Here is a 54093-nt window from a genome sequence, read left to right on the forward strand (position 1 = left end):
ATCATCACCTGCGCCAAGGGCATGACCTCCGGCTACTCCCCGATCGGCGCGATGATCGCCAGCGACCGCCTCTTCGAGCCCTTCAAGAGCGGCACGACGGCGTACGCCCACGGCTACACGTTCGGTGGCCACCCCGTCTCCTCGGCGGTCGCGATGGCCAACCTCGACATCTTCGAGCGCGAGGGCCTCGTCGACCACGTCCAGCAGAACGCGCCCGCCTTCCGCGCGACCCTGGAGAAGCTGCTCGACATCCCGATCGTCGGCGACGTGCGCGGCCACGGCTACTTCTACGGCATCGAGCTGGTCAAGGACCGCGAGACCAAGGAGACCTTCGACGACGCCGAGTCCGAGCGCCTCCTGCGCGGCTACCTCTCCGGTGCCCTCTGGGAGGCCGGCCTCTACTGCCGCGCCGACGACCGCGGCGACCCGGTCATCCAGCTCGCGCCGCCGCTCATCATCGGCCAGCCGGAGTTCGACGACATCGAGCAGCGCCTCCGCTCCGTGCTGACAGGAGCACTCGAGCACCTCTGATCGGCGCTCGCTCCGCTCGCGTCGGTTGAGGCAGCTGGGCACCCGTTCCCGGTGGTTGAGGTGCGAGCGCAGCGAGCCTCGAAACCACGACGATGTGCGTCGAGGCCCGGGCGGCGGGGATCATGGACCCGTGGACAACCCCGTACGCCCCGCTCGCCCGCACCTCAAGCTGACCGAGGACGGGCGCCGCATGCGCGAGGTGCTGACGTACTCGCGGCGGGGGAGCAGGTTCACCCCGCGGCAGGCCGAGGCGTGGGCCGCGCACCAGGCCGACTGGGTCATCCCGGACGAGGCCGTCGACCGGCCCGACTTCGCGCTCGCCGACTGGTTCGGCCGCGAGGCGCCGCTGATCGTGGAGATCGGACCGGGCATCGGCGAGGCCACGGCGGTGCTCGCCGCGGCCCGGCCCGACCACGACGTGCTCGCGCTCGAGGTCTGGCGCCCCGGCGTCGCCGACTCGCTGTGGCGGGTTGCCGAGGCGGGCGCCGACAACGTGCGCTTCTGCTCGGTCGACGCGGTCTGGACCCTGGAGAACCTCATTGCGCCGGGCAGCCTGGCGGAGATCTGGACGTTCTTCCCCGACCCGTGGCGCAAGACCAAGCACCACAAGCGGCGCCTGGTGAACCCGGCCAACGCCGCCCTCGCCTCCTCGCGCCTGGTGCCGGGCGGGGCCTGGCGGCTCGCCACCGACTGGGCCGACTACGCCGACCAGATGCGCCAGGTGCTCGACGCCGAGCCGACGCTGGAGGGCGGTGAGGTCGAGCGCTGGGAGGAGCGCCCCGTCACCCGTTTCGAGCGCAAGGGCCGTGACGTCGGCCGCGACATCACCGACTTCCTCTACCGCCGCTCAGTCGAGGGCTAGGCCGGCCTCGCGCAGGAGGTGCTCGAGGCGCAGCCGCTCCGCGTCGCGCTCGGTGCCCTCGGGCATCCCGGTCAGCGCGTCCGGGACTCCCAGCGCCCGCGCGGCGGTGCCGAGCAGGTCGTCGTACGCCATCGTGGTGCCGCGGCGGCGCGCCATCGTCGTGCCGGGCGCGGGTGAGCGCACCTGCGCCCGCAGCCGGCGCAGCGAGCGCGCGACGTCCTCGATCGCCGGCCCGCTCGGCGGCTCCGGCGGGGGCGCCACGCGCCGGCGGGCCCAGCGCCACGCACGACCGAGCTCGTCCTGGCACAGGAACAGGCCGAGCGCTGTGCCGAGCATCAGCGTGCAGAGGACGACAGCGACCACGCCGGCCATCCTCCGACGGTAGGTCGGCCGGGGTGGGGTGGCAAGGGCTCACCACCCCAGCAGCTCGAGCTCCTCGTCGACGTAGGGGTCGTGCTCGCCCGCCGCCTGCAGCTCGGCGCGCAGCGCGAGCTGCATCGCCCGGGCCTCCTCGACCTGGCCCAGGTGGCGCAACGACCACGCCACCATCCACCGCGCCACGCGGGTGCGTCGCTCGTCGCCGATGCGCCGGCGGGCCTCGAGGGCGTCCTCGAAGGCCGCCAGCGCCGCGACGTGGTCGCCGGCGTCGGCGTGCGCCATGCCGATGTTGTTGAGGAGGGAGGCGTCCCAGTCCCGCGCCGCCGGGTCCGCGGCAGCCCGCGCGCGGGCCAGTGCGGTGTGGTGGGCGTCGAGCCGCTCCTCCGGAGCGGCGACGAGGGCGAGCATGTGCAGTGCGTCGACCTCGAGCTCCTCGAGCCCGGCGTCCCGGGCGGCCGCCGCGGCCTCGTCGAAGCACGGGCGGGCGCCGCTGTCGTCGCCGGAGGAGCGCAGCAGGCGCCCGCGCTCGAGGGCGACCCGCACCCGGACCTCCGGATCGCCGGGGGAGAGGGCGTCGAGCACCGCGTGCCCCTCGTCGTACCTCCCCTGCAGGCCGAGGGCGCGCGCCACCTGCGTCCGGGCACGGCTCGCCATCGGCTCGTCGGCCTCGTCGACCTCGTCGGCCAGCGTGCGGAAGCGGTGCTCGCTCCCGGCCGGGTCGTCGAAGTCCCACAGGTCGCGCAGCGCGGTTGCCATGCGCGGGAGCGTAGGTCCTCGACCGTCGCAGGCGCGCTTCCTATCCTCGTGCCGTGCAGATGACCGGGGGACGCGGGGGAGCGTGGTCGGCCGCCCTGGTCCTCCTGCTCACCGGATGCTCCTCCTCCGGGGAGGGGGCGGAGGACCCGTCGCCGGGCGCGAGCGCACCCGACGCGACGTCCGCGCTGCGCGAGCGCTGCCTCTCGGCCATCCCGGACGACGCGGACCTCGAGGCCGTCACGCTGCGTGGAGACACGGGCGGCGACCTCGAGGCGGCGCGCATCGGACCCGGGGAGAGCACGACGGTCGCGGTCCTCCTGCCCCAGATCAGCGGGCTGTGCGGATGGGGGCGCTGGGCTACCGCCGCGGCAAAGGTCGCCGGGATCACCTCGCTGCTGGTCAATCCCTGCGGGTACGGCGAGTCGGTGTGCACCGCGGAGGAGGACGCCGACCCCCTGAACGAGGTCGCGGCGGCCACCCGCCTGGCCCGCGAGGACCTCGGCGCCGACCGCGTGGTCCTGCTCGGTACGTCGATGGGCGGGTCGCTGACGGTCATCGCCGTCGCGGCCGGGGCCGACGTCGACGCGTGGGCGGACGTCAGCGGACCCTCGTCGTGGGACGGCGTGCGGCTGGCGACCCTGGCCAACGAGCTGACCCCGGACGGGCTGGTGGTGATGGCGCCCAGCGACGGCAGGGCGGCGTTCGCCGACGCACGTGCGCTCGCCCGCGCCGCGCGCGTACCCTTCCTCCCGGGCCGCTCGGGACACGGCTGGGAGCTGCTCGTGGACCCCGTCAGCGGGTCCGTGACCCGCCTCGGGCGACGTCTGGTGGGCCTCGCCGAGGGCCGCCCCGGGGCGTGACCGGTCCGACACCGGCCGGGCCGCCATTCCGATTTGGCGTGGGCGCGTCCGGTCTGTCAAGATGTTCCGGTTGCTCCGGCGGGTCGCCGGGGCGCGGCACACCTTGACTTCTGAATCGCGTCTCCTTGATCGAAACAGTCGTCCGTGTGCGCCGCGCCGGATCGAGACACCTTGATCGGAGACCCGACCAGATCCGACAACCGTCGGGTGCCACCCAGAGCATCACCGCTTCCCCTCGGGGTCGTGTCACGAGTAATCACCGCGACACGCCCGACCGCGGGGGTCGGAGGGTGGAGGAGAGACAGGCGGCACTCGCCCACCAGGGGCTGAGCGCCGAAACCAGACCAGGCGTACGAGATCGAAGAGGACAGGGACCTATGGCGGGACAGAAGATCCGCATCAGGCTCAAGGCCTATGACCACGAGGTGATCGACACCTCGGCGCGGAAGATCGTGGACACCGTCACCCGTACGGGTGCGAAGGTCGCCGGCCCTGTGCCGCTGCCGACCGAGAAGAACGTGTACTGCGTCATCCGCTCGCCCCACAAGTACAAGGACTCCCGCGAGCACTTCGAGATGCGCACGCACAAGCGTCTGATCGACATCATCGACCCGACGCCGAAGACCGTCGACTCGCTGATGCGTCTCGACCTGCCTGCCGGTGTCGACATCGAGATCAAGCTCTGAGGCGCGACATGTCCAACACTTTCGAACGCAATGTGAAGGGCCTGCTGGGCACCAAGCTCGGCATGACCCAGCTCTGGGACGAGAACAACAAGGTCGTCCCCGTCACCGTGATCGCTGCGGCCACCAACGTGGTGACCCAGGTCCGCCAGCCCGAGGTGGACGGCTACAACGCCATCCAGGTCGGCTTCGGCGAGATCGAGGCCCGCAAGGTCAACTCGCCCGAGGCGGGTCACTTCGCCAAGGCCGGTGTCACGCCGCGTCGCCACCTCGCGGAGATCCGCACGGCCGACGCCGCGTCCTACACCGTGGGCCAGGAGCTGACCGTCGAGACCTTCGCCGCCGGCGACGAGGTCGACGTGACCGGCACCAGCAAGGGCAAGGGCTTCGCCGGCACGATGAAGCGTCACGGCTTCGCCGGTGTCTCCGCCTCGCACGGTGCCCACCGCAACCACCGCAAGCCCGGCTCCATCGGCGCCTGCGCCACCCCGGGTCGCGTGTTCAAGGGCACCCGCATGTCGGGCCGCATGGGCAACGACACGGTCACCACCCAGAACCTGACGGTGCACGCCGTCGACGCCGACAAGGGCCTGATCCTCGTCAAGGGTGCCGTCCCCGGCCCCAAGAACGGGCTCGTGGTCCTGCGCTCGGCCGCCAAGAAGACGCAGGAGGCCTGAGCATGGCTGTCAAGACCGTCAAGGTCGACCTCCCCGCCGAGATCTTCGACGTCGAGGTCAACATCCCCCTGATCCACCAGGTCGTCGTGGCCCAGCAGGCCGCCGCGCGCCAGGGCACCCACGCCACCAAGACCCGCGGCGAGGTCCGCGGCGGTGGCAGGAAGCCCTACAAGCAGAAGGGCACCGGCCGCGCCCGCCAGGGCTCGACCCGCGCCCCGCAGTTCGCCGGCGGTGGCACCGTCCACGGCCCGCAGCCGCGCAGCTACGACCAGCGCACCCCCAAGAAGATGAAGGCCGCCGCCCTGCGCGGTGCCCTCTCCGACCGGGCCCGCAACGACCGCGTCCACGTGGTCGACTCCCTGGTGTCGGGCGACAAGCCCTCCACCAAGGCCGCGCTGGCCGCGCTGACCTCGCTCACCGACCGCGTGGGCTACCTCGTGGTGCTCGAGCGTTCCGACGCGATCACCTGGCTCTCGCTGCGCAACGCGCCCGAGGTCCACATCGTCGCCGTCGACCAGCTCAACACCTACGACGTGCTCGCCGCTGACGACGTGGTCTTCACCAAGGGTGCCTACGACGTCTTCGTCGGTGGCGCCTCCGCCGCCCCGGCCGCCAAGGCCGAGAAGCCCGCGCAGGCTGAGGAGACCGCCGCGACGGTGGACGACTCCGCCGACGAGCCGGTCCTGCCGGCCGGTGCCAAGGCGCCGCTGAAGAGCGGCAAGAACCCCAAGGGCTACGAGGTCCTCGGCCAGGAGTCCGGCACCTACCTCGTCGAGGGCGACGCCGGCTACGACGTCACCGCCGGTGACTTCTGGTTCAAGTCGGTCGAGGACGCCGAGGCCGCCGGTCTCACCCGTGCCAAGGAGGACGACAAGTGAGCACCCTGCACAAGGACCACCGCGACATCCTGATCGCCCCGGTCGTGTCGGAGAAGAGCTACGGCCTGCTCGACGCCAACAAGTACACCTTCATCGTCCACCCGGACGCGAACAAGACCGAGATCAAGATCGCGGTCGAGAAGGTCTTCGACGTCAAGGTCACCTCGGTGAACACGATCAACCGCCAGGGCAAGACGCGTCGCACCCGCTACGGCATGGGCAAGCGTCCCAACACCAAGCGCGCGATCGTCAGCCTCGCCGAGGGTCACCGCATCGACATCTTCGGAGGTCCGGTCTCCTGACCGGGCTCGCTGAATAGGAACTGATATGGCTATCCGCAAGTACAAGCCGACCACGCCGGGCCGTCGCGGCTCGTCCGTGGCCGACTTCGTCGAGATCACCCGGTCCACGCCCGAGAAGTCGCTGACGCGCCCGCTGCCGAAGAACGGTGGCCGCAACAACCAGGGCCGCATCACCACCCGGCACAAGGGTGGCGGCCACAAGCGCGCCTACCGCATCATCGACTTCCGTCGCTACGACAAGGACGGCGTCCCGGCCAAGGTCGCTCACATCGAGTACGACCCCAACCGCACCGCTCGCATCGCGCTGCTCCACTACGCCGACGGCGAGAAGCGCTACATCATCGCGCCCAAGGGCCTGACGCAGGGCACCGCCGTGGAGTCCGGCCCCAACGCCGACATCAAGCCCGGCAACAACCTGCCGCTGCGCAACATCCCGGTCGGCTCGACCATCCACTGCGTGGAGCTGCGTCCCGGCGGCGGCGCGAAGATCGCCCGCTCCGCCGGCAACTCGGCCCAGCTGGTCGCCCGTGAGGGCAGCCGCGCCACGCTGCGCATGCCGTCGGGCGAGATGCGCTTCGTCGACGTGCGTTGCCGCGCCACGATCGGCGAGGTCGGCAACGCCGAGCAGTCGAACATCAACTGGGGCAAGGCCGGCCGCATGCGCTGGAAGGGCGTGCGCCCGACGGTCCGCGGTGTCGTCATGAACCCGGTGGACCACCCGCACGGTGGTGGTGAGGGCAAGACCTCCGGTGGTCGCCACCCGGTCTCCCCCTGGGGCAAGCCCGAGGGCCGTACGCGCAAGCGCAAGGCCAGCGACTCCCAGATCATCCGTCGTCGCAAGTCCGGCAAGGGTAGGAAGTAACCGACATGCCTCGTAGCCTCAAGAAGGGTCCCTTCGTGGACGACCACCTCCAGAAGAAGGTGGACGCCGAGAACGAGAAGGGCTCGCACAACGTCATCAAGACCTGGTCGCGCCGGTCGATGATCGTGCCCGACATGATCGGTCACACCATCGCCGTGCACGACGGTCGCAAGCACGTCCCCGTCTTCGTGACCGACTCCATGGTCGGCCACAAGCTCGGGGAGTTCGCCCCGACCCGCACCTACCGCGGGCACGTGAAGGAAGACCGGAAGGGACGCCGTCGATGAGCACCACCGAGCGCAGCCGCACCAGTGCGCGCCGCGAGTCGCTGCTCGGCGACCAGCCGGGCGCGTTCGCCAGCGCACGCTACGTGCGGATCACCCCGATGAAGGCCCGCCGTGTCGTCGACATGGTCCGCGGCCTCCCGGTCGACGAGGCCCTGACCCTGCTGCAGTTCGCGCCGCAGGCCGCCTCCGAGACCGTCTACAAGGTGCTGGAGAGCGCCGTCGCCAACGCGGAGACCACCGAGGGCCTCAACCGGGCCGACCTCGTGCTCTCCGTCGCCATGGTCGACGAGGGCCCGACGATGAAGCGTTGGCGTCCGCGTGCCCAGGGTCGTGCGACCCGCATCAACAAGCGCACCAGCCACATCACCCTCGCGGTGCAGCCGGCCGACGCGCTGACCACGAAGGCCAAGAACGGAAAGGGTGCCTGATGGGCCAGAAGATCAACCCGAACGGCTTCCGCCTGGGCATCTCCACCGACCACAAGAGCCGTTGGTACGCCGACAAGCTCTACAAGAGCTACGTCGGTGAGGACGTCGCGATCCGCAAGCTGCTCGCCAAGGGCATGGAGCGGGCCGGCATCGCCAAGGTCGAGATCGAGCGCACCCGTGACCGCGTCCGGGTGGACATCCACACCGCGCGTCCCGGCATCGTCATCGGTCGCCGCGGCGCCGAGGCCGACCGCATCCGCGGTGAGCTCGAGAAGCTCACCGGCAAGCAGGTCCAGCTGAACATCCTCGAGGTCAAGAACCCTGAGATCGACGCTCAGCTGGTCGCCCAGGGTGTCGCTGAGCAGCTCTCGGGCCGCGTGCAGTTCCGCCGCGCGATGCGCAAGGCGATGCAGACCTCGATGCGCTCGGGTGCCAAGGGCATCCGGATCCAGTGCTCGGGTCGCCTCAACGGCGCCGAGATGTCCCGCACGGAGTTCTACCGCGAGGGCCGCGTGCCCCTGCACACCCTCCGCGCCGACATCGACTACGGCTTCTACGAGGCCCGCACCACCTTCGGCCGCATCGGCGTGAAGGTCTGGATCTACAAGGGCGAGGTCGCCGGCACCCGTGCCGAGCGCCAGGCTCAGCAGGCCGCCCGCGCCGGTGCCCCCGGCCGCGGTGGTCGTCCCAACACCCGTGGCGGTGACCGTCCGAGCCGTGGCTCGCGCGGCGACCGCGCTCCTCGCACCGAGGCCGCCGCCGAGACGTCGGCCGCCCCGGCTGCCGAGGCTGCTCCGAGCACCGGACAGGAGGCCTGACCTCATGTTGATGCCCCGTCGCGTCAAGCACCGCAAGCAGCACCACCCCAAGCGCCGTGGCGTTGCCAAGGGCGGCACCTCGCTGGCCTTCGGTGACTTCGGCATCCAGGCGGTCGAGGGTCACTACGTGACCAACCGACAGATCGAGTCGGCCCGTATCGCCATGACCCGTCACATCAAGCGTGGCGGCAAGGTCTGGATCAACATCTACCCGGACCGCCCGCTGACCAAGAAGCCGGCCGAGACCCGCATGGGTTCCGGTAAGGGCTCGCCCGAGTGGTGGGTCGCCAACGTCAAGCCCGGCCGCGTCATGTTCGAACTCTCCGGCGTCGACGAGACCGTCGCTCGCGAGGCCATGCGCCGCGCGATGCACAAGCTCCCGATGAAGTGCCGGTTCATCTCCCGTGAGGCCGGTGAATTCTGATGGCTACCAAGCTGAACGCCCACGAGCTCGACGAGCTCAACGCCACCGACCTGGAGGCGAAGCTGCGCGAGGCCAAGGAGGAGCTGTTCAACCTCCGTTTCCAGGCGGCCACCGGCCAGCTGGAGAGCCACGGCCGGCTCCGCATGGTCAAGAAGGACATCGCCCGTATCTACACGGTGGTCCGCGAGCGCGAGCTCGGCATCCGCACCACCCCGGGCGCGAACAACGAAGAGGCGAAGGCATGAGCGAGAACGCAGTCGAGCGCAACCAGCGCAAGGTCCGTGAGGGCCTGGTCGTGAGCGACAAGATGGACAAGACCATCGTCGTCGCTGTCGAGGACCGCGTGAAGCACGCCCTCTACGGCAAGGTCATGCGCAAGACCTCGCGCCTCAAGGCGCACGACGAGACCAACCAGTGCGGCATCGGCGACCGGGTCCTGATCATGGAGACCCGCCCGCTGTCCGCCACCAAGCGCTGGCGGCTCGTCGAGGTCCTCGAGAAGGCCAAGTGACCTGAGGCCCACCGGCCTCGAGCTCTATCCACACATCAGTTCGGCCAGGCTCGCTCTCCGCTGAGAGGGCGAGAACCAGCTCGACAACCAGGAGAAACCAATGATCCAGCAGGAGTCGCGACTCAAGGTCGCCGACAACACCGGTGCGAAGGAGATCCTCTGCATCCGTGTTCTCGGTGGCTCTGGCCGTCGCTACGCCGGCATCGGTGACGTCATCGTCGCCACCGTCAAGGACGCGATCCCCGGTGGCAACGTCAAGAAGGGCGACGTCGTCAAGGCCGTGGTCGTGCGCACCGTCAAGGAGCGTCGCCGCGCCGACGGTTCCTACATCCGCTTCGACGAGAACGCTGCCGTCATCCTCAAGAACGACGGTGAGCCCCGTGGCACCCGCATCTTCGGCCCCGTGGGCCGCGAGCTGCGCGAGAAGCGCTTCATGAAGATCATCTCGCTCGCTCCGGAGGTGCTCTGAGACATGGGTAAGAACATGAACATCAAGAAGGGCGACACCGTCAAGGTGATCGCCGGCAAGGACAAGGGTGCCCAGGGCAAGGTCATCTCGGTCCTCCGCGAGGAGGAGCGCGTGATCGTCGAGGGTGTCAACCTCGTCAAGCGCCACACCAAGTCCGTCCAGCAGACCAACACCACCGGCGGCATCATCACCCGCGAGGCGCCCATCCACGTCTCCAACGTGATGCTGGTCGAGGGTGACGGCGTCACCCGCGTGGGCTTCCGCCGCGACGAGGTCACCAAGCGTCGTCCCGACGGCTCGACCTACAGCGCCACCCGCTCGGTCCGCGTGTCGCGCAAGACCGGCAAGGAGATCTGAGATGGCCGAGACCACCACCGAGATTCCGCGTCTCAAGGCGCGCTACCGCGAGGAGATCGTCCCCGCGCTGCGCTCCGAGTTCGACATCGCCAACATCATGCAGGTGCCCGGCCTGACCAAGATCGTGGTCAACATGGGCGTCGGCGAGGCGGCTCGTGACTCCAAGCTGATCGAGGGCGCGATCCGCGACCTCACCGCGATCACCGGCCAGAAGCCGGCCGTGACCAAGGCCCGCAAGTCCATCGCGCAGTTCAAGCTCCGCGAGGGCATGCCGATCGGCGCGCACGTCACGCTGCGCGGCGACCGCATGTGGGAGTTCCTGGACCGCCTGCTGTCCCTGGCCCTGCCCCGCATCCGCGACTTCCGCGGCCTCTCGCCCAAGCAGTTCGACGGTCGCGGCAACTACACGTTCGGTCTCACCGAGCAGGTCATGTTCCACGAGATCAACCAGGACAAGATCGACCGGTCGCGCGGCATGGACATCACCGTCGTGACCACGGCCACCAACGACGACGAGGGTCGGGCGCTGCTCAAGCAGCTCGGCTTCCCGTTCAAGGAGAACTGACATGGCGAAGACTGCTCTGAAGGTCAAGGCCGCTCGCAAGCCGAAGTTCGCTGTCCGCGGCTACACCCGCTGCCAGCGCTGCGGCCGCCCCAAGGCCGTCTACCGCAAGTTCGGCCTGTGCCGGATCTGCCTGCGGGAGATGGCCCACCGCGGCGAGCTGCCCGGCGTCACCAAGTCCTCCTGGTAATCACCTCACACACGTTGCAGGTCCTCCGGCCGCGAGCCGGAGGAAACCACGACGAGAAAGAACCACATCATGACGATGACTGACCCGATCGCAGACATGCTCACGCGTCTGCGCAACGCCAACCAGGCGTACCACGACGTGGTGTCGATGCCTTACAGCAAGATGAAGGCCGGCCTCGCGGAGATCCTCAAGCAGGAGGGCTACATCACCTCCTACGACGTCGCCGACAACGTGACCGCCGAGGGCGAGCCCGCCGTGGGCAAGACGCTGACCGTGACGCTGAAGTACGGCCGCAACCGGGAGCGCTCGATCGCCGGTGTCCGCCGCATCAGCAAGCCCGGCCTGCGCGTCTACGCCAAGCACACCAACCTGCCCAAGGTCCTCGGTGGCCTCGGCGTCGCGATCATCTCGACGTCGCAGGGCCTGCTGACCGACCGCCAGGCCAACCAGAAGGGCGTGGGCGGCGAAGTCCTCGCCTACGTCTGGTGACCCGGACCTACTGAGACCAGGAAGAGAGAGAAGCATGTCGCGCATTGGCAAGCTCCCCATCGCGGTCCCGTCCGGTGTCGACGTGGCGATCGACGAGTCGATGGTGACCGTCAAGGGCCCCAAGGGCACCCTGTCGCACACCGTCGCCGCGCCGATCACGGTCGCCAAGGGCGAGGACGGCGTCCTCGAGGTCAAGCGCCCCGACGACGAGCGCGAGAGCCGCTCGCTGCACGGGCTGACCCGCACCCTCATCAACAACATGGTGGTGGGTGTCACCGAGGGCTACGAGAAGAAGCTCGAGATCGTGGGCGTGGGCTACCGCGTCCTGCCCAAGGGTCCGACCCAGCTCGAGTTCCAGCTCGGCTACTCGCACCCGATCATCTTCGACGCCCCCGAGGGCATCACCTTCACCGTCGAGGGCCCGACCAAGCTCGGTGTCGTCGGCATCGACAAGCAGCTGGTCGGCGAGGTTGCGGCCAACATCCGCAAGCTCCGCAAGCCCGAGCCGTACAAGGGCAAGGGCGTGCGCTACGCCGGCGAGCACATCCGCCGCAAGGTCGGAAAGGCCGGTAAGTGACATGGCGATCTCGCTGAGCAACAACAAGCACACCGCGAACCGCGTCCGTGCCCGCCTGCGCCGCCAGGCGCGGGGCCGCAAGCGGATCCACGGCACTGCCGAGCGTCCGCGCCTGGTGGTCACCAAGTCGGCCAAGCACCTCTCGGTGCAGGTCGTCGACGACCTGCAGGGCGCCACGCTGGCCTACGCCTCCACCATGGAGGCCGACGTCCGTGGCACCGACGGTGACAAGACCGCCAAGGCCAAGCGCGTCGGCGAGCTCGTCGCCGAGCGTGCCAAGGCCGCGGGGATCGAGGACGTCGTCTTCGACCGTGCCGGCAACAAGTACCACGGTCGCATCGCGGCCCTGGCTGACGCCGCCCGTGAGGGCGGCCTCCAGTTCTGATCGCACGACACCCAAGAATGATTAAGGAGCAAGTCTCATGAGCGGAGCCCAGCGCGGACAGCGCGGTGGCGAGCGCCAGTCTGGTGACCGTCGCGGACGCGACAACGGTCGCAACCAGGCTGACAAGACCGCCTACATCGAGCGCGTCGTGGCGATCAACCGAGTCGCCAAGGTCGTGAAGGGTGGTCGTCGCTTCAGCTTCACCGCCCTCGTGATCGTCGGCGACGGTGAAGGTCTGGTCGGCGTCGGCTACGGCAAGGCGAAGGAAGTTCCCGCGGCGATCGCCAAGGGTGTCGAGGAGGCCAAGAAGCACTTCTTCAAGGTCCCGCGCATCCAGGGCACCATCCCGCACCCGGTGCAGGGCGAGAAGGCCGCAGGCGTCGTCCTGCTGCGTCCCGCCGCTCCCGGTACCGGTGTGATCGCCGGTGGCCCGGTGCGTGCGGTCCTCGAGTGCGCCGGCATCCACGACGTGCTGAGCAAGTCGCTCGGCTCGTCCAACCAGATCAACATCGTCCACGCGACCGTCGAGGCGCTGCGGATGCTCGAGGAGCCCGAGGCCGTGGCTGCTCGCCGTGGCATGCGGGTCGAGGACGTCACCCCGGCCGCGCTGCTCAAGGCGCGCGCCGAGGCTGCCGCGGAGGTGTCGGCCTGATGGCACAGCTCAAGGTCCAGCAGAAGCGTGGCCTGGTCGGTCTCAAGGCCAACCAGCGCGAGACGCTTCGTTCCCTCGGTCTCAAGCGGATCGGCGACGTCGTCGTGAAGGAAGACCGCCCGGAGATCCGGGGCATGATCAACACCGTCCGTCACCTGGTGACGTTCGAGGAGGTGGAGTGACATGACGCTCAAGCTGCACCACTTGCGTCCCGCTCCGGGCGCCAAGACCGCCAAGACCCGTGTGGGTCGCGGTGAGGGCTCCAAGGGCAAGACGGCCGGCCGCGGTACCAAGGGCACCAAGGCGCGCTACCAGGTCCCGGTCGCCTTCGAGGGTGGCCAGATGCCGATCCACATGCGCCTGCCCAAGCTGAAGGGCTTCAAGAACCCCTTCCGCGTGGAGTTCCAGGTCGTCAACCTCGACCGCCTCGGCGAGCTGTTCCCCGACGGTGGTTCGGTGACGGTGGCCGACCTGGTCGCCAAGGGCGCCGTCCGCAAGGGCCAGCCCGTCAAGGTCCTGGGCCAGGGCGACATCTCCGTCGCCGTCCAGGTCAGCGCCGACGCGTTCTCGGCCTCCGCCAAGGAGAAGATCGAGGCCGCAGGCGGCACCGCGACCGTGGCCTGAGGCCACACCTCGCACATTCGGTGAAGGCCCGGCCGCACAGTGGGAACTGTCGGCCGGGCCTTCGTCGTTAGCGGGGGAGCGGGTCCCTCCTGCGACTTGTTAGGCTTCCCCGGGCCCTTCGCCGTACGACGGTGAGGGTCTCTCGTCCGCCCGCCCCACCAGGCCGGGCACCCATACGAAAGAGGAACCAGTGCTAGGCGCGTTCGCCAACGCTTTCCGGACCCCGGACCTGCGGAAGAAGCTCCTGTTCGTCCTGCTGATCGTCACGATCTTCCGGCTCGGCTCCCAGGTGCCCACCCCGGGTGTCCACGTGGCCAACGTCCAGGCCTGCATCAGCGACCTGGAGGAGGGCGGGCTCTACAGCCTGATCAACCTCTTCTCGGGTGGTGCGCTGCTCCAGCTCACCATCTTCGCGCTCGGGATCATGCCGTACATCACGGCCTCCATCATCCTCCAGCTGCTCGTCGTGGTGATCCCACGGCTCGAGGCGCTGAAGAAGGAGGGCCAGGCCGGTCAGGCGAAGATCACGCAGTACACCCGCTACCTCACCCTCGGACTCGCGGTCCTGCAGGCCACCGGCATCGTGGCCCTCGCGCGCAACAAGGCGCTGCTCCAGGGCTGCGACCGCGACCTGCTGCACGACGACGGCACCACGACCTTCCTCGTCATGGTCGTGACCATGACGGCCGGCACCGCGGTCATCATGTGGCTCGGTGAGCTCATCACCGACCGCGGCATCGGCAACGGCATGTCGATCCTCATCTTCACCCAGGTGGTCGCCACCTTCCCGGCGTCCCTGTGGAGCGTCCAGACCTCCAAGGGCTGGGTCGTCTTCAGCATCGTGATGGTCATCGGCCTGATCCTGGTCGCGGCCGTCATCTTCATCGAGCAGGCCCAGCGCCGCATCCCGGTGCAGTACGCCAGACGGATGGTCGGGCGCAAGATGTTCGGCGGAAACTCGACCTACATCCCGCTGAAGGTCAACCAGGCCGGCATCATCCCGGTCATCTTCGCCTCGTCGCTGCTCTACCTCCCGGCGATGGCCGTGCAGTTCAACCCGGAGAGCAAGAACCCGGTGCTGGACTTCATCGGCACCTACCTCGTCGGCGGCGACCACCCGCTCTACATGGCGGCGTACTTCCTGCTCATCATCTTCTTCACGTACTTCTACGTCTCGATCACCTTCAACCCCGTCGAGGTGGCGGACAACATGAAGAAGTACGGCGGCTTCATCCCCGGGATCCGGGCGGGCAAGCCGACCGAGGACTACCTGTCCTACGTCCTGTCCCGCATCACGTTCCCTGGAGCGCTCTACCTCGGCCTCATCTCGCTGGTCCCGCTCGTCGCCTTCGCGATGATCCAGGCCAACCAGAACTTCCCGTTCGGCGGCACGTCCATCCTGATCATGGTGGGCGTCGCGCTCGACACGGTGAAGCAGATCGAGAGCCAGCTCCAGCAGCGCAACTACGAAGGATTCCTCCGTTAATGAGACTCATCCTCATGGGCCCGCCGGGTGCCGGCAAGGGCACCCAGGCCCGCTACGTGGCCGACCACTTCGGGGTCCCGGCGATCTCCACCGGTGACATCTTCCGCGCCAACGTCTCCCAGGGCACGCCGCTCGGGGTCGAGGCCAAGCGCTACATGGACGCCGGCGAGTACGTCCCCGACGAGGTCACCAACCGGATGGTGCGCAACCGCATCGACGAGGCCGACGCCGCCCCCGGCTTCCTGCTCGACGGCTACCCGCGGACCCTCGCCCAGGTCGAGGAGCTCGACGGGATGATCGAGTTCACCGGGCACCGCCTCGACGCGGTCGTCGTGCTCACGGTCGACGCCGAGGAGCTCGTGCAGCGGCTGCTCCACCGCGCGCTGACCGACGGTCGCGCCGACGACACCGAAGATGTCATCCGGCGCCGCCAGGAGGTCTACACCGAGCAGACCGCCCCGCTCATCGACGTCTACCGCGCGCGCGGGATCCTCGTCGAGGTCGACGGCATGGGCGAGGTCGACGAGGTCACCAAGCGGATCTTCGCCGCCCTCGACGACGTCGCGCAGAGCTGACCAGCGCCGGAGGACAGGCCATGGCGTTCCGCGACCGCGGGCTCGAGATCAAGACGCCCGAGCAGATCGACCTGATGCGGGTCGCGGGCCGGCTGGTGGGGGAGACCCTCGAGCTGCTCCGCGAGGCGACCCGACCGGGCGTGACCACGCTCGACCTCGACACGCTCGCGGAGACCCACATCCGCGACCACGGCGGCATCCCGTCGTTCAAGGGCTACAGCCACCCGCCGTTCCCGGCGACGATCTGCGCCTCGGTCAACGACGAGGTGGTCCACGGCATCCCGGGGCCCCGCACGCTCGCCGAGGGTGACGTGATCTCGATCGACTGCGGCGCGATCGTCGAGGGCTGGCACGGCGACGCCGCGATCACGGTGCCCGTGGGCGACGTGGGCGACGACGTGCGCGAGCTCCTGCGGGTCACCGAGGAGTCCCTGTGGCGCGGCATGGCCGCGGCGCGCCTCGGCGGCCGGGTCACCGACATCAGCCACGCGATCGAGACCTACGTCCGCTCCCAGGGCCGCTACGGCATCCTCGAGGACTACACCGGGCACGGCATCGGCACCGAGATGCACATGGCCCCCAACGTGCCCAACTACGGCCGCCGCGGGCGGGGACCGTCCATCGTGGAGGGCCTGGCCCTGGCCGTGGAGCCGATGGTGACACTGGGCAGCAAGCACACCGAGCTGCTCGAGGACGAGTGGACCGTCGCCACGGTCGACGGCTCCCTGTCGGCGCACTTCGAGCACACCTTCACCGTCACCGCCCAAGGTGCCTGGGTGCTCACCGCCCTCGACGGCGGCAAGGCGAGTCTCGCCGAGCTGGGCGTCCCATTCGGCGGACGCTGAGGCCCGTTTCGCGCCCCTCCCTCGGGGCGTGACAGACTGGCCCGGCTGGAGGGGAGTATTCCCCGACGGTGGTGCCGTCATCACGGCGTCGCGCGAGCGGCTCCCGGTGCCACTGGTTCGCCCATCTAGGTGAGCGGAAGAGACCTCCGGTGGACGCGCGCTGCGCGGACGCCGAAACCCACCTTCATCCCCTAGGAGCCATCAGCGTGGACGTCCCCACCTGGGTCTGGATCGCCACCTTCGCGGTGACCATCGTCATCTTCACCTTCGACCTCGTCATCGTCGGCCGCCGGCCGCACGAGCCGAGCATGAAGGAGTGCGCGACCTACCTCTCGATCTACGTCGGCCTGGCCATCGTCTTCGGCATCGGCGTGTGGTTGACCTGGGACCACCAGCACGGGCTGGAGTTCTTCTCCGGCTGGCTCGTGGAGTACTCCCTGTCGATCGACAACCTCTTCATCTTCATCATCATCATGGCGAAGTTCGCCGTGCCCAAGGAGCTCCAGCAGTACGCCCTGATGATCGGCATCGTCATGGCCCTGGTCATGCGAGCGATCTTCATCGCCGTCGGCGCGGCCGCGATCAGCAACTTCAGCTGGGTGTTCTACGTGTTCGGACTGTTCCTGGTCTACACGGCGTTCAAGCTCGCGAAGGAGGGCGGGGAGGACGAGGACGACGAGTTCGAGGAGAACAAGCTGGTCGCCTTCGTCGAGAGGCGCTTCCCGGCCACGTCGGAGTGGCACGGCAAGAAGCTGCTCGTGAGCGGTGAGACCGCGGGGAAGATGATCACCCCGATGTTCATCGTGATCCTCACCCTGGGCACCACGGACCTGCTGTTCGCCCTGGACTCGATCCCGGCGATCTTCGGCATCACCAAGGAGCCCTACCTGGTGCTCACGGCCAACATCTTCGCGCTGATGGGCCTGCGCCAGCTCTACTTCCTCATCGGTGGCCTGCTCCAGCGCCTGATCTACCTCTCCTACGGCCTCGCGTTCCTGCTCGCCTTCATCGGCGTGAAGCTCTTCTTCCACGCGCTGCACGAGAACGAGCTGCCCTTCATCAACGGCGGCGAGCACCTCGACTACGCCTGGCTCGAGATCCCGATCTGGCTCTCGCTGGTCGTCATCGTGGCCACGCTGGCCGTCACCGCGGTGCTGTCGCTGTGGGCGTCGAGCCGGATGACCCCGGAGCAGCAGGACGCCGCCACCGGGCCCCGCCGCGACTGGGAGGACGACTGAGAGCTGGTGCCGTGACCGGCACCGGACCTCAGGACACGCACTGGCTGACGCTGGGGGAGCTGTCGGACCCCCGCGTCATCCGGAGGTCGAGGCACACCGACTCGGTCGTGCGCACGAGCAGCTGCTTCTCGGTGGTGGTGCCGTACTCGGCGATGTCGTCGCGGTAGTAGCTGAACTCGTCGCCCTCCCTCACGCGGACCGGCGGGTTCCATTCGAACAGCACCCCGCGCGCCGTACGACGACCGGTGAGGGTCGGTGCCTCGGTGAGCACGTCGGGCGACAGCGGGGACGGCGTCACCGACGTGCTCGGCACCACGACCCCCGGGTCCTCGTCGGGACCGCCGCCGAGCACGACGTACCCGAGGACGGCGGCCAGCAGGGCGGCTGCCACGCCCGCCCACACCAGCCGGGACACGCCACCGCGCTCGTCCTCGCCGTCGGGTGTCGCGGGGGCAGGGTCCTGGGCGGCGATGCGACGCGGGCCGCTGGCCGAGATCACGGTCACCGGCTTCATCGCGGTGGCGTCCTCGGGGGCGTCGGGGACCTCCGGCGGGGCGACCGAGGCGTCGGGGCGGTCGCCCTCGACGGCGACGGCCGTGCGCGCCCAGCCGGCGGCCGACTCGATGCGCTGCAGCGCCCGAGCGAGCTCGAGGGCGCTCTGCGGACGGTGCTCGGGCTTCTTGGCCAGGCACTGCTGCAGCAGCCGGTCGAGGGCCGGCGGGACGTCGGGCCGCTGGGTGGCGGGCGGTGCGGCGTGCAGGATGCGGGCGCTCAGCGCGCGGGTGGAGTTGTCGCCGGAGGGGATCGAGAAGGGCGAGCGTCCGACGAGGAGGTGCCAGATGGTGGCGCCGAGCGAGTAGACGTCGGAGGCCACGGAGCCGTTGGAGCGGCCGTCGAGCAGCTCGGGCGGTGACCACGGGTAGGAGATGCGGACGTCGTTGTCGCCCTCCACGTCGGCCATGTGCCCGGCGATGCCGAAGTCGGTCAGGGCGGGCTCGTGGTAGGTCGTGACGAGGACGTTGCTCGGCTTGATGTCGCGGTGCAGGATGCCCGAGCGGTGGGCGGTCTCGATCGCGCTGGCCAGCTTGATGCCCGTGGAGACCGCGTCGACCGGCGCCATCGGGTTCGAGCGCACCCGGACCCCGAGGTCGGGGGGCGGGCAGTAGCGCATGACGAGGAACGGCCGCCCGCCCTCGGCGGTCACGCCCGCGGTGATCACCGAGACGATGTAGGGGTGGTCGGCGAGGCGGGCCATCGCGTTGGCCTCGGCGGTGAACAGGTACTTCTCGCGGTCGGTGAGCGGCACGTCGGGGCGCACGACCTTCACCGCGACGCGCTGGCGCGGCCACTGCTGCTCGTAGAGGAAGACGTCGGCGAAACCGCCGCTGCCCAGGTGCTCGACGAACGCGAACCCGGGGATGACCGGGGCGCTCACCGGCCCACGGCCCCCGTCTCGAAGCGGACGGCATAGACGTGGGCCATGTCCAGGACGGTACCGGGTTCGAGGACGTAGGCGTCCCCGGGCCGCATCCGCTGCGGCTCGCGGCCGGGCAGGGCGATGGTGGTGCCGCCGCGACTGTCGAGGTCGCGGGCCACGACGTCCCAGCCGTCGAGCTCGATCTGGAGGTGCCGGCGGGAGACGAAGGAGTGGTCCTTCGGGAGGTGCACGAGGTGCGGCCAGTCGGTGCTGCCGTCGGCGGGCGCCGGCTTGCGACCGAGGACCACGCCGCGGTCGAGCGGCACGACCTCCCCGGTGGGCAGGCGCAGGCCGCCCAGCGGCGGACGCTCGACGCGTCGCGGCTCCTGCGGGGCGACCCGCTGGTGGCAGACCCGGCACTGGGGTGCGATCGGGGGAGTGAGGTGGCCGAGCGGGCAGCTGACGGCCAGCACCGTCGGGACGCTGCTCTGGTCGAGGTGGGCGGGGCGGTGGGTCGTGGCGCCGTCGTGGTCGTCGGCGGGGTCGCCGCCGAGGTCGCCTCCCGGGTCGGGGGACCGGTGCGGCTCGGAGGGCTCACGGATGGTCGTGTGGGTGCCCTCCTCGATGCGCGCGACCATCAGCGGGTCCGGCTCGGAGGTGTCGGGCAGGGCGCCGGTGTCCTCCACCGGTCGCAGCACGCGGGTGCGGGGCGGCGGCCCATCGGGACCCTTGGCGGCGAGGATGTCGGCCGGGATCCCGTCGATCAGCGCGGCCGGGGCGGGCGGTGGCTCGGCCTCCTGCGCACGGGTCACCGGCGCGGTGCGGGCCGACAGCGGCTTCAGTTCGACCCGGTCGGCGCCCACCACGCCGCCGACGAGCCGGCGCGTCGTCGGCACGTGCTCCGGGTCGTCGCCGCCGTCGAGGCTGAGCACCCGGGAGGGTCCCGCGAGGCGTACGTGGCCGGTGCCGCGCGACAGCGTCGAGGAGGCCCCGGAGGTGAAGTCGACGATCGCGAGCCCCGGCGGGTCGCCGTCGAAGTGCTTCTCCACGACGGCCATCACCCGCTCGACGACGGGGGCTCCGGACGGTGCGGTCATGGCCAGCACGTCCCAGATCTCCTGGACGACGTGCTCGTCACCGGGATCGGTCAGCAGCACCCAGTGCGCGCCGCTGCCCAGAAGCACCCCGTCCCCTGCGGCGTACCTCGCCTCCACGATCAACGTCGGCTCCCCTCGTCCACGCCCACGCGCCCATCATCACCCATCACCCACCGGCGGCGCACGCCGTGCCGACTTGTCCGAACCTTGACGCGATACATACCCTCCTGCTGGGTGACTGCGGCGGGCACGTCACTCGTGGGCCAAGGGGGGCTGGCGTGACACGGACGTCGTTCGTGCGTCGACACCGCGCGGGCATCGCGTCGGGTGCCGCGCTGGCCGTGGCTGCATCCGCGCTCGTGGCGTACGCCATCACCGCCGATGGGTACAAGAAGCACGAGGCCGAGCTCAACGACGGCGGCGTGTGGGTCGTCAACGGGGCCAAGGGCTGGTCGGGCCGGATGAACAAGCCCATCAACCAGCTCGACGGCGTCGTGCCGAGCCAGGACGGCAAGGCCCGCCTCGACGTCGTCCAGGACGGTGCCGCGGTCGTGACGATCAACCGCGACGCCAGTCGCGGACAGGCCATCGAGACCAGCCGACTGGAGTCCCAGGACGGCGGGGCCGCAGCGGTCCCCAGCGCCGGCGACATCGGCATGGGCGGGGGCACCCTCGCGAGCGTCGACGCCGAGACGGGTGACGTCTGGGCGGTCCGCTACGACGACCAGGTGGGCCGTCCGGTGATGAGCGGCATCGACCGGCAGGCCGACCCGCTCACCGAGACGGGCAAGGACGCCGCCCTCGCCGTCGCGCAGGACGGCACGGTCGTCGTGACGTCCGCCGACGAGGGCACCGTCACGACCCTCTCGCCCCGGGGCGCCACGCTCGGCAAGGCCCGCACCAGCGACCTCCCCGGCGATGCCGGGCAGGTGGACGCGGTCACCACGGTCGGCGACCGGATCGTCACGCTCGACACCGACGCGGGGGTGCTGCGCGTCCTCGACGGCGCCACCGTCCCCGTGCCGCCCCGCAGCGAGCTCCAGCAGCCCGGCCCCGCTGCCGGCGCCGTGCTCGTGGGCGCACCCGACGGCCTGCTCAGCATCGACCTCGGGTCCGGCGACGTCACCACCATCTCCACCCGGTCCGGCACCGCCGTCGCGCCGGTCCGCCTCGGCGCGTGCGTGTTCGGCGCCTGGTCCGGCGGCCGGGGCGCCGTGACGGTGCAGTGCGGCTCCGAGGTCGTCACCGACGAGCGGCTCGGCGGCGACGCCACCAGCCTGGCCTTCCGGGTCAACCGCGGCGAGATCGTCCTCAACGACGCGGTGAGCGGCACCGTCTGGGACGTCCAGCAGGAGCACCCGGTCAAGATCGACAACTGGGAGGCCTTCACCTCGAAGAAGAAGGACGACGAGGAGGACGAGAAGGACGAGAACCAGAGCGAGGCCGACCGCAGGCCGCCGCGGGCCAAGCCCGACGCGTACGGCGTCCGTGCCGGGCGCACCACGGTCCTCCACCCGCTCGACAACGACTCCGCGCCCGACGGGCGACTGCTCAGCATCGTCGACGTCGACCAGCCGGGCGGCGGCGCGCGGGTCGAGATCAGCCCCGACGGGCAGACCCTCGTGCTGCAGATGCCGGAGCAGGGACGCGCCGCGAGCTTCGAGTACTTCATCGACGACGGCCGCGACGGTCTCTCCGCGCACGCCGCGGTCACCGTCGACGTGCGCGAGCCCGGGCAGAACGAGCCGCCGGACGTGCGCCAGGGCTACAAGAAGCCGACCTACAAGGTGCCGCACGGCGGCGCCCTCGACGTGCCGGTCCTCGCCGACTGGCGCGACGACGCCGACGGCGACACGCTGCTGCTCGACTCCGCCCAGGCCGTGGGAGGAGCGGAGACGGGGGCGGTCGCCCGGACCACCGCCGACGGCCGGATCCGCTTCACCGCCCCGACCACCAGGGCCGACGGCCAGCAGCTGGTGCGGGTCGACTTCGCCGTGACCGACGGGCGTTCACCCGCGGTGAAGCGCTCGATGACCTTCCAGGTGCAGGCGCCGCAGGACCAGAAGTCCTTCCCCCCGACCGCGCAGCCCGACGTCGTCCGCGGCGAGGTGGGCAAGCCGATCAAGATCCGCCCGCTCCTCAACGACCTGCCCGGCTCCGACCCGGCCACCCCCAACGCCGAGCTCGTGCTGGGCGGCAAGGTCCCCCAGCAGCCGGGGGCGAAGGTGGTCTCGGACCTCGACGCCGGCACCCTGACGTTCACGGCGGACCGCCCGAACACGTACTTCCTGAACTACGACGCCGGCTACGGCAACGCCGACCTCGACCAGGGCACCATCCGGGTGGACGTCAAGCCGCGGCCGAAGCGGTCCGCGGACCCGATCGCGATGCCCGACACCCTGACCGTCTACGACCAGGCACCCGGCGTGGTCGACGTGCTCGCCAACGACCTCGACCCCGCCGGCGGGCTGCTCGTCGTCACCCAGGCCTCGGCCGACCGGGCCGGACAGCTCGACGTCGCGATCATCGACGGCCGCTGGCTGCGCATCTCGGCCCTCCAGCCGGACCTCTCGCCGATCACCCAGACGGTGTCGTACACCATCAGCAACGGTCCGAACTCCGGTGTGCGGGGCGAGGTCGTGGTCACCCAGCGGCCCGCCCCGGCCGACAACACGCCCATCACGGTGGCCGACAAGGTCGTCGTGCGCGCCGGCGCGTCGGTGTCTGCACCCGTGCTCGACAACGACATCTCGCCGTCGGGCGACCGGCTCACCCTGGTGAGCGACCTCGTCGACGCCGACGTGCCCGGCCGGCTCGAGGTGGTGGCGCCCATCGACGTCACCGGCGACGTGGGCACGGCGTTCGTCTCCGGCCGGATGGTGCGCTACGTCGCCCCGGCCAGGATCGCGGAGCGCGACACCTTCACGGTCCCGTACGTCGCCCGCAACCTCGACGGCAAGCGCGCCACCGGCCGGCTGCAGGTGACGGTCGTGCCGGCCGACGACCCCAACGACCCGCCGGAGCCGCCCACGCTGGAGGGCCGCGCGGTCTCCGGCGACACCGTCAAGGTCCGGGTGCCCGGGGTCGGCGTCGACCGCAACGGCGACCCGGTCACGGTCACCGGCATCACCTCGGCCCCGCGGCTGGGCCGCATCGTCTCCTTCGGCGGCAACTTCCTGGAGTACCAGGCCTACCCCCGCACGGTCGGCACCGACGAGTTCACCTACTCCGTCGTCGACTCCGAGGGCGCCTTCGCGACCGGCACGGTCCGGGTCGCGGTCGTCGCGCCCGGCCAGCCGCAACCGCCGCTCGCGGTGGAGGACCGGCTGACCGTCGAGCCCGGGCGCACCGCGACGTTCGACCCGCTGGCCAACGACTTCGTCGCGCCGGGCGACGCCGTCGACGTGCGGCTGCTCAGCGGCCCCGACGGCGCCGAGCTCGACCCCAGGACGAACCTGGTGACCGTGCCCGCGCCCGACGACCCGGCGGCGGAGCCGGTGGTGATCGTCTACAGCGTCACCAACGGGTTGAGCGAGTCCCGCTCGACGATGACGCTGGAGACCGCCGAGGACGTCAACAACCCGCCGATCGTCTACGACGCGTTCGGTCGCGCCGGTGACAGCGGCAGCGTGGTCGTGGACGTGCTCGAGGGGGCGTACGACCCCGACGGGCCCGCCGAGGACCTCGAGGTGGTCGACGTCGGCGGTGGCGCGCGGATCATCGACGGCGTGGAGGTGCGCGCCGACCGTGGCTCCGCACCGCAGGTCCTGCCGTTCGAGGTGCGCGACGGGGACGGCGCCGCGGCCACGGCGTCGGTCTACGTCCCGCCGACGGGCACCGGCCTGCCGTACGTCGTGCCGGGAGCCCTGATCGAGCTCGACCCAGGCGACACCGTGACCGGCAAGATCACCGACTACGTCGAGGCGCCCGACGGCGCCGAGGTGCGCCCGGCCTCGGGGCGGCGCTCGTACTCCGCCTCGCCCGCCTCGCTCACGGCCGGACCGGACGGCGAGAACCGGTTCTCGTTGTCCGCCCCCGCCTCCTACCGCGGCCCGGGTGCCCTGCTGGTCGAGGTCACCACGGCGACCGACGCGAGCGGCAACGAGGACACCTCGACGACCGCGGACGGCGCGACCGTCCTGCTGTCGATCCCCGTCTACGTCGGCGACAACGTGCCGTCGCTGGAGTGCCCCACGACCGTGGTCCCGATCTCGGCGGGGCAGCGCTTCGACCTCGACATCGCGACCTTCTGCAAGGTCTACACCGACGACCCGCGCGACGCGGCGGGCCTGGAGTACACCGCGGAGTGGAGCGAGGGCCTCGACGGCCTGGACCTCGGCAGCCCGGAGGGGTCCGTGGTCGCGGTCACCGCGGACGACACCGCCACCGAGGGCGGCGAGGCGGTGCTCGCCGTGCGGGCAGGTGACAGCAACACCGAGGTGGTGCGCTTCCGGCTGGCGCAGGCGCCCTCGCCGAGGCTGCTGCCCATCAAGGTCGACACCATGGAGGCGGGGCAGACCCGCACCTACGACATGCGCGACTACCTCACCGGCGGCGTGGCCGACCCGGACCCGACCATCCTCTCGGTCGACAGCATCGGCAACTCCGGCGTCCGCGCGAGCTTCGAGGGCAGCCGGTTGACGCTGACCGCCGCGAAGGACGCCCGCGGCGTGCAGGCCGGCTTCCGCATCGTCGTCAGCGACATCTCCTCCGACGACCCGCCGGCCTCGCGCCGTGCGGAGGGCCGCACCCAGTTCCAGGTCGTGGGCACGCCGTCACCGCCGGGCGAGCCGCGGCCCTACCGGAAGTTCGACCAGGAGGGCACGGTCACCATGTCGTGGGCCCCTCCGGACGACGACGGTGGCGCGCCGATCCTCTACTACTGGGTCCGCGAGGAGCGCTCCGGGGACAAGCAGCGGTGCGACACCAACGAGTGCGTCTTCCGCGGTCTCGAGAATGGCCGCAACTACAGCTTCCGGGCGGCCGCGGTCAACCGCGTCGGGCAGAGCGAGTGGAGCGGCCTGTCGCAGTCCGCCCAGGCCGACACCGCTCCCGGGCGCGTCCAGAACATCCGGATGACCGACCGCGGCGACGGCACCATCACCCTCGCCTGGGACAAGCCGGCGACGAAGACCTCGAAGATCCTCGACTACACCATCACGTGGGTCGGCGGGCAGGCCGTCGTGGGCGGCGAGCAGGAGTCGTACACCGCCGTGGGCCTGGACAACAACGAGAAGTACGTCTTCACGATCAAGGCGCACAACAAGGTCGACTACTCGCTGCCGCGCTCGTCGCCCGAGATGCAGCCGCTCGGCACGCCGCCGGCACCGGCCGTCCCGACGGTCACCGACCTCGAGTCGGGGGCCAACCAGACCAACCTGCGCATCGCCTGGCAGGCGGTCCTGCCCGAGGGCCCGGGTCCGACCGTCTACACGGTCACCTACAGCAACGGGCAGACCACCGGCGCCGTGCCGGGCTGCCAGAGGATCGCCTCGCTGACCTGCACCCACGCGGGCGTGCCGTACGACGGCCTCGTCTACACCTACCGCGTGACCGCGGCCAACATCACCAACCGCTCGCAGCCCAGTGACGGTGTCTCGATCGAGGCGGTCGGCCGCCCAGCCGCGTGGGGCGCGTTCCAGGTGTACGGCACCGGCAACAACCAGGAGGCGGAGATCCAGTACACCGTGCCGGACGCCCGCGGTGCGACCAGCAAGGTCGACATCCTGGTGGGCGGCCTGGTCCAGCGGCAGTTCCCGCAGCAGACCGGACCGAACACGATCCGCTTCCCCGTGCCGAGCAACGAGCAGCCGTACCCGGTCCAGCTCCGGGTCTGCAACGAGAACGCACCGGCCGGCTGCACGCTGAGCGGCCAGCAGAACGTCCAGACCTACGGTCCGCTGGGTGGGATGCTCGACGACGTCGGGGCGCCCACGGTGAACGGCAAGTCGCTCACCTGGACCATCACCGGCTCCAGCAACGGCGACCCGGCGGTGCTGGACATCTCGGTCGACGGGCGGGTGGCGCAGACCGTCAACCTCACGGGCGTGGGCCGGTTCTCCCAGTCGTTCACCGCGTCCACGGCGAACTTCGAGCAGGACATCAGCCTGTCGGTGACGCTGCGGGACACCTCGCCGGGGAACCGCGGCACGGACAGCTCGTCGCGCCGCGACCAGAGCGGTCCGCCCCCGGCGCCGGCCATCACGATCGCCCGCAAGGCCTGCAACGACAGCAGCGACAGCGCGGCCCCTGCCTGCACGTTCAAGGGCAACCCGCAGGGCCCGCTGCTGAGCGGCTGCACCGACGCGACCTGTGGCTTCCTCGTGATCGGCACGACCGACATGAACCGCCGCTACACCTGCAGCATCAGGAACTCCGTGCAGGGCGACACGTCGCGGACCTTCGACAGCAACGGCCAGCACGTGACGGACGTGTACTACCGCGTCGGCGTCCTGGACGTGACCTGCGACGAGATCGGCGGCAACCGGGAGGCCGGCTTCGTCTCCCGTGACTGGAAAGACCTGGCGGTGATCCCGTGAGTCCCGACCGCGCCACCTACGAAGGAGCAGCATGACGATCAGCCACGAGCAGGCCGAGTGGTTCAAGTCCACGTTCGACCAGCTCACCGACAACATGGAGAAGGCCGTGCTCGGCAAGCGCCACGTGGTGCGGCTGGCGCTGACGTGCCTGCTCTCGGAGGGCCACATCCTGCTCGAGGACTTCCCCGGCACGGGCAAGACGATGCTGGCGCGGGCGCTGGCCAACACGGTGCAGGGCAGCCACGCCCGCATCCAGTTCACGCCCGACCTGCTGCCCTCCGACGTCACCGGCGTCACCGTCTACGACCAGCACAAGGGCACCTTCGAGTTCCACCCCGGCCCGATCTTCCACACCATCGTGCTGGCCGACGAGATCAACCGTGCCTCGCCCAAGACGCAGTCCGCGCTGCTCGAGGTCATGGAGGAGGGCCGCGTCACCGTCGACGGGGTCGCGCACCCGGTCGGCAGGCCGTTCCTCGTCATCGCGACGCAGAACCCCATCGAGCAGGCCGGCACCTACCGCCTCCCCGAGGCGCAGCTGGACCGCTTCCTCATGAAGACCTCGGTCGGCTACCCCGACCGTCAGGCCACGGTCGAGCTGCTCAACAACGCCGCCGTCCGCGACCGGGCCGCCCTCGTCACCCCGGTGATCACCGCGGCCACCATCGCGCAGATGAGCGGCCTGGCCGACGAGGTGTACGTCGACCCGGCCGTGGTCGGCTACGTCGCCGAGCTGGCCGAGGAGTCGCGCCGCCAGCCGCACGTCAAGCTCGGGCTCTCGGCCCGCGGCTGCCTGGCGTTCGTCCGCGTGGCCAAGACCTGGGCGGCCGCCGACGGTCGTGACCACGTCGTGCCCGACGACATCAAGGACCTCGCCGAGCCTGTGCTCTCGCACCGCCTGCTGCTCGACGCGGAGGCCCAGTTCAGCGGTGTCGACGTGCAGACCGTGATCTCGCGCCTGCTGGACGCGGTCGCCCCGCCGACCGACCGCGTGGGGGCCTAGCACTCCCATGAGGCAGCGGTTGAACGATGCGCTCGAGGTCATCAAGCCGATCGGCTGGCTGGTCCTCGGGCTCGGCCTGGGCGCGGCGATGGTCGCCACGTTCACGGCGTGGCGCGAGCTCGCCGTGCTCGGCACCGCGTGCCTCCTGCTGCTCGTCCTCGCCGTGCCGTTCCTGCTCGGGCGGACCTCGGTCTCGGTCGACCTGAGGCTCCAGCCGGAGCGGGTGGCCGCTGGCGAGTCCGTGGCGGCCGGCGTGCTCGTGGTCAACCGCGCCGCGAGCCGCCTGGTGCCCACCACCCTCGAGGTGCCCGTCGGGTCGGCCGTCCACCGCTACGGCATCAGCTCGCTGGCTCCCGGCGCCGCGCACGAGGAGTCGTTCACCATCCGCACCGAGCGCCGGGGCGTGATCACCGTGGGCCCCGCGATGACGCGCCGCGGCGACCCGGTCGGGCTGTTCTCCCGCGACATGGTCTGGACGCCGGTGCGGGAGGTGCTGGTGCGCCCGCACCTGATCCCGATGGAGTCGTTGGGGGCCGGTCTGCTCCGCGACCTCGAGGGCGTCTCCACCGACGCGGTCAGCCAGAGCGACCTCGCCTTCCACGCCCTGCGCGAGTACGTCCCGGGCGACGACCTGCGGCACATCCACTGGCGCTCCTCGGCGAAGGTGATGGCCTCGACCGGCGAGTCAGCGCTGCTGGTGCGCCAGTACCTCGACACCCGCCGCAGCCACGCCACGATCGTGGTGGACGACCAGGCGTCGGCCTGGGCCGACCCGGAGGACTTCGAGACCGCGATGGCCGTCGCCGCCTCCATCGCCGTGCGCGCGGTGCTCGACGAGTTCGACGTCTCCTTCGTGTGCGGCCGGCACGCCTCGACGGGCTCCGACGGCCACCTGGCGCTCGACGCGGTCTGTCGCGCCGAGCTCGGCGACCGCGGGCTGGTGGAGTCCGGCCGCCAGGCCAGCTCGCTGGCGCCCGACACCAGCCTGGCGTTCTTCGTCGGCGGCAGCGGCACCGAGTTCACCGACGTGCTGAGGGCCGCAGCCGCCTTCCCGCCCGAGGTCCGGCGCTTCGGGATCGTGGTCGACCCCGAGGGCAACAGCCGCGTCACCGAGACGGGCGGGCTGCCCGTGCTGCACCTGGCCGCCAAGGAGGACCTCGGCGGCCTCCTGCGCTGGAGCGTCCGGTGAGCGACTCCCGCGCCCGCCGCACCGCGGCCACGACCGGCACCCGGACCCGCGTCCGGTCCCACCCGCTGCTGCCCGACCGCCACTCCTGGGTCGACATCGCCTTCACCCTCGCACTGGCCGGGGTGGCCCTGAGCGCGTTCGGCTCCTCCTTCACCGGGTCGTCGTACCTCGTGGTCGGGATGCTGGGCGCGCTGGTGGCCGTGGCGGTCACCCACCTGACCCGGGCGGCGGGCTGGCCCGTGCTGTCGGCCGTCGCGATCTGCCTGGTCGTGTTCTTCCTGCTCGGCGGACCGCTGTGCCTGCGCTCGCTCGGCGACGCCGCGGTGCTGCCGGGCGCGTCCACGCTGGGGCGGGTGGCCGACGAGGCGATCTTCGGCTGGAAGGACCTGCTCACCACGCTGCCGCCGGTCGACGGCGACGGTCCGCTCCTCGTGCTGCCGTGGCTGTCGGGGATGGTCGCCGGACTCACCGGTCTCGGCCTCGCACACCTGCCCGTGCGCCGCGCCTGGCTCGCGGCCGCGCTGCCCGTGGTCGGCATGACCGTGGTGCTGTCCGCCGTCCTGGTCGTCGGCGTGCGGCACCCGCAGTCGCTGCTCGTGCAGGGCACGGTCTACGCCGCCCTGGCCCTCGCCTGGCTGGCGCTCCGGGCCCGACGGGCCAGTGCCGCGGTGCAGGGCGGCAGCACGTCCTACGTCCGCGCCGCCGGTGCCGTGGTGATGCTCGCCCTCGCGGCCGGGCTGGCCTTCCCGGCCAGCGCCTGGATGGCGGGCACCGACGCCGACCGGACCGTCGCCCGCAACTGGGTAGAGCCTCCCTTCGACATCGGGCGCTACCCCTCGCCGCTCGCCGGCTTCCGGAAGTACATCGACCTCCAGGGCGGCGAGGACGACAGCAACGTCTACGACAAGGCGCTGTTCGACATCGACGGCGTCGCGCCCGGCACCCTCGTCCGCTTCGCGACCATGGACCGGTACGACGGCATGGTGTGGGGGGCGACCGACGACGCGCTGCCGGGCGCGGCCGACGACTCGTTCCAGCGGGTGTCGTCCACGATCGACAACCCCGTGGAGGGCGACGAGGTCGAGGTCACCGTCACGCTCGGCGAGGGCTGGTCGGGCGTGTGGCTGCCGACCGTGGGTGCCCTGCGCTCCATGCACTTCGAGACCGCCGACGCCCGTGAGAAGGCTGAGGTCTTCCGCTACAACCTCGCCACCTCCACCGCCGTCGTGCCGAGCGGCCTCCAGCCGGGCGACCGCTACTCCTTCACCGCGGTCGAGCCCGACGACGAGCTCACGCCGGAGACGGTCGGATCGGCCGAGGTGACCGCCCTGCCGCCGGGTGCCGCGTTCATCCAGGGCCCCACAGAGAAGTGGACCGAGCAGGCCGGCAGCGACCCCATGGACCGCGTCTTCGCGGCCGCCGACCACCTGCGCTCCGAGGGCAGGTACTCCGACGGCGTCGGCCGCACCGAGCGCATGTACGTCGGCGGCCACAGCGTGTGGCGCCTGTCCGACGAGTTCGTCAACGCTCCGCAGATCGTCGGCAACGACGAGCAGTACGCCGCGACCATGGCGCTGATCGCCAACGACATCGGCGTCCCGGCGCGGGTCGTGCTCGGAGCCACGGTCCCCGAGGGCGGCCGGGTGATGGGCCGCGACGTGTCGGCGTGGGTGGAGCTGCGCGCCGCGGACGGCTCCTGGCGCACCCTGCCCACCGACGCCTTCATGTCCCGCACGCCGCCGGCCGACCAGGTGCCGGAGACCAACACGCCGATGTCCGGCACGGTCATCCCGCCGCCCAACCCGATCCCACCCCCGTCCGACGCGGGGGAGCAGAGCGACGCCGACCTCAAGGAGCGCAAGGCCACCCGCAAGAAGAGGGCCGAGCAGGATGAGGGGCTGATCCCGGGCGTGCCCGGCTGGGTCGGCACCGTGGTGAGGTACGTCGGCCTGCCGCTCCTGCTCGCCGCGCTCGTCCTCGGTGCGATCGTCGCCTTCAAGGCCTGGCGCCGGCACCGGCGCCGGAGCGCGGAGTCCCCGTCGGCCCGCTTCGTGGGCGCCTGGCGTGAGCTCGTCGACCACGCGCGCGACCTCGGACAGGTGGTGCCGCTCGGCCCCACGGTGACCCGGCGCGAGCAGTCGGCCGGCATCGTGTCCGGCCAGGCCGGTGCCCTCGCCCGCCGCGCGGACAGCTTCGTCTTCGGCCCGAGCGCTCCCGAGGCGGCCGCGGCGGCGACGTACTGGGAGTCCATCGACGCCGAGCGCCGGGCCATGTCGCAGGAGGTCGGGCGCTGGCAGCGGCTGCGGGCGGCGGTCAGCCTGCGCTCGCTGCGCCGTACGCCACCGCGCGGCGCGGCCGCCGGTGCGGAACCGGGGGAGGGGCGCGCCGCCGACGGCCGGGTCCCCGGCGCGCTCGGGCGGCTGCGCAGCCTCGCTGATTGGCGTTCTCGAGGGGCGCCTGACTAAACTGGTGCGTCGGCCCAACGTGGGCTGTGTTTCGTGGTGCCTCGCGGCTGCCCGGAATCGTGACCGACTCGTCCAGCGTGACGGATCGGCGTGTGCCCGGGAAGAGGCTCCCGGATCCGCCCACGAGGTCCACCGGCCACCTGCGAGCAGGAGCCGGGCGGTTCCCGGGCCACGGTAGACAACGAGACAACAGATTGTGGAGGACATGCCGAAGAAAGAAGGCGTGATCGAGATCGAGGGCACCGTCGTGGAGGCCCTTCCCAACGCCATGTTCCGCGTGGAGCTGGCCAACGGGCACAAGGTGCTCGCGCACATCAGCGGCAAGATGCGACAGCACTACATCCGGATCCTCCCCGAGGACCGGGTCGTGGTGGAGCTCTCGCCGTACGACCTCACCCGGGGTCGCATCGTCTACCGCTACAAGTGACCAGCCAGCCGAGTAGCAAGGAAACGTTGACATGAAGGTCAACCCCAGCGTCAAGCCCATCTGTGACAAGTGCAAGGTCATCCGCCGTCACGGCCGGGTCATGGTCATCTGCGAGAACCCCCGCCACAAGCAGCGGCAGGGCTGATCGCTGCGGCCGGCTCCGCCGTCCGCACCGATCAGGGCACGACCAGCACAACTGAATCACCACACAACGTGATCGCTAGGCCAGGCGCCGCCTGAGTCGAAGTCACCTCCGGAGCACCGGCCGGAGCCCACCCGAGGCGGGATGGGACGCGACACGAACCGAAACCGATGCGAGAACAGACAAGGAAACCGCCACATGGCACGCCTCGTTGGTGTTGACCTCCCGCGCGACAAGCGCATCGAGGTCGCCCTCACCTACATCTACGGCATCGGCCGTACCCGCGCCCAGCAGCTGCTCGCTGCCACCGGCGTCGACCCGAACGCCCGGGTCCACACGCTCGGTGACGAGGAGCTGGTCAAGCTTCGCGACGAGATCGAAGCCAACTTCAAGATCGAGGGTGACCTCCGCCGTGAGGTCCAGGCGGACATCCGCCGCAAGATCGAGATCGGCAGCTACCAGGGTCGTCGCCACCGCATGGGCCTCCCGGTCCGCGGCCAGCGCACCAAGACCAACGCGCGCACCCGCAAGGGCCCCAAGCGCACCGTCGCCGGCAAGAAGAAGGCCAAGTGACCGCACGCCTCACGGCGTCTCACTGACCTCTTCCCACGAAGCTTCCAGACCAGAACCTCACAGGAGTTACTGAATGCCTCCCAAGAGCCGCGCGACCAAGGTCCGCCGCAAGGAGAAGAAGAACGTCGCCCAGGGCGAAGCCCACATCAAGAGCACGTTCAACAACACCATCGTCACGATCACCGACCCGACCGGTGCGGTGATCTCGTGGGCCTCTGCCGGCACCGTCGGCTTCAAGGGCTCGCGCAAGTCCACCCCCTTCGCCGCCCAGATGGCTGCCGAGGCCGCCGGCCGTCGCGCCATGGACCACGGCATGAAGAAGATCGACGTCTTCGTCAAGGGCCCGGGCTCGGGTCGTGAGACCGCCATCCGGTCGCTGGGTGCCATCGGCCTCGAGGTCGGCACCATCCAGGACGTCACGCCCACCCCGCACAACGGATGCCGGCCGCCCAAGCGCCGCCGCGTCTGACCCGAGACTGAGAAAGAGAGACTGAAACATGGCCCGCTACACCGGTCCCATGACCCGCAAGTCGCGCCGTCTCGGTGTCGACCTCGTCGGCGGCGACGCTGCCTTCGAGAAGCGTCCCTACGCCCCCGGCCAGCACGGCCGCGGCCGCATCAAGGAGTCCGAGTACCTCCTGCAGCTGCGTGAGAAGCAGAAGGCCCGCTTCACCTACGGCGTGATGGAGAAGCAGTTCGTCCGCTACTACAAGGAGGCCAGCCGTCGCCAGGGCAAGACCGGCGACAACCTCCTGCAGCTCCTCGAGTGCCGCCTCGACAACGTGGTCTACCGCGCCGGCTTCGCCCGCACGCGCCGCCAGGCCCGCCAGCTCGTCGTGCACGGCCACTTCCTGGTCAACGGCAAGAAGGTCAACATCCCGTCCTTCCAGGTCAGCGACCACGACATCATCGACGTGCGCGAGAAGTCGCTCGAGATGACGCCCCTGATCGTGGCCCGTGAGACCCACGGCGAGCGCGTCGTCCCGGCGTGGCTCGAGGTCATCCCCTCGCGGATGCGCATCCTCGTGCACCAGGTCCCGGTCCGCGCGCAGATCGACGTGCCGGTCCAGGAGCAGCTCATCGTGGAGTACTACTCCAAGAAGTGACTCACTGTCGGTGGTCGTCCGATGCCTCGGGCGGCCACCGACGCCCCTCTTCCACACCACTCCTCACCATGTTCGGATCCGTCAAATAGCGGGTGGATCCGGAAAGGAAAAACTCCGTGCTCATCGCTCAGCGCCCCACCCTCACGGAAGAGACCGTCGACGAGTTCCGCTCGCGGTTCGTCATCGAGCCCCTGGAGCCGGGCTTCGGCTACACGCTCGGCAACTCCCTGCGCCGTACGCTCCTCAGCTCGATCCCGGGCGCCTCGGTCACCAGCATCAAGGTCGACTCCGTCCTGCACGAGTTCTCGACCATCGAGGGCGTCACCGAGGACATGACCGAGATCATCCTCAACCTCAAGGGCATCGTCGTCTCCTCCGAGCACGACGAGCCGGTCGTGATGTACCTGCGCAAGTCCGGCGCCGGTGACGTCACCGCCGCCGACATCACCCCGCCCGCCGGTGTCGAGGTGCACAACCCCGAGCTGAAGATCGCCACCCTGTCCGACAAGGGCAAGCTGGAGATGGAGCTCGTCGTCGAGCGCGGCCGCGGCTACGTCTCCGCGGTGCAGAACAAGGGTGCCGACAACGAGATCGGCCGCATGCCGGTCGACTCGATCTACAGCCCCGTGCTGAAGGTGACCTACAAGGTCGAGGCCACCCGTGTCGAGCAGCGCACCGACTTCGACAAGCTCGTCATCGACGTCGAGACCAAGCCGTCGATCCGTCCCCGCGACGCGATCGCCTCGGCCGGCAAGACCCTCGTCGAGCTGTTCGGCCTGGCCCGCGAGCTCAACGTCGAGGCCGAGGGCATCGACATCGGCCCGTCGCCCGTCGACGAGCAGCTCGCCGCTGACCTCGCCCTCCCGGTCGAGGACCTGCAGCTCACGGTCCGCAGCTACAACTGCCTCAAGCGCGAGGGCATCCACACCGTGGGTGAGCTCATCTCCCGCTCGGAGCAGGACCTGCTCGACATCCGCAACTTCGGCGCGAAGTCGATCGACGAGGTGAAGGCCAAGCTCGTCGAGATGGGCCTCTCTCTCAAGGACAGCGCGCCCGGCTTCGACCCGCACGCCGCCCTCGCCGCCTACGGCGACGATGACGACGACGCCTTCATCGAGGACGAACAGCTCTGATCTCCCGACCCCGATCACCGGGGTCGTCCACCAAACCGACCGGCGTCCGTCGGTCGTCTACCCGGGTACCTGACACGGCCCGAGAGAAAGTAGGCACCACATGCCCAAGCCCAAGAAGGGTCCCCGCCTCGGCGGCAGCCCCGCCCACCAGCGCCTGATGCTGTCGAACCTGGCCACCGCCCTGTTCGAGCACGGCCGGATCACCACCACCGAGACCCGTGCGCGCCTGCTGCGCCCGGTCGCGGAGAAGCTGATCACCAAGGCCAAGCGGGGCGACCTGCACAACCGTCGCGAGGTCCTCAAGACCATCCGCGACAAGTCGGTCGTGCACACCCTGTTCACCGAGATCGCCCCGACCTTCGCGGAGCGTCCCGGCGGCTACACCCGCATCACCAAGATCGGCCCCCGCAAGGGCGACAACGCCCCCATGGCGGTCATCGAGCTGGTGACCGAGGCCTACAACCCCAAGGCCCCCTCGACCAAGAAGACCGAGAAGGCCGCCGCTGCCGCGCCGGCCGCCGAGGCCGCTCCGGCCGAGGTGGAGGCCGAGGACGTCGACGGTCAGACCGAGGTCGTGGACACCGAGGCTGCCGACGTGGAGACCGCCGAGGCGCAGGCCCAGGGCGACGCCGCGGAGGTCACCGAGGAGCCGGCCGCCGAGGCCGACGCCGAGGAGCCCGCTGCGGAGTCCACCGAGGACGACGCCAAGGCCTGATCCAGGTCCTGTCACGAGGCCCGTCACCCCGTTGGGGTGGCGGGTCTCCGTGCGTCACAGGGTCGCCAGCACGGCGGCGGCGTCGAGGCTGCGGGGAGCACCCCCGGTGGTGGCGAGGTGGCGGGTGGCGGCGACGACCGCCTCGTTCACCGGGGTGGGTACGCCGAGAAGCCGGCCCTGCAGCACGACCTCGCCGCTGAGGTAGTCGATCTCCGAGTCGCCGGTGCCGCGCCGCAGGCTCTGCCAGGTCGAGCCGCCGCGACGCTCCAGGTCGGGGCGGCGCCGGAGGATCGTGCCGCGCCGCGCTGTGTCGTCCTCCGCGGTCACGACCGACAGCCCGGCCGCGGCGAGCACCGCCTCGCCCTCGGCCAGGGCACGCTCGGCGAGCTCGTCGGCGGCCGGGCCCTGGGCGAAGGACGCGTCGACGCCGTTGCCGAGGTTGGTGAGGAGCTTGCGGCGCTTCCAGGCGAGGACGTCGTCGCGCTCCTCGCTCTCGATCCCGGCGCCACGGAGGTCGGCGCGGACGGCCGCGGTCGTGGCGTCGGTGCCGCCGGGGACGCGGCCGATGTCGAGGATCGCCGGCGTGGGGTGGCACGCCGCCACGACCACCCCCGGCTCGAGGTGCGAGGCGGGCAGCATCACGCACACGGCGTACGTCCGGGCGAACAGGCGCAGCACGGCCACCTCGGTGGCGATGCCGTTGGTGGCGCACACCACCGGGGTGTCGAGGGGGGCGTGACGGCGGAGGTCGTCGAGCGCGGTCGCGACCTGGTGCGACTTCACGGCGAGCACGACGACGGTGTCGTCGGTCCACGCGACGTCGGCTGCGGTGTCGGTCGCCGGGACGTCCACGACGTGCCGGCCGTCGCCGGCGTCCAGCACCAGCCCGCCGGCCCTGATGGCCTCCAGGTGCGCACCCCGGGCCACCAGCGTGACGGCGTTGCCGGCGCGGGCGAGCGTGCCGCCGACGACTCCTCCGACGGCGCCCGCGCCGTAGACGACGTACCTCATGCCCCCGACCCTACGAGGGGGACGGCGGTCAGCGGCGCACGCGGAACCGGAGGTGGAGGACGCGGTCGCCCTGGACGACGACGTGGGGGTCGTCGAGGAGGTGCTGGGTGTCGATGGCGCCGAAGTAGCGCTTGCCGGTGCCCATCACGACCGGCACGAGGTCCATCGCGACCTCGTCCACGAGGCCGAGGGCGAGCGCCTGGCCGCCCACGTCGCCCGCGGCCACGGAGACCGTCCGGTCGCCCGCCAGCTCCCGGGCGGTGGCGAGCGCGCGGGAGACGTCGTCGACGAAGTGGTAGGACGCCTCCGGGTGCCAGCCCTCGGGACTGGGCCGGTGCGACACCACGACCACGTGGTCACCCGTGGGGGGACGCCCCTCCCAGCCGTTGGTGATGTCGAAGAGGTGGCGGCCGATCACCATGGCGCCGACGGCGTCCCACACCGGTCGGACGTGGTCGTACGACGCCTGCGACACCCGCAGGCCGCCGGGCGCCGGGTCGTCCATGTCCTGCGCGGAGAGGGGCCGGTCGCCGTTGAAGTACCAGTCGAACAGCGGGCCCGGGTCGTCGTGCGGGTCGGCGATGAACCCGTCCAGCGAGACCACGTTGTGCATCACGACGGTGCTCATCGCGTGCCTCCGTCACCGGCGCGCCAGGTCGGGTCGCGGCCGATGAACCCCATCAGCCTGTCGACGGCGGGAGCGTCGTCCGGCACCGGGACCGCCGGTCCGTACTGACCGGAGTCGCGCAGGAGCTGCTCGATGGGCTGCATGCCGGCGAGCATCCTCGCGGCGTGGTCCTCGTCGAGGGCGGGGTCCAGGCCGCCGGCGCGGGCGAGGTCCCAGGAGTGCATGAACACGTCGGCGGTGTAGAACGTGTCGACGGCTTCGGCGAGCCGGTGGGTGCCGGCGCGGGGGTGGGTGAACGACTCCTCGCCGCGCTCCTCGAGGAGGGCCTGCACCGCCTCGGTCTGGTGCTGCCACGCGGACTGCGGGTCGTCGGACACCGCCGGACCGGCGGGCAGCTCGATCCCGCCGCCGGACAGGAAGCCCGGGAACCACTCGACGAGGTGCGCGACGACGTCGCGTGCGGTCCACCCGTCGACGGGCGAGGGGGCCGACCAGTCCGGTGTCCGCGCGACCAGCCGGCCGAAGTCCCCGGCGACGGCCGCGTGGCGGTCGGCCGGGTTCTCCGCGAGCGCCATCAGATCGCGCCCTCCGCGAGGAGGCGGTCGATGGCGGCGTAGCCGTCGTTGACGCCGACCTCCATGCCGCTGCGGAGCCAGGCGTCGCGACCCTCGAAGGAGTCGCACAGGCTGAATGCGTGCAGGCGGGTGCGGCCGTCGCCGAGGTCCTCGAAGGTCATGGTCTCCAGGGACACCGCGTCGGGCATGCCGTCCCATGTGAAGGTCTGCACGATGCGGTCCTCCCGCACGGTGTGGAAGCAGCCGTGGAACGAGGTCTCGAAATCCTCACGGCCGTCGGTGCCGCGGGCGGTGTAGCGCCAGCTGCCGCCGTCGCGGGCGTCCCAGTGGGTGATGTCGGCACCCACGCCGTCCGGGCCGATCCACTGCGCGTAGAGCTCGGGGTCGGTGTGCGCCCGGAACAGCTGGGCAGGTGTGGCGGCGAAGTCGCGCCAGACGTGGATCGCGGGGACCTTCTCGTCGGGCTCGATGGCGGCCTCGGCGTAGCGGGTCGTGGTGTCGGTGGACTGCACGGTCATGATGCGGTTCCTTCCTGCGGGTGGGCGGTGGGGTCCTCGGCGTCCTGCATCCGCGCGAGCACGGCGTCGAGGCGCGCGAAGCGCTCCTCGGCCTGTCGGCGGTAGCGCTCGATCCAGGCGGTCATCAGGTCGAACACCTCGGCTTCCAGGTGCACGGGCCGGCGCTGCGCGTCCCGGGTCCGGCTCACCAGGCCGGCCTCCTCCAGCACCTTGAGGTGCTTGGAGACGGCCTGGAGGCTGACGTCGTACGGCGCGGCGAGGTCGTTGACCGTGTGGTCGGACTCCGTCAGCCGGGCCACCATGTCGCGCCGGGTGGGATCGGCGAGGGCGGCGAAGACGCGGGAGAGCTGGTCGGTCACGAGGCACCTTCTTCAACTGATCGGTTGAATAGAAGGTAGGACGATGGCCGGCCTTTGTCAACCATCAGGTTGACCAAGGCTCGGCCCGCGGCGGCGGCGTCCGTCGGGCAGCCGCCTAGGATCGTGGGGTGCGCCTGCGGATCGACTGTGCCTATGACGGCGCCGACTTCTCCGGCTGGGCCGCCCAGCCCGGGCTGCGCACCGTCCAAGGCACCCTGGAGGCCGCCCTGGCCACCGCGCTGCGTCTGGCGGAGGTCCGGGTCACGGTCGCCGGGCGCACGGACGCCGGCGTGCACGCCCGCGGCCAGGTCGCCCACCTCGACGTCGAGCCCGGCGTGGTGACGGCGTCCGCCGGTCGGTCGAGCGACCCGCCGCTGGAGGCGCTGGCCCGCCGGGTCGACGGCATCCTCCCGCCCGACCTGCGCGTCCGGCGGGTGTGCGAGGCGCCGCCGGGCTTCGACGCCCGCTTCTCCGCGGTCTGGCGGCGGTACGCCTACCGCGTCGCCGACACCCAGGGGCTCGCCGACCCCCTCGTGCGCGGCTTCGTGCTGTCCTGGGGCCGCCCCCTCGACGTGGGGGCGATGAACGAGGCGTCCGTCCCCCTGCTCGGGCTGCGGGACTTCGCCGCCTTCTGCAAGCAGCGCGAGGGCGCGACCACGGTGCGCACCCTGCTCGACCTCTCGTGGCGCCGCGACGACGCGGGGCTCGTCGTCGGCGACGTGCGCGCCGACGCGTTCTGCCACAACATGGTCCGGGCGCTGGTCGGCAGCCTCCTCGCCGTCGGCGAGGGCCGCAAGCCGGTCGGCTGGCCCGCCGAGGTGATGGCCGGGCGCCGGCGCGACGCCGGCGTGCGGGTCGTCCACGCGCACGGCCTCACCCTCGAGGAGGTCGGCTACCCCGACGACACCGAGCTGGCCGCGCAGGCCGACCGAGCCCGAGCCCGACGAGAGGCGATCGATGCCTGAGCACTACTTCTCCGCCGACCCAGCCGTGCCGTTCGAGCGGGAGAGCTTCACCGCCGAGCTGTGGGGCCACGAGCTGACCTTCGAGACCGGCTCCGGCGTCTTCAGCCGGGGTCACCTCGACCACGCCACCGCGGTGCTCTTCAAGGAGCTCGAGGCGCCGGTGCAGGGCCAGTTCCTCGACCTCGGCTGCGGCTACGGCGTCATCGGGCTCGCCATCGCGAAGGCGGTCCCGCTGGCCAACGTCACCGCCGTCGACGTCAACGAGCGGGCCCTGCTGCTGGCCAACGAGAACGCCCGCGCGGCCGGCCTCGACTCACGCTTCGTCGCCTGCACGCCCGAGCAGGTGCCGGGCAACCAGGTCTTCGACGAGATCTGGTCGAACCCCCCGATCCGCATCGGCAAGGAGGCGCTGCACGAGCTGCTGCTGACCTGGCTGCCGCGGCTCGCGCCCGGCGGGCGGATGGTGATGGTGGTCGGGAAGAACCTCGGCGCCGACTCGCTCCAGCGGTGGCTCACCGACCAGGGCTGGCCGACCGAGCGCCTCGCCAGCAGCAAGGGCTTCCGGGTGCTGGAGACGCGGCGCGCCGGCTAGGGCCTCCCGTCCACGAACATCCGCAGCCGCGTGTGCGTGCTGCCCGGGTCCTGGGGCAGGTGCCCGTTGACTGCCCGGCAGACCCAGCCGAGCCGCATCGCGACCCGGGCGGCGTCACGCAGGTCGACACCCGCGTAGCGCTCCTCGAACGGGCGCAGGTACGCCGCGAGGTGGGGCTCGAGGTCCTCCGAGCCCTCCTCGTCGTCCACGCCCCACGCGATGACGCCCTCCAGCGTCACCGACAGCGTGAAGAACGGGTGGGAGACGCACGCGTCGCCCCAGTCGAGGACGTGGGCGCGGCCGTTCGGCACGAAGACCTGGCCGTCGTGCAGGTCGTCGTGCTGGACGGTCTCGCGGATGCCGTGGGCCGCCAGCCGGGCGCACAGCTCCTCGATCACCTCGGGCCCGGGCAGCCGCGGGTCGGGGTCGACCAGCTCCTCCAGCAGGTCGGCGTACGCGTCGGGGAGGGTGGACAGCCGTCGGTCGGGCAGCCCGAGGGCGAGCAGGGCGTCGACCTCGTCATCGCACGCGAGCTGGATGCGGGCGTAGGCCTCCAGCACCTCGGGCCAGCGGTCGAGGCTGCGTTCCTCCGCGACGACCTCGCGCAGTCGCGGTGCCATGTCGCTCATCAGCATCCAGCCGGTGGTGGGGTCGAACGCCATCGGCCGGGCGACCCGCTGTCCCGAGCGGGGTGCGAGGAACGCGGTGACCGCGGCCTCGTGGCGCATCGTCTCGTCGTTGGCCTTGAACCACACCACGGCGTCGCGCGTCGTGACCCGCATGACCGTCGACCAGTCGGTGACGTGCGTCTGCTCGATCCGCAGCACCGGTCCTGGGAGGGTGTCGTCGAGCTGCTCGTGGATCCAGGCGTGCGCCGCGGCCAGGAAGGCCGGCTCGCGCCACCGCTGCTCGAGGTCGGACATGGCGAGCATTCCAGCCGGTGCCGGGGTGTGGGGGCAACGGATTTCAGGCTGGGCGGGTCGCGACCAGGACGCCGATCTTGTCGATGCGGTGCTCGGGGTTGTCGAACTCGTCGGCCCAGTAGTTGCCGGCCGCGTGGTCCTCGATCGTGGCGCAGGTCGACAGCGTGATCATCGCCCGGGTGGCCTCCTGGCCCGGCCGGCCCGGCACCTCGGCCCGCTGGGCGCGGAGGGAGGCGGGCTCGCGGAACGACGTCCAGCGGGTGCGTCGCACCTCGTAGACGAAGACGGTGTCGCCGGTGCGGACCAGGATCCGGTCGCCACGGCGCAGGGACGGCGAGTACCGCAGGGGAGCGGGACCGGTCAGGCGGTGGCCGGTGACGATGTAGTTGCCGACCTCGCCGGGTCCGGTGCCGCCACGGGGGCCGCGCGGTGACGCCATCTCACCGGCGTTCTGGATGTCGGTGCCGGGGGCGTCGTCGGGGGACCCGGGATAGCGGACCACCGGGAAGTCGCGCAGCCCGATCGCGGGGACCGAGACGAAGGAACGCCGCGGCTCGGGTCGTGCGGGCTCCGGCTCGGGCTCCGGGGTGGACGACGGCGACGGGGCGGACGACGCGCTGGGAACGGGGTCCGTGGTGGGGGAGGAGCTCGGCTGCGCGGGCGCCGACGTCGTACGACGCTCGCCGGGCGCACCGCGGCGTGGCTCGTCGGCGGCGCAGGCCGCGGTGGCCGCGACCGCCGCCGCGGCCACGAGACATCCTGCGAGGACGCCGATCCGGCCTGCCACCCGTTCCACGGTACGCAGGCGCTGGTCGTCAGCCGAGATGGACGGGCAGGCGCTCCACGCCGTGCACGATGGCGAGCTCGGTGAAGCGCAGGTCGGCCGGGTCGCAGGCGAGGGTGAGGTCGGGGAACCGACGGGCGAGGGCGACGAGCGCGGTGCGCAGCTCCATCCGGGCCAGCTCGGCGCCGACGCAGCGGTGCAGGCCGTGGCCGAAGGCGAGGGTGCCGGGGGCTGCCGAGGTCGGGTCGAAGCGCGCGGGGTCCGCGTGTCGCGCGGGGTCGCGGCCGGCGCCGGTGAGCGAGACGAGCACGATGTCGCCCTTGCGGAGCACGCGGTCGCCGACGGTGACCTCGTGCCGGGCGACGCGGGGGAAGGCGACCTGCACCGGGCAGACGAAGCGCAACAGCTCCTCCACGACCCGGTCCACCTCGTGGGGCTCGCCGCGGCGCAGCGTCGCCCACGCGTCGGGGGACTGCAGGAGCACGTAGGTGCCGAGCGAGAGCATGCTCGCGCTGGTCTCGTAGCCACCGAGGAAGACGCCGTCGGCCAGCCCGCCGAGCTCGACGTCGTCGAACTCGTCGCCGTGGTCGGCGACCATCCGCGAGACCAGGCCCTCGGGCAGGTGCGGCGCGCGGCGCTCGGCGGCCACCAGGTCGATGAGGTACTGCCGGGTGCCGGCCGCGGTGTCGAAGATGCCGGCCCCCGCGTCGCGGAGGTCGAACCGGGCGGCACCGCGGCGGCGGAACTCGTCACGGTCCACCTCCGGCATGCCGAGCAGGTCGCAGATGACCCCGAACGGCACGGTGAACCCGAACCGGCGGACCAGGTCGACCTCCGGCCCGTGCGCCGCCATGTCGTCGAGGGCCGCCTCGACCACGCGATCGATGTCGGCCTGCAGGTCGGCGAGCCGGCGCCGCGTGAAGTACGGCGTCAGCACCGACCGCAGCCGCCCGTGGTCGGGCTGGTCGGTCATGCCCAGGCCGCCGATCCGCTCCGCGGGGGCACGGTCCTGGCGGCCGATCAGGCCGCGCACGTCGTTGGCGAAGGAGTCGGAGTCGGCGAGCACCGCGCGGGCGACGTCGTACCCGGTCACGAGCCAGACGCGGACACCGAGCAGGCGGACCAGGGGCACCACGTCGCCGCTGACCCGGCTGGCCTCCAGCCGGGCGACCGGGTCGACCCCGTCTCGCTGGAGCGGGTACCGGACCCGCGCCGGGATGCGGCGGCTCGAGGTGACCGCGACGCGAAGTGCCCGGGTCCGGAACGAGGTCGTCATGGTCCAAGTCCACCCGTTCGGCGCGGCCTGCGCCATCGGGATTCTCCCCGGCCATCACCCAGGTCCGCCTCGGGGTGACCCCCGGACGCCCCCACCCGTTCGGTCCAGGCGGCAGGATGGGGCCCATGGCCTACGACGCAGCCTCCGACAGGTACGACGACGCGACCGGCACGCCCTACCGCTTCACCGGCAGGAGCGGACTGAAGCTGCCGGCCCTCTCGCTCGGCCTCTGGCAGAACTTCGGGACCGACCGTCCCGAGGAGACGCAGCGCGCGATCCTGCGTCGCGCGTTCGACCGCGGCGTCACCCACATCGACCTGGCCAACAACTACGGCCCGCCCTACGGCCGTGCCGAGGAGAACTTCGGCCGCTACCTCAAGGACGACTTCAAGCCCTACCGCGACGAGCTCGTCATCTCGACGAAGGCGGGCTGGGACATGTGGCCAGGCCCGTACGGCCAGGGCGGCGGCTCGCGGAAGTATGTCCTGGCCTCCCTCGACCAGTCGCTGGCGCGGCTCGGGCTCGACTACGTCGACATCTTCTACAGCCACCGCTTCGACCCCGAGACGCCGGTCGAGGAGACGATGATGGCGCTGGACACCGCAGTGCGCTCCGGGCGCGCGCTCTATGCCGGCATCTCGTCGTACTCCGCGGCGAAGACGCGGGAGGCGGCCGGGATCGCCCGCGACCTGGGGACGCCGCTGCTGATCCACCAGCCGTCCTACAACATGCTCAACCGCTGGGTCGAGGGCGGCCTGCTCGACGAGCTGGAGCAGCAGGGGATGGGGTGCATCGTCTTCTCGGCCCTCGCGCAGGGGCTGCTCACCGACCGCTACCTCGACGGCGTGCCGGCCGACTCGCGCGCGGCCCGCGACGACTCGACGCTGACCGGGCTGAACGAGGAGGTCCTCGACCGGGTCCGGGGGCTCGACGAGATCGCCTCCCGACGGGGACAGAAGCTGGCCCAGCTCGCCCTCCAGTGGGTGCTCCGCGACGACCGGGTCACCAGCGCGGTCATCGGCGCCTCCAGCGTCGAGCAGCTCGACACCAACCTCGACGCCCTCGCGTTCGCCCCGCTGACCGACGACGAGCTGGCCGAGATCGACCGCTACGCCGTCGAGTCGGGGATCAACCTCTGGGCGAAGCAGACCGAGGAGTGAGCGCGCCGCTGGGTCCGACGCGCGTCGTGGTCGTCGGTGCGGACGCCGCGGGCATGTCCGCCGCGCACCAGGCGCTCCGCACGGCGCGCCGCACCGGCCGCGAGCTCGCGGTCACCGTCCTCGACCGGGGCGCCCACACGTCGTACAGCGCGTGCGGGATCCCGTACTGGATGGCCGGCGAGGTGGGCAGCGGGGACGACCTGGTGGCGCGCACCGCGGAGGAGCACCGCGCGGCCGGGATCGACCTGCGCCTGGGCGTGGAGGTGGTCGCGGCCGACCTGCGCGGGCGCACTCTCACCACGGGCACGGGCGAGGTCGTCGGCTTCGACGAGCTCGTCGTGGCGACCGGTGCCCCGGCCGTGGTGCCCGACTGGGCCCGGCGCGACGACGGGTCGCTGCACGGCCGGGTCGGGGTGGTGAAGACCCTCGACGACGGCGCCGCGTGGCTCGATCGGTTCGCGGCCGCCGGTGACGACGCGCACGTGGTGGTCGTGGGGGGCGGCTACATCGGCGTCGAGGTGGCCGAGACCGCGCTGCGACGCGGCCTCGGCGTCACGGTCATCACGCGGGGCCGCGGGATGTCGATGCTCGAGGACGAGCTCTCCGACCGGGTCAACGCCGCCCTCGTCGCGGCCGGCGCCGAGCTGGTGCTGGGGTCCGAGGTCACCGGCCTCGACCTCGACGGCGACACCGTCACCGGCGTGCACTGGGACGGCGGGAGCCGAGAGGCCGACCTCGTCGTGGTCGCGATCGGCATCCTCCCGGCCACCGGGTTCCTCGACGGCGCGGACCTGCCGATGGCCGCCAACGGCGCGTTGCGCCCGGACCCGCACGGCCGGGTGGCCGAGCACGTGTGGGCGGCCGGCGACTGCTGCGAGGTGCGCCGCCGCCTCGACGACCAGTGGGTCTACCGCCCGCTCGGGACGTACGCCACCAAGCACGGTCGTGCGCTCGGCGACAGCCTGGCGGGCGGAGCGCTCGCCTTCGACGGCATGGTCGACACCGCCATCACCCGCTTCTCGGTCGGCGAGGTCCACCTCGAGATCGCCCGCACGGGCCTCTCGCGCGCCGACGCGGAAGCGGCCGGCCACGACCCGGTCGCGCTGCTCACCGAGGGCACGACCGCGAGCGGCTACATGCCCGAGGCCGAGCCGATCGCCATCTGGGTCATGGCCGACCGCACCACCCGGCGCCTGCTGGGGGTGCAGGTGGTCGGCGGGCACGGCGCCGGAAAGCGGATCGACACCGCCGCCGCGGTGCTCTGGGCCGGGGGCACCGTCGACGACCTGGCATGGATGGACCTCTCCTACGCGCCGCCCTTCGCGACTGCGTGGGAGGTCCTGCAGGTGGCGGCGCGGCGGGTCGCCGAACGGCTCTGAGCGGAGGACCTGCCTCCGGGTGGGGAGGGTCTCGCCAACGGCTGCGTCGCGGCCTACGTTGGGAGGTCGTCCCCACCGGACGAGCCGTTCGGCAATCACCCACTAGGAGATCCCTGTGAGCAGACATCTTCGGTGGTCCGTGGCGCTCGGCGCCGCGGCCCTTCTCCCGCTCGGAGTCCTCGCCCCCGTCGCCACCGCGACGTCCGCCGCCCCGAGCGCAGCACGCACCCACGCACAGCACGAGCTCGTCGAGGTCCCGGCCCGGGCCGCGCTCCGCGACGCCGTCGACCCCAGCGAGTGCACCACGACGCTCCTCGACGACTACATCGACGGCCTGCTCGCCGAGATGACCGACGAGCAGTTCGCCTTCCTGGTCGCCCACCAGGACGTCCTGCTCGCCATGCCGACCTACGAGGCGCTGTTCTTCGGCAGTCCCGACGACCCCGACTTCGCGCTCGACTCGCACGCCCGCCAGCTCACCAACACCTACCGCGACCTCCAGCGGTTCTGGGACATCGAGTCCGACGACATCCAGCTGATGGCCATGCACCCCGACGGCCTGCTCGACGCGGACCGGATCGCCGCGACGCTGACCCTGATGGTCCAGACCGGGGAGCTCGACCCGATGACGCCCGCCGAGATCACCGAGGAGGCCGAGACGGTCGCGGCGTTCATGCAGGCGCAGGGCGACTTCTACCTGAACCCGCTCTGGACGCTCAACGCGTACGCTTTCAGCGGGGAGGGGGAGAGCGACCCGGTCATCGCCGCGCTGCCCGACAAGCTGGTCTTCGGCGACGGCATCCTCGAGGCCTACGACGCCATCGGGCTGGGCGACGTCGGACCGCGGGTGATCATGGCGCACGAGTTCGCCCACCACGTCCAGTACGAGCTCGGCACCTTCGACAGCGGACCGAGCGACCCGGCGGAGGCCACGCGGCGCACCGAGCTGATGGCCGACGCGATGGCGTCCTACTACGCCACGCACAAGAAGGGGCTCGCGCTGAACCGCAAGCGAGTGGCCGACGCGCTGCTGAGCTTCTACACCGTGGGCGACTGCCAGTTCGCCAGTCCCGGCCACCACGGCACGCCGCTGCAGCGCGAGCGTGCCGCGGACTGGGGCGCCGACCTGGCGGCGGCCGCGAGGCCGCGCAGCATGGTGCTGCCGGCCGAGACGGTGGTCGAGCTGTTCGACGCCGCGCTGCCCGGGATCGTCTCCGGCAGCTGACCCGCACCACCACCGCCCCCGGCCACCGGCCGGGGGCGGTGTCGCGCGACGCACAAACCCCTTGCCGCCCTCACGACAATGAGCCCATGGACCTCGAGATCCTCCCGCTCGCGCAGCGCCCGGACCTGATGGACGTCTTCTGGGACATGGAGACCTCGTGGCCGGAGTTCATGAAGCACGACCCGATCGGGAACTCCTACTACGCCTGCCTCGAGGAGTACTTCCTCGACTACGTCCTGGTCGCCCTCGACGGCACCGGACGGATCGTCGCCAAGGCGTTCAGCGCACCGTTCCGGCTCCCCGACGGCGACCTGCCCGACAACGGCTGGGACTTCGCCCTGCGCAACGCGCTGCTCACGCGCATCTGGGGAGAGGAGCCCGACGCCGTCACGGCGGCGGAGATCGCCATCGAGCCCGCGCTGCAGGGCACGGGCCTGTCGGGCGTCATGCTGGCCGCGCTGCGCGACAACGCCGGGCGGCTCGGCCATCGCGAGCTGCTGGCCCCGGTGCGGCCCAACGGCAAGACGGACGTCCACGAGCCGATGTCGGCGTACGCCTTCCGCACCCGCGACGACGGCCTGCCGGTCGACCCGTGGCTGCGCGTGCACGTGCGTGCCGGCGGCGTCATCGACCGGGTCGCCCCGCGCTCGATGGTCATCCCTGGCACCGTCGAGGAGTGGCGCGAGTGGACGGGTCTGCCGTTCGACACGACCGGGCCCGTCGAGGTGCCGGGCGCGCTGGCTCCGGTGATGTGCGACGCCGAGCACGGCGTCGCGGTCTACGTCGAGCCGAACGTGTGGGTCCGGCACGCCACTGGGGTGTGAGGCTCAGGCGCCGTCGATCGCCTTGCGCACCTCGTTGACGCACAGCGCGAGGAAGGCCAGGGCGCACAGCACCATCAGCACGTTGGAGTGCAGCTTGTTGCGCCACTCCGCGGGCGTGCGGTCGGTGTTGAGCAGCCAGATCAGCGTCACCGCGAGGAACGGCATGAAGAAGGCGCCGAGCACGCCGTAGGCCAGGATCAGCCAGACCGGCTTGCCGAGGAACATCATCGTCATCGGCGGGAACGTCAGCCACAGGATGTAGGCGCGGTACCACTTCCCGCCCGCACGGGCGTCCTCCGCGGGGCCGTTCGTCACGTGGGTCACGAAGTCGGCGAACATCAGGCTGACGCCGTTCCAGACGCCGACCAGCGACGACATTGCGGCCGCCCAGAAGCCGAGCAGGAACAGCTTGCCCGCCCAGTCGCCGTACCGGTCCTGCAGGACGACGCCGAGGTCGAGCAGACCGGCGTCGCCGGACTCGATCGCGACGCTGGTGGAGTACAGCAGCTCGGCGCCGACGACGAGGGTGGCGAGCACGAAGATGCCCGTGACGACGTAGGCCACGGTGTTGTCGATTCGCATGACCCGCATGTAGCGCGGGGTGCTCCAGCCCTTCTCGCGCAGCCAGTAGCCGTAGGCGGCCAGCGTGATCGTGCCGCCGACGCCCCCGGCGAGGGCGAGGGTGTTGACCAGGCCGTCGTCCGGGATCCGCGGCGCGAGGCCGGTGAGCAGCTCACCGAGGTTGGGCAGCGTCAGCAGCGCCGCGCCGACCATCGTCACGAACATGACGCCGACGAGCGCGGCGAGGACCTTCTCGAACACGCTGTAGCGACCGGTCCACACGAGCACGAGACCGAGCAGGCCGGAGAGGATGCCCCACCAGGTCGTCGAGAGCCCGCCCAGCAGCCCCTGGAGGGCGAGACCGGTGCCGGCCATCGCGGCGGCGCCGTAGACGAACCCCCAGACCACGATGTAGGGCCCGAAGTACCAGGTCGTCCACGCGCCCAGGCTGCGCCAGCCCTCGAAGATGGTCCGTCCGGTGGCGAGCGAGTAGCGGCCCGCCCCCTCGACCAGCACGATCTTCATCACGCAGCCCACGACCACGCACCACAGCAGCGTGTAGCCGAACTTCTGACCCGCGATGAGGGTGGCGACCAGGTCGGCCGCGCCGACGCCGGTCGCCGCGACCACGAGGCCCGGTCCGATGATGCGCCACCGGGGGACGGTGCTCTGCTCGGTCGAGGTGGTGTCAGCCATGACCAGCACCCTAACCCCGGTCTAGACCGTTGCCGGGCGGCTGCGGTGGCGATAACCACGCGACGCGGGACGGGGCGGCTTGCGAGAATCCTCCGCGTGGGACACGTGGACGTTGCCGGGGTCAGGTACGAGCTTCCCGACGGGCGGGTGCTGCTCGACGACGTGAGCTTCCGTGTCGGCGACGGCCAGAAGGTCGCGCTCGTCGGCGCCAACGGCGCCGGCAAGACCACGCTCCTGCGCATCGTCACCGGCGACCTCACGCCCCACGCCGGCGTCGTCACCCGCTCCGGCGGCCTCGGCGTGATGCGACAGTTCGTCGGCCACGGAGGTGGCGACGAGACGGTTCACGACCTGCTGCTCAGCGTCGCTCCGCCCCGCGTGCGGGCCGCGGCCGAGGCGGTCGACGCCGCCGAGCTCGCGCTGATGGACACCGACGACGAGGCCAGCCAGATGGCGTACGCCACCGCGCTCGGTGAGTACGCCGACGCCGGCGGGTACGACGTCGAGGTGACGTGGGACGTGTGCACCACCGCGTCGATGGGCATGCCGTTCGACCGGGCGCGGCACCGCCTGCTGAGCACCCTGTCGGGCGGCGAGCAGAAGCGGCTGGTGCTGGAGTACCTGCTCCGCGGGCCCGACCAGGTGCTGCTGCTCGACGAGCCCGACAACTACCTCGACGTCCCCGGCAAGATCTGGCTCGAGGACCGGATCCGCGAGTCGCCCAAGACCATCCTGTTCATCAGCCACGACCGCGAGCTGCTGAACAACACCGCGACCCGGATCGTCACCGTCGAGCTCGGCAGCGCCGGCAACCTGGTGTGGACCCACCCCGGGGGGTTCGCCAGCTACCACGAGGCGCGCAGCGACCGCTTCGAGCGGCTCGAGGAGATGCGCCGGCGCTGGGACGAGGAGCACGCCAAGATCAAGGCGCTGGTGCTGCGGCTCAAGATCAAGTCCGAGTACAACGACGGCATGTCCTCGCAGTACCGCGCCGCCCAGACGCGGCTGAAGAAGTTCGAGGACGCCGGGCCCCCGACCGAGCAGCCGCGCGAGCAGCAGGTGACGATGCGGCTCAAGGGCGGTCGCACCGGCAAGCGCGCCGTGGTCTGCACCGACCTCGAGCTGACCAACCTGATGAAGCCCTTCGACCTCGAGGTCTGGTACGGCGAGCGGGTCGCCGTGCTGGGCTCGAACGGGTCCGGCAAGTCCCACTTCCTGCGGCTCCTCGCCGCGGGAGGCAGCGACCCCGACATCGAGCACCGGCCCGTGGGCGACCCACCCGCGCCGGTGGCGCACACCGGCAACGCGAAGCTCGGGGCCCGCGTGCGCCCGGGGTGGTTCGTGCAGACCCACGAGCACCCGGAGCTGGTCGGCCGCACCCTCCTGGAGATCCTGCACCGCGGCGACGGCCGCCCGGACGGGCGGGCCGGCATGGGCCGCGAGGCGGCGAGCCGGGTGCTCGACCGCTACGAGCTCGCGCACGCGGGGGAGCAGACCTTCGAGTCGCTCAGCGGCGGCCAGCAGGCGCGCTTCCAGATCCTGTTGCTCGAGCTGTCGGGCGCCACGCTGCTCCTGCTCGACGAGCCGACCGACAACCTCGACGTGCAGTCGGCGGAGGCGCTCGAGGCCGGGCTGGAGGCCTTCGAGGGGACGGTGCTCGCCGTGACCCACGACCGGTGGTTCGCCCGCGGCTTCGACCGGTTCCTGGTCTACGGAGCGGACGGCGAGGTCTACGAGTCCGACGGTCCCGTGTGGGACGAGGGCCGGGTGAGCCGCGCGCGATGACGCCGGACATCTCGCCACTCGATCCCGACGACGACGCGGCGCTCGCCGCCTGGCACCACGTCTACCTCGTCTCCGCCCGCCACGAGCTCGGCGAGGTGGCGACGCCGTGGCAGCGCGAGGAGGTGCGCGCGATGCTGCAGGACACCGGCTCGCGCGCCCGCAGCCTCGGCTGGTCGGCCGTCCTCGACGGCGAGACGGTGGGGGCGGGCTGGCTGCGCACGCCCCTCCTCGACAACCTGGCGCTGGCCGAGCTCGACGTGCACGTGCTGCCGTCGGCGCGGCGGCGCGGGGTGGGCTCGGCGCTCCTCGCGCGGCTGGAGTCCGAGGCCGCGGCCCGCGGACGGCGGGTGATGACCGGGCTGGCGTCCTGGCCCTACGACGCCGGCTCGGCCGGCACCGGTGCCTCCGGACCGGAGTTCGCCCGGGCGGTCGGCTTCGAGCTCGCGCTGTCGGAGGTGCAGCGCGAGCTGGCGCTGCCCGTCGAGGACCGGGTGCTCGCCGGGCTCGCCGACGACGCCGCCCGCGCCCACGGGGCGTACACCCTGCGGTCGTGGTCCGGGCCGGTGCCCGACGACCTCCTCGACGGGTGGGCGCGGCTCACCTCGACGCTCGTCACCGAGGCGCCGACCGGCGACCTGGAGGTCGAGCAGGAGGCGGTGAGCACCGACGCGGTCCGCGAGCAGGAGGCGATGCTCGAGCGACAGGGTCGCACCAAGTACAACACCGTCGCGCTGTCCGCCGACGGCGACCTGGTCGCCTACTCCGACCTCGCCACGACGATCCACGAGCCCGGCCGGGCCTACCAGTGGGGGACGCTGGTCCATCCCTCGCACCGCGGCCACCGGCTGGGCGTCGCGGTCAAGGTCGCGAACCTCCGGCTGCTCCAGGCCGAGCGCCCCGACATCGTCCGCGTGACGACGTACAACGCCGAGCTCAACCGCCACATGATCGGGGTCAACGAGGCGATGGGCTTCCGACCGGTCGCGCGGCTGGGGGACTTCCAGAAGAAGCTGGGCTAGCCAGCCTGTGCGGCGACGGCCGCGAAACGGTCCAGGTACAGCGGCCAGCCGTCGGCGGCGTCCACGCCGTCGCGCAGGGACTCCCACCCGTCCCCATGACGTTCGAGGTGCCGGTGGATGAGCGTGACGCGGGTGCCGTCGCCGTCGGCGGTGAAGGTCACCTCGACCTCGCTGACGCGGTCGGAGTCGTCGGTGGTCTGCCAGTCCGGGCCGATGTTCCAGCTGAACGTGAACCGGTTCGGAGGGTCATAGGCCAGGACGGTGCCCCACTGGCACTGGGTGCCGTCCGTTCCGAGGTCGATGATGCCGCCGCCCACATGCGGTTCGACGACGGTCTCGGCGATGGGGACGGCGAGCAGGTTGTGCTCGCGCGGCTTGATGCGGTCGAGCTGCAGGAACGCGTCGAACGCTGCCTGCGGCGGCACCGCGACAGTCACCTCGTGACGCAGCTCGGATTGCGGTTCGTTCTGAGGTTCGCTCATCGGTCCTCCTGGGTCAGGGTGTCGAGCTGGTGGAGCGTGGAGCTCCAGAACGCGTCGAGCTCCCGCCGGTAGCGGGCCAGGCGGGCGGCATCGAGCGAGTACACCCGCCGCGTCCCCTGCGCCTCGTCGTGCACGAGTCCGGCGTCCTTCAGCACCTTCAGGTGCTGGCTGACAGCAGGGCGGCTCACCGGTAGCTCGTCCGCCAGCTGGGTGACCGAGCACGGGGCAGCGGAGAGCCGTTCCACGATGCTGCGACGGGTGGGGTCGCCGAGGAGCGTCCACGGGTCCAGCGGTGCGTCCGATGCGTAAGCGGTCACGAACGGTAAGTTACGACTTACCAAGAGGGCTGGTCAAGGACCCGCTACAGGTGGGCCCGGGCGGTAGGGACGACAGGGGCCGGCTCAATCCACCGAGCCGTCGTGCTCGCCGAGCTGCACGGCGTGCCCGGCGCGGATGCTGGCCGCCACCTCCTCGAGCTCGGTGTCGGACACGGCTGCCAGCCCCCGGCCGTGCAGCTGCTCGCGCAGGGTCTGGAGCACGTCGACGTCGGGCGTGCGGGCGTAGCGCGTGGCGGTGGCGTCGATCGCCTCCTGGGCCACGTCCTGCACGGGCGCGCCCAGGTCTCCGTGGATCTCTGTGAACTCCATGCAGGTCCGGTACCCCGGTGCCGCGATCCGATCCGGCTCACGATCGCTCAGGTGAAGGCGCTGACGCCGGTCTCGTCGCGCCCGATGATGAGCTTCTGGATCTGGGAGGTGCCCTCGTAGAGGGTCATCACCCGGGCGTCGCGGAGGTACTTCGCGACCGGGAAGTCGTCGACGTAGCCGGCGCCGCCGTGGACCTGGACGGCGTTGTTGGCCGCGCGGACCGCGGCCTCGGAGGCGAACAGCTTGGCCTTGGAGGCGGCCACGCCGTGGGGTTCCCCGCGGTCGATGAGCGCGGCGCACCGCCAGGCGAGCAGGCGGGCGGCGTCGGCGTCGACGGACATGTCGGCGATGAGGTCCTGCACGAGCTGGAAGGACGCGATCGGGCGGCCGAACTGGGTGCGCTCGGTCGCGTAGGCGACCGATGCCTCGAGGCAGCCCTGGACGATGCCGACGCAGCCCGACGCGACCGCGAGACGCCCCTTGTCGAGGGTGCCCATGGCGATCCTGAAGCCCTGCCCGACCTCGCCGAGCCGCGCGCTGTCCGGCACGCGGACGTCGTGGAGGAACAGCTCGGCGGTCGCCTGGCCCCGCAGCCCCAGCTTGCCCCGGACCTCGCGGGCCTCGAAGCCGGGCGTGTCGGTGGGGACCAGGAACGCCGTGACGCCGCGCGGGCCGTCGTCGCTGGTGCGCGCGAAGACCAGCGCGACGTCGGCCCAGGTGCCGTTGGTGATGAACAGCTTCTGCCCGTCGATCACCCAGTCCGCGCCGTAGCGGGCGGCGCGCGAGGTGAGGTTGCCGGCGTCGGAGCCGGTGCCGGGCTCGGTGAGGCCGAAGCAGCCGAGCCTCGTCGCGCTGGCGAGGTGCGGCAGCCACTCCTGCTTCTGCTCCTCGGTGCCGTGGGCGAGGATCGACTTGCCCACCAGTCCGCTGCTGACCGAGACGATGCCGCGCAACGCCGAGTCGGCGCGGCCGAGCTCCTCCATGGCGAGCGAGTACGTCACGTAGTCGCCGCCCACGCCGCCGTACTCCTCGGGGATGGTGAGCCCGAAGAAGCCGAGCTCGGCCATCTTGGGCACGATGGCGAGGTCGACCGCCTCGTCGTGGTCCCACTGCATGCGGTGGGGGACCGCCTCGCGCTCGAGGAAGTCCCGCGCCAGCGCGCGGAAGGCCTC

The 54093-nt window shown here is 71.3% G+C and carries 64 protein-coding genes (1 of these 64 only partly in view); 47 read left to right on the top strand and 17 right to left on the bottom strand.

What is annotated here, in order from left to right:
- Together Q9S36_RS35515 and Q9S36_RS35520 are read left to right on the top strand one after the other, a co-directional pair.
- Positions 1 to 531 (top strand): aminotransferase class III-fold pyridoxal phosphate-dependent enzyme (locus tag Q9S36_RS35515; protein ID WP_311289511.1); only part of this gene is annotated, 531 nt, incomplete at its 5' end.
- A 130-nt stretch (positions 532 to 661) separates the two neighbouring features.
- Positions 662 to 1393 (top strand): tRNA (guanine(46)-N(7))-methyltransferase TrmB, encoded by a 732-nt coding sequence (locus Q9S36_RS35520; RefSeq protein WP_311289512.1) that lies wholly within the window; start codon positions 662 to 664, stop codon positions 1391 to 1393.
- Here the strand turns inward: Q9S36_RS35520 and Q9S36_RS35525 are convergent.
- The gene (locus tag Q9S36_RS35525) at positions 1379 to 1765 is read right to left on the bottom strand and encodes a hypothetical protein (protein WP_311289513.1); all 387 of its coding nucleotides are present in this window, start codon (positions 1763 to 1765) and stop codon (positions 1379 to 1381) included. The two genes, Q9S36_RS35520 and Q9S36_RS35525, sit on opposite strands and share 15 nt — an antisense overlap.
- A gap of 39 nt (positions 1766 to 1804) precedes the next feature.
- A complete protein-coding gene (locus Q9S36_RS35530) occupies positions 1805 to 2527 on the bottom strand; it encodes a tetratricopeptide repeat protein (RefSeq protein WP_311289514.1) in 723 nt (240 codons plus the stop codon).
- A 53-nt stretch (positions 2528 to 2580) separates the two neighbouring features.
- On the opposite strand from Q9S36_RS35530, the gene Q9S36_RS35535 reads away from it, so the two are divergent.
- The 26 genes from Q9S36_RS35535 (at position 2581) to Q9S36_RS35660 (ending at position 17706) form a co-directional block, all read left to right on the top strand.
- Positions 2581 to 3387, top strand: a complete 807-nt coding sequence (locus Q9S36_RS35535) for a hypothetical protein (protein WP_311289515.1) — start codon at positions 2581 to 2583, stop codon at positions 3385 to 3387.
- Positions 3388 to 3764: 377 nt separating this feature from the next.
- Entirely contained in the window at positions 3765 to 4073 is a 309-nt protein-coding gene (gene rpsJ / locus Q9S36_RS35540) for a 30S ribosomal protein S10 (protein ID WP_008360994.1), read from the top strand.
- A gap of 8 nt (positions 4074 to 4081) precedes the next feature.
- A complete protein-coding gene (rplC, locus tag Q9S36_RS35545; protein ID WP_311289517.1) occupies positions 4082 to 4747 on the top strand; it encodes a 50S ribosomal protein L3 in 666 nt (221 codons plus the stop codon).
- 2 nt (positions 4748 to 4749) lie between these two features.
- Positions 4750 to 5625 carry a 50S ribosomal protein L4 gene (gene rplD / locus Q9S36_RS35550; RefSeq protein WP_311289518.1) on the top strand — a complete coding sequence of 292 codons (876 nt, stop codon included), beginning with the start codon at positions 4750 to 4752 and terminating at the stop codon, positions 5623 to 5625.
- Positions 5622 to 5927, top strand: a complete 306-nt coding sequence (gene rplW, locus Q9S36_RS35555; protein WP_056906590.1) for a 50S ribosomal protein L23 — start codon at positions 5622 to 5624, stop codon at positions 5925 to 5927. The genes rplD and rplW overlap by 4 nt, the downstream gene beginning before the upstream one ends.
- Positions 5928 to 5952: 25 nt before the next feature.
- A complete protein-coding gene (gene rplB / locus Q9S36_RS35560) occupies positions 5953 to 6789 on the top strand; it encodes a 50S ribosomal protein L2 (protein ID WP_311289519.1) in 837 nt (278 codons plus the stop codon).
- A 5-nt stretch (positions 6790 to 6794) separates the two neighbouring features.
- A complete protein-coding gene (gene rpsS, locus Q9S36_RS35565; RefSeq protein WP_090969263.1) occupies positions 6795 to 7076 on the top strand; it encodes a 30S ribosomal protein S19 in 282 nt (93 codons plus the stop codon).
- On the top strand, positions 7073 to 7504 hold the full coding sequence (gene rplV / locus Q9S36_RS35570; protein WP_311289520.1) for a 50S ribosomal protein L22: 432 nt from the start codon (positions 7073 to 7075) through the stop codon (positions 7502 to 7504). Before rpsS ends, rplV begins: the two co-directional genes overlap by 4 nt.
- Positions 7504 to 8322, top strand: a complete 819-nt coding sequence (gene rpsC, locus Q9S36_RS35575) for a 30S ribosomal protein S3 (RefSeq protein ID WP_311289521.1) — start codon at positions 7504 to 7506, stop codon at positions 8320 to 8322. Before rplV ends, rpsC begins: the two co-directional genes overlap by 1 nt.
- A gap of 4 nt (positions 8323 to 8326) precedes the next feature.
- Positions 8327 to 8746 (top strand): 50S ribosomal protein L16, encoded by a 420-nt coding sequence (gene rplP, locus Q9S36_RS35580; RefSeq protein WP_179619738.1) that lies wholly within the window; start codon positions 8327 to 8329, stop codon positions 8744 to 8746.
- Complete coding sequence (gene rpmC, locus Q9S36_RS35585) at positions 8746 to 8991, top strand: 50S ribosomal protein L29 (protein WP_311289522.1); 246 nt, start codon at positions 8746 to 8748, stop codon at positions 8989 to 8991. The genes rplP and rpmC overlap by 1 nt, the downstream gene beginning before the upstream one ends.
- Positions 8988 to 9257 carry a 30S ribosomal protein S17 gene (gene rpsQ, locus Q9S36_RS35590; protein ID WP_268109905.1) on the top strand — a complete coding sequence of 90 codons (270 nt, stop codon included), beginning with the start codon at positions 8988 to 8990 and terminating at the stop codon, positions 9255 to 9257. The genes rpmC and rpsQ overlap by 4 nt, the downstream gene beginning before the upstream one ends.
- Before the next feature lie 100 nt (positions 9258 to 9357).
- Complete coding sequence (gene rplN, locus Q9S36_RS35595; protein WP_056599693.1) at positions 9358 to 9726, top strand: 50S ribosomal protein L14; 369 nt, start codon at positions 9358 to 9360, stop codon at positions 9724 to 9726.
- Between the two features lie 15 nt (positions 9727 to 9741).
- Positions 9742 to 10083 (top strand): 50S ribosomal protein L24, encoded by a 342-nt coding sequence (gene rplX, locus Q9S36_RS35600; RefSeq protein WP_311289523.1) that lies wholly within the window; start codon positions 9742 to 9744, stop codon positions 10081 to 10083.
- A gap of 1 nt (position 10084) precedes the next feature.
- Positions 10085 to 10648 (top strand): 50S ribosomal protein L5, encoded by a 564-nt coding sequence (gene rplE / locus Q9S36_RS35605; RefSeq protein WP_311289524.1) that lies wholly within the window; start codon positions 10085 to 10087, stop codon positions 10646 to 10648.
- A gap of 1 nt (position 10649) precedes the next feature.
- Positions 10650 to 10835, top strand: a complete 186-nt coding sequence (locus Q9S36_RS35610; RefSeq protein WP_011757321.1) for a type Z 30S ribosomal protein S14 — start codon at positions 10650 to 10652, stop codon at positions 10833 to 10835.
- Between the two features lie 69 nt (positions 10836 to 10904).
- The gene (gene rpsH / locus Q9S36_RS35615) at positions 10905 to 11324 is read left to right on the top strand and encodes a 30S ribosomal protein S8 (RefSeq protein ID WP_191278206.1); all 420 of its coding nucleotides are present in this window, start codon (positions 10905 to 10907) and stop codon (positions 11322 to 11324) included.
- A gap of 34 nt (positions 11325 to 11358) precedes the next feature.
- Complete coding sequence (gene rplF / locus Q9S36_RS35620; RefSeq protein WP_311289525.1) at positions 11359 to 11901, top strand: 50S ribosomal protein L6; 543 nt, start codon at positions 11359 to 11361, stop codon at positions 11899 to 11901.
- Between the two features lies 1 nt (position 11902).
- Positions 11903 to 12286, top strand: coding sequence for a 50S ribosomal protein L18 (gene rplR / locus Q9S36_RS35625; protein WP_311289526.1), 384 nt, complete (start codon positions 11903 to 11905; stop codon positions 12284 to 12286).
- Positions 12287 to 12323: 37 nt separating this feature from the next.
- A complete protein-coding gene (gene rpsE / locus Q9S36_RS35630; RefSeq protein ID WP_311289527.1) occupies positions 12324 to 12938 on the top strand; it encodes a 30S ribosomal protein S5 in 615 nt (204 codons plus the stop codon).
- Positions 12938 to 13120, top strand: a complete 183-nt coding sequence (gene rpmD / locus Q9S36_RS35635; protein ID WP_056599717.1) for a 50S ribosomal protein L30 — start codon at positions 12938 to 12940, stop codon at positions 13118 to 13120. The genes rpsE and rpmD overlap by 1 nt, the downstream gene beginning before the upstream one ends.
- A gap of 1 nt (position 13121) precedes the next feature.
- The gene (gene rplO, locus Q9S36_RS35640) at positions 13122 to 13562 is read left to right on the top strand and encodes a 50S ribosomal protein L15 (RefSeq protein WP_311289528.1); all 441 of its coding nucleotides are present in this window, start codon (positions 13122 to 13124) and stop codon (positions 13560 to 13562) included.
- Between the two features lie 190 nt (positions 13563 to 13752).
- Entirely contained in the window at positions 13753 to 15048 is a 1296-nt protein-coding gene (gene secY, locus Q9S36_RS35645) for a preprotein translocase subunit SecY (protein WP_311289529.1), read from the top strand.
- Complete coding sequence (locus Q9S36_RS35650) at positions 15048 to 15623, top strand: adenylate kinase (protein WP_311289530.1); 576 nt, start codon at positions 15048 to 15050, stop codon at positions 15621 to 15623. Before secY ends, Q9S36_RS35650 begins: the two co-directional genes overlap by 1 nt.
- 20 nt (positions 15624 to 15643) lie before the next feature.
- Entirely contained in the window at positions 15644 to 16468 is an 825-nt protein-coding gene (gene map, locus Q9S36_RS35655; protein WP_311289531.1) for a type I methionyl aminopeptidase, read from the top strand.
- 206 nt (positions 16469 to 16674) lie between these two features.
- The gene (locus Q9S36_RS35660; RefSeq protein WP_311289532.1) at positions 16675 to 17706 is read left to right on the top strand and encodes a TerC family protein; all 1032 of its coding nucleotides are present in this window, start codon (positions 16675 to 16677) and stop codon (positions 17704 to 17706) included.
- A 28-nt stretch (positions 17707 to 17734) separates the two neighbouring features.
- On the opposite strand, the gene Q9S36_RS35665 is transcribed toward Q9S36_RS35660, so the two are convergent.
- Positions 17735 to 19141 carry a serine/threonine-protein kinase gene (locus Q9S36_RS35665; protein WP_311289533.1) on the bottom strand — a complete coding sequence of 469 codons (1407 nt, stop codon included), beginning with the start codon at positions 19139 to 19141 and terminating at the stop codon, positions 17735 to 17737.
- Positions 19138 to 20307, bottom strand: coding sequence for an FHA domain-containing protein (locus tag Q9S36_RS35670; RefSeq protein WP_311289534.1), 1170 nt, complete (start codon positions 20305 to 20307; stop codon positions 19138 to 19140). Before Q9S36_RS35670 ends, Q9S36_RS35665 begins: the two co-directional genes overlap by 4 nt.
- 191 nt (positions 20308 to 20498) lie before the next feature.
- Here Q9S36_RS35670 and Q9S36_RS35675 point away from each other — a divergent pair, with 191 nt between their 5' ends.
- The 11 genes from Q9S36_RS35675 to rplQ all read left to right on the top strand — a co-directional run bounded on the left by Q9S36_RS35675 (position 20499) and on the right by rplQ (position 35512).
- The gene (locus Q9S36_RS35675; RefSeq protein ID WP_311289535.1) at positions 20499 to 26759 is read left to right on the top strand and encodes an Ig-like domain-containing protein; all 6261 of its coding nucleotides are present in this window, start codon (positions 20499 to 20501) and stop codon (positions 26757 to 26759) included.
- 31 nt (positions 26760 to 26790) lie between these two features.
- Positions 26791 to 27762 carry a MoxR family ATPase gene (locus Q9S36_RS35680; protein ID WP_311289536.1) on the top strand — a complete coding sequence of 324 codons (972 nt, stop codon included), beginning with the start codon at positions 26791 to 26793 and terminating at the stop codon, positions 27760 to 27762.
- Positions 27763 to 27769: 7 nt separating this feature from the next.
- Complete coding sequence (locus tag Q9S36_RS35685) at positions 27770 to 28951, top strand: DUF58 domain-containing protein (protein ID WP_311289537.1); 1182 nt, start codon at positions 27770 to 27772, stop codon at positions 28949 to 28951.
- On the top strand, positions 28948 to 31416 hold the full coding sequence (locus Q9S36_RS35690; protein WP_311289538.1) for a transglutaminase-like domain-containing protein: 2469 nt from the start codon (positions 28948 to 28950) through the stop codon (positions 31414 to 31416). Before Q9S36_RS35685 ends, Q9S36_RS35690 begins: the two co-directional genes overlap by 4 nt.
- 205 nt (positions 31417 to 31621) lie before the next feature.
- A complete protein-coding gene (gene infA / locus Q9S36_RS35695) occupies positions 31622 to 31843 on the top strand; it encodes a translation initiation factor IF-1 (RefSeq protein ID WP_056599768.1) in 222 nt (73 codons plus the stop codon).
- A 31-nt stretch (positions 31844 to 31874) separates the two neighbouring features.
- Entirely contained in the window at positions 31875 to 31988 is a 114-nt protein-coding gene (gene rpmJ / locus Q9S36_RS35700; protein WP_004008316.1) for a 50S ribosomal protein L36, read from the top strand.
- Positions 31989 to 32183: 195 nt separating this feature from the next.
- The gene (gene rpsM / locus Q9S36_RS35705; RefSeq protein ID WP_116570804.1) at positions 32184 to 32558 is read left to right on the top strand and encodes a 30S ribosomal protein S13; all 375 of its coding nucleotides are present in this window, start codon (positions 32184 to 32186) and stop codon (positions 32556 to 32558) included.
- A 73-nt stretch (positions 32559 to 32631) separates the two neighbouring features.
- Complete coding sequence (rpsK, locus tag Q9S36_RS35710) at positions 32632 to 33027, top strand: 30S ribosomal protein S11 (protein ID WP_056906616.1); 396 nt, start codon at positions 32632 to 32634, stop codon at positions 33025 to 33027.
- 28 nt (positions 33028 to 33055) lie between these two features.
- Entirely contained in the window at positions 33056 to 33664 is a 609-nt protein-coding gene (gene rpsD, locus Q9S36_RS35715) for a 30S ribosomal protein S4 (RefSeq protein ID WP_311289539.1), read from the top strand.
- A 116-nt stretch (positions 33665 to 33780) separates the two neighbouring features.
- On the top strand, positions 33781 to 34797 hold the full coding sequence (locus Q9S36_RS35720) for a DNA-directed RNA polymerase subunit alpha (RefSeq protein WP_056599781.1): 1017 nt from the start codon (positions 33781 to 33783) through the stop codon (positions 34795 to 34797).
- Between the two features lie 100 nt (positions 34798 to 34897).
- Complete coding sequence (rplQ, locus tag Q9S36_RS35725) at positions 34898 to 35512, top strand: 50S ribosomal protein L17 (protein ID WP_311289540.1); 615 nt, start codon at positions 34898 to 34900, stop codon at positions 35510 to 35512.
- 54 nt (positions 35513 to 35566) lie between these two features.
- Here rplQ and Q9S36_RS35730 read toward each other — a convergent pair whose 3' ends face one another.
- Genes Q9S36_RS35730 through Q9S36_RS35750 form a run of 5 tightly spaced genes read right to left on the bottom strand, consistent with a single transcriptional unit; the run spans position 35567 to position 38603 of the window.
- Positions 35567 to 36523, bottom strand: a complete 957-nt coding sequence (locus tag Q9S36_RS35730; protein WP_311289541.1) for a 2-dehydropantoate 2-reductase — start codon at positions 36521 to 36523, stop codon at positions 35567 to 35569.
- 28 nt (positions 36524 to 36551) lie between these two features.
- Positions 36552 to 37151 carry a dihydrofolate reductase family protein gene (locus Q9S36_RS35735; protein WP_311289542.1) on the bottom strand — a complete coding sequence of 200 codons (600 nt, stop codon included), beginning with the start codon at positions 37149 to 37151 and terminating at the stop codon, positions 36552 to 36554.
- Positions 37148 to 37726 carry a TIGR03086 family metal-binding protein gene (locus Q9S36_RS35740; RefSeq protein WP_311289543.1) on the bottom strand — a complete coding sequence of 193 codons (579 nt, stop codon included), beginning with the start codon at positions 37724 to 37726 and terminating at the stop codon, positions 37148 to 37150. The genes Q9S36_RS35735 and Q9S36_RS35740 overlap by 4 nt, the downstream gene beginning before the upstream one ends.
- The gene (locus Q9S36_RS35745) at positions 37726 to 38244 is read right to left on the bottom strand and encodes an SRPBCC family protein (RefSeq protein ID WP_311289544.1); all 519 of its coding nucleotides are present in this window, start codon (positions 38242 to 38244) and stop codon (positions 37726 to 37728) included. The genes Q9S36_RS35740 and Q9S36_RS35745 overlap by 1 nt, the downstream gene beginning before the upstream one ends.
- Complete coding sequence (locus Q9S36_RS35750) at positions 38241 to 38603, bottom strand: metalloregulator ArsR/SmtB family transcription factor (RefSeq protein ID WP_311289546.1); 363 nt, start codon at positions 38601 to 38603, stop codon at positions 38241 to 38243. The genes Q9S36_RS35745 and Q9S36_RS35750 overlap by 4 nt, the downstream gene beginning before the upstream one ends.
- 128 nt (positions 38604 to 38731) lie before the next feature.
- On the opposite strand from Q9S36_RS35750, the gene truA reads away from it, so the two are divergent.
- Both truA and Q9S36_RS35760 read left to right on the top strand, forming a co-directional pair.
- On the top strand, positions 38732 to 39568 hold the full coding sequence (gene truA / locus Q9S36_RS35755; RefSeq protein ID WP_311289547.1) for a tRNA pseudouridine(38-40) synthase TruA: 837 nt from the start codon (positions 38732 to 38734) through the stop codon (positions 39566 to 39568).
- Positions 39561 to 40160 carry a methyltransferase gene (locus Q9S36_RS35760; RefSeq protein ID WP_311289548.1) on the top strand — a complete coding sequence of 200 codons (600 nt, stop codon included), beginning with the start codon at positions 39561 to 39563 and terminating at the stop codon, positions 40158 to 40160. Before truA ends, Q9S36_RS35760 begins: the two co-directional genes overlap by 8 nt.
- On the opposite strand, the gene Q9S36_RS35765 is transcribed toward Q9S36_RS35760, so the two are convergent.
- The 3 genes from Q9S36_RS35765 to Q9S36_RS35775 are packed head-to-tail and all read right to left on the bottom strand — an operon-like array spanning position 40157 to position 43143.
- Positions 40157 to 41083, bottom strand: coding sequence for an aminoglycoside phosphotransferase family protein (locus Q9S36_RS35765; RefSeq protein WP_311289549.1), 927 nt, complete (start codon positions 41081 to 41083; stop codon positions 40157 to 40159). The two genes, Q9S36_RS35760 and Q9S36_RS35765, sit on opposite strands and share 4 nt — an antisense overlap.
- 43 nt (positions 41084 to 41126) lie before the next feature.
- A complete protein-coding gene (locus Q9S36_RS35770; RefSeq protein WP_311289550.1) occupies positions 41127 to 41870 on the bottom strand; it encodes a class E sortase in 744 nt (247 codons plus the stop codon).
- 28 nt (positions 41871 to 41898) lie between these two features.
- The gene (locus Q9S36_RS35775) at positions 41899 to 43143 is read right to left on the bottom strand and encodes a cytochrome P450 (RefSeq protein WP_311289551.1); all 1245 of its coding nucleotides are present in this window, start codon (positions 43141 to 43143) and stop codon (positions 41899 to 41901) included.
- 125 nt (positions 43144 to 43268) lie between these two features.
- Between Q9S36_RS35775 and mgrA the strand changes: the two genes are divergently transcribed.
- The 4 genes from mgrA (at position 43269) to Q9S36_RS35795 (ending at position 47731) form a co-directional block, all read left to right on the top strand.
- Positions 43269 to 44303 (top strand): L-glyceraldehyde 3-phosphate reductase, encoded by a 1035-nt coding sequence (gene mgrA, locus Q9S36_RS35780; RefSeq protein ID WP_311289552.1) that lies wholly within the window; start codon positions 43269 to 43271, stop codon positions 44301 to 44303.
- Positions 44300 to 45682 (top strand): FAD-dependent oxidoreductase, encoded by a 1383-nt coding sequence (locus Q9S36_RS35785; protein WP_311289553.1) that lies wholly within the window; start codon positions 44300 to 44302, stop codon positions 45680 to 45682. Before mgrA ends, Q9S36_RS35785 begins: the two co-directional genes overlap by 4 nt.
- 115 nt (positions 45683 to 45797) lie before the next feature.
- The gene (locus tag Q9S36_RS35790; RefSeq protein ID WP_311289554.1) at positions 45798 to 46907 is read left to right on the top strand and encodes a hypothetical protein; all 1110 of its coding nucleotides are present in this window, start codon (positions 45798 to 45800) and stop codon (positions 46905 to 46907) included.
- 86 nt (positions 46908 to 46993) lie between these two features.
- Positions 46994 to 47731, top strand: coding sequence for an N-acetyltransferase (locus tag Q9S36_RS35795; protein WP_311289555.1), 738 nt, complete (start codon positions 46994 to 46996; stop codon positions 47729 to 47731).
- 3 nt (positions 47732 to 47734) lie between these two features.
- Here the strand turns inward: Q9S36_RS35795 and Q9S36_RS35800 are convergent, their stop codons facing one another.
- Positions 47735 to 48988 carry an Nramp family divalent metal transporter gene (locus Q9S36_RS35800; RefSeq protein WP_311289556.1) on the bottom strand — a complete coding sequence of 418 codons (1254 nt, stop codon included), beginning with the start codon at positions 48986 to 48988 and terminating at the stop codon, positions 47735 to 47737.
- Positions 48989 to 49084: 96 nt separating this feature from the next.
- Between Q9S36_RS35800 and Q9S36_RS35805 the strand changes: the two genes are divergently transcribed.
- Both Q9S36_RS35805 and Q9S36_RS35810 read left to right on the top strand, forming a co-directional pair.
- A complete protein-coding gene (locus Q9S36_RS35805; protein ID WP_311289557.1) occupies positions 49085 to 50773 on the top strand; it encodes an ATP-binding cassette domain-containing protein in 1689 nt (562 codons plus the stop codon).
- The gene (locus tag Q9S36_RS35810; protein ID WP_311289558.1) at positions 50770 to 51792 is read left to right on the top strand and encodes a GNAT family N-acetyltransferase; all 1023 of its coding nucleotides are present in this window, start codon (positions 50770 to 50772) and stop codon (positions 51790 to 51792) included. Before Q9S36_RS35805 ends, Q9S36_RS35810 begins: the two co-directional genes overlap by 4 nt.
- Here the strand turns inward: Q9S36_RS35810 and Q9S36_RS35815 are convergent.
- From Q9S36_RS35815 to Q9S36_RS35830, 4 genes are all read right to left on the bottom strand, one after another.
- A complete protein-coding gene (locus Q9S36_RS35815; protein ID WP_311289559.1) occupies positions 51789 to 52274 on the bottom strand; it encodes an SRPBCC family protein in 486 nt (161 codons plus the stop codon). The genes Q9S36_RS35810 and Q9S36_RS35815 overlap by 4 nt on opposite strands.
- Positions 52271 to 52591 carry a metalloregulator ArsR/SmtB family transcription factor gene (locus Q9S36_RS35820; protein WP_311289560.1) on the bottom strand — a complete coding sequence of 107 codons (321 nt, stop codon included), beginning with the start codon at positions 52589 to 52591 and terminating at the stop codon, positions 52271 to 52273. The genes Q9S36_RS35815 and Q9S36_RS35820 overlap by 4 nt, the downstream gene beginning before the upstream one ends.
- An 84-nt stretch (positions 52592 to 52675) precedes the next feature.
- Entirely contained in the window at positions 52676 to 52921 is a 246-nt protein-coding gene (locus Q9S36_RS35825) for a hypothetical protein (protein ID WP_311289561.1), read from the bottom strand.
- A 47-nt stretch (positions 52922 to 52968) separates the two neighbouring features.
- A protein-coding gene (locus Q9S36_RS35830; RefSeq protein WP_311289562.1) for an acyl-CoA dehydrogenase family protein crosses the window boundary here: on the bottom strand, positions 52969 to 54093 show its 3' portion. 27 nt of this gene lie beyond the right edge of the window; 1125 of the gene's 1152 nt are visible here — the last part of the coding sequence; the start codon falls outside the window, past its right edge; the stop codon is at positions 52969 to 52971.

This window comes from Microbacterium sp. ARD31, from assembly GCF_031844425.1.

What these genes read in the sequence shown, in the direction of transcription:
- Q9S36_RS35525 (WP_311289513.1), bottom strand. Translation starts at nt 1,765, where the DNA reads ATGGCCGGCGTGGTCGCTGTCGTCCTCTGCACGCTGATGCTCGGCACA.
- Q9S36_RS35530 (WP_311289514.1), bottom strand. Translation starts at nt 2,527, where the DNA reads ATGGCAACCGCGCTGCGCGACCTGTGGGACTTCGACGACCCGGCCGGG.
- rpsJ (WP_008360994.1), top strand. Translation starts at nt 3,765, where the DNA reads ATGGCGGGACAGAAGATCCGCATCAGGCTCAAGGCCTATGACCACGAG.
- rplC (WP_311289517.1), top strand. Translation starts at nt 4,082, where the DNA reads ATGTCCAACACTTTCGAACGCAATGTGAAGGGCCTGCTGGGCACCAAG.
- rplD (WP_311289518.1), top strand. Translation starts at nt 4,750, where the DNA reads ATGGCTGTCAAGACCGTCAAGGTCGACCTCCCCGCCGAGATCTTCGAC.
- rplB (WP_311289519.1), top strand. Translation starts at nt 5,953, where the DNA reads ATGGCTATCCGCAAGTACAAGCCGACCACGCCGGGCCGTCGCGGCTCG.
- rpsS (WP_090969263.1), top strand. Translation starts at nt 6,795, where the DNA reads ATGCCTCGTAGCCTCAAGAAGGGTCCCTTCGTGGACGACCACCTCCAG.
- rplV (WP_311289520.1), top strand. Translation starts at nt 7,073, where the DNA reads ATGAGCACCACCGAGCGCAGCCGCACCAGTGCGCGCCGCGAGTCGCTG.
- rpsC (WP_311289521.1), top strand. Translation starts at nt 7,504, where the DNA reads ATGGGCCAGAAGATCAACCCGAACGGCTTCCGCCTGGGCATCTCCACC.
- rplP (WP_179619738.1), top strand. Translation starts at nt 8,327, where the DNA reads ATGTTGATGCCCCGTCGCGTCAAGCACCGCAAGCAGCACCACCCCAAG.
- rpmC (WP_311289522.1), top strand. Translation starts at nt 8,746, where the DNA reads ATGGCTACCAAGCTGAACGCCCACGAGCTCGACGAGCTCAACGCCACC.
- rpsQ (WP_268109905.1), top strand. Translation starts at nt 8,988, where the DNA reads ATGAGCGAGAACGCAGTCGAGCGCAACCAGCGCAAGGTCCGTGAGGGC.
- rplN (WP_056599693.1), top strand. Translation starts at nt 9,358, where the DNA reads ATGATCCAGCAGGAGTCGCGACTCAAGGTCGCCGACAACACCGGTGCG.
- rplX (WP_311289523.1), top strand. Translation starts at nt 9,742, where the DNA reads ATGAACATCAAGAAGGGCGACACCGTCAAGGTGATCGCCGGCAAGGAC.
- rplE (WP_311289524.1), top strand. Translation starts at nt 10,085, where the DNA reads ATGGCCGAGACCACCACCGAGATTCCGCGTCTCAAGGCGCGCTACCGC.
- Q9S36_RS35610 (WP_011757321.1), top strand. Translation starts at nt 10,650, where the DNA reads ATGGCGAAGACTGCTCTGAAGGTCAAGGCCGCTCGCAAGCCGAAGTTC.
- rpsH (WP_191278206.1), top strand. Translation starts at nt 10,905, where the DNA reads ATGACGATGACTGACCCGATCGCAGACATGCTCACGCGTCTGCGCAAC.
- rplF (WP_311289525.1), top strand. Translation starts at nt 11,359, where the DNA reads ATGTCGCGCATTGGCAAGCTCCCCATCGCGGTCCCGTCCGGTGTCGAC.
- rplR (WP_311289526.1), top strand. Translation starts at nt 11,903, where the DNA reads ATGGCGATCTCGCTGAGCAACAACAAGCACACCGCGAACCGCGTCCGT.
- rpsE (WP_311289527.1), top strand. Translation starts at nt 12,324, where the DNA reads ATGAGCGGAGCCCAGCGCGGACAGCGCGGTGGCGAGCGCCAGTCTGGT.
- rpmD (WP_056599717.1), top strand. Translation starts at nt 12,938, where the DNA reads ATGGCACAGCTCAAGGTCCAGCAGAAGCGTGGCCTGGTCGGTCTCAAG.
- rplO (WP_311289528.1), top strand. Translation starts at nt 13,122, where the DNA reads ATGACGCTCAAGCTGCACCACTTGCGTCCCGCTCCGGGCGCCAAGACC.
- Q9S36_RS35650 (WP_311289530.1), top strand. Translation starts at nt 15,048, where the DNA reads ATGAGACTCATCCTCATGGGCCCGCCGGGTGCCGGCAAGGGCACCCAG.
- map (WP_311289531.1), top strand. Translation starts at nt 15,644, where the DNA reads ATGGCGTTCCGCGACCGCGGGCTCGAGATCAAGACGCCCGAGCAGATC.
- Q9S36_RS35680 (WP_311289536.1), top strand. Translation starts at nt 26,791, where the DNA reads ATGACGATCAGCCACGAGCAGGCCGAGTGGTTCAAGTCCACGTTCGAC.
- Q9S36_RS35685 (WP_311289537.1), top strand. Translation starts at nt 27,770, where the DNA reads ATGAGGCAGCGGTTGAACGATGCGCTCGAGGTCATCAAGCCGATCGGC.
- infA (WP_056599768.1), top strand. Translation starts at nt 31,622, where the DNA reads ATGCCGAAGAAAGAAGGCGTGATCGAGATCGAGGGCACCGTCGTGGAG.
- rpmJ (WP_004008316.1), top strand. Translation starts at nt 31,875, where the DNA reads ATGAAGGTCAACCCCAGCGTCAAGCCCATCTGTGACAAGTGCAAGGTC.
- rpsM (WP_116570804.1), top strand. Translation starts at nt 32,184, where the DNA reads ATGGCACGCCTCGTTGGTGTTGACCTCCCGCGCGACAAGCGCATCGAG.
- rpsK (WP_056906616.1), top strand. Translation starts at nt 32,632, where the DNA reads ATGCCTCCCAAGAGCCGCGCGACCAAGGTCCGCCGCAAGGAGAAGAAG.
- rpsD (WP_311289539.1), top strand. Translation starts at nt 33,056, where the DNA reads ATGGCCCGCTACACCGGTCCCATGACCCGCAAGTCGCGCCGTCTCGGT.
- rplQ (WP_311289540.1), top strand. Translation starts at nt 34,898, where the DNA reads ATGCCCAAGCCCAAGAAGGGTCCCCGCCTCGGCGGCAGCCCCGCCCAC.
- Q9S36_RS35730 (WP_311289541.1), bottom strand. Translation starts at nt 36,523, where the DNA reads ATGAGGTACGTCGTCTACGGCGCGGGCGCCGTCGGAGGAGTCGTCGGC.
- Q9S36_RS35735 (WP_311289542.1), bottom strand. Translation starts at nt 37,151, where the DNA reads ATGAGCACCGTCGTGATGCACAACGTGGTCTCGCTGGACGGGTTCATC.
- Q9S36_RS35740 (WP_311289543.1), bottom strand. Translation starts at nt 37,726, where the DNA reads ATGGCGCTCGCGGAGAACCCGGCCGACCGCCACGCGGCCGTCGCCGGG.
- Q9S36_RS35745 (WP_311289544.1), bottom strand. Translation starts at nt 38,244, where the DNA reads ATGACCGTGCAGTCCACCGACACCACGACCCGCTACGCCGAGGCCGCC.
- Q9S36_RS35760 (WP_311289548.1), top strand. Translation starts at nt 39,561, where the DNA reads ATGCCTGAGCACTACTTCTCCGCCGACCCAGCCGTGCCGTTCGAGCGG.
- Q9S36_RS35765 (WP_311289549.1), bottom strand. Translation starts at nt 41,083, where the DNA reads ATGTCCGACCTCGAGCAGCGGTGGCGCGAGCCGGCCTTCCTGGCCGCG.
- Q9S36_RS35775 (WP_311289551.1), bottom strand. Translation starts at nt 43,143, where the DNA reads ATGACGACCTCGTTCCGGACCCGGGCACTTCGCGTCGCGGTCACCTCG.
- mgrA (WP_311289552.1), top strand. Translation starts at nt 43,269, where the DNA reads ATGGCCTACGACGCAGCCTCCGACAGGTACGACGACGCGACCGGCACG.
- Q9S36_RS35795 (WP_311289555.1), top strand. Translation starts at nt 46,994, where the DNA reads ATGGACCTCGAGATCCTCCCGCTCGCGCAGCGCCCGGACCTGATGGAC.
- Q9S36_RS35800 (WP_311289556.1), bottom strand. Translation starts at nt 48,988, where the DNA reads ATGGCTGACACCACCTCGACCGAGCAGAGCACCGTCCCCCGGTGGCGC.
- Q9S36_RS35810 (WP_311289558.1), top strand. Translation starts at nt 50,770, where the DNA reads ATGACGCCGGACATCTCGCCACTCGATCCCGACGACGACGCGGCGCTC.
- Q9S36_RS35815 (WP_311289559.1), bottom strand. Translation starts at nt 52,274, where the DNA reads ATGAGCGAACCTCAGAACGAACCGCAATCCGAGCTGCGTCACGAGGTG.
- Q9S36_RS35825 (WP_311289561.1), bottom strand. Translation starts at nt 52,921, where the DNA reads ATGGAGTTCACAGAGATCCACGGAGACCTGGGCGCGCCCGTGCAGGAC.